The organism is Brevundimonas variabilis (genome assembly GCF_014199945.1).
Taxonomy (GTDB): domain Bacteria; phylum Pseudomonadota; class Alphaproteobacteria; order Caulobacterales; family Caulobacteraceae; genus Brevundimonas; species Brevundimonas variabilis.
Map to the genome: position 1 here is coordinate 899,693 of NZ_JACHOR010000001.1, position 46,741 is coordinate 946,433.

Annotated in this window: 39 protein-coding genes; 25 read left to right on the top strand and 14 right to left on the bottom strand. The window is 63.4% G+C overall.

Translation table 11 applies throughout. The features are described 5' to 3' along the window. The first annotated feature begins 135 nt into the window (after positions 1-135). Positions 136-906, top strand: a complete 771-nt coding sequence (locus tag GGR13_RS04370; protein WP_183212196.1) for an FkbM family methyltransferase — start codon at positions 136-138, stop codon at positions 904-906. 157 nt (positions 907-1,063) lie between these two features. On the opposite strand, the gene GGR13_RS04375 is transcribed toward GGR13_RS04370, so the two are convergent. Next, positions 1,064-1,897, bottom strand: a complete 834-nt coding sequence (locus GGR13_RS04375; RefSeq protein ID WP_183212197.1) for a sulfotransferase family protein — start codon at positions 1,895-1,897, stop codon at positions 1,064-1,066. A 133-nt stretch (positions 1,898-2,030) separates the two neighbouring features. On the opposite strand from GGR13_RS04375, the gene GGR13_RS04380 reads away from it, so the two are divergent. The 3 genes from GGR13_RS04380 to GGR13_RS04405 all read left to right on the top strand — a co-directional run bounded on the left by GGR13_RS04380 (position 2,031) and on the right by GGR13_RS04405 (position 9,107). Then, positions 2,031-4,244 carry an AGE family epimerase/isomerase gene (locus GGR13_RS04380; RefSeq protein WP_183212198.1) on the top strand — a complete coding sequence of 738 codons (2,214 nt, stop codon included), beginning with the start codon at positions 2,031-2,033 and terminating at the stop codon, positions 4,242-4,244. Positions 4,245-4,355: 111 nt separating this feature from the next. After that, positions 4,356-8,123: a DUF4214 domain-containing protein gene (locus GGR13_RS16570; RefSeq protein ID WP_281380536.1), complete on the top strand. Its 3,768-nt coding sequence runs from the start codon at positions 4,356-4,358 to the stop codon at positions 8,121-8,123. Between the two features lie 81 nt (positions 8,124-8,204). Then, positions 8,205-9,107, top strand: coding sequence for an FkbM family methyltransferase (locus tag GGR13_RS04405; protein WP_183212199.1), 903 nt, complete (start codon positions 8,205-8,207; stop codon positions 9,105-9,107). Here the strand turns inward: GGR13_RS04405 and GGR13_RS04410 are convergent. Continuing rightward, positions 9,100-10,326, bottom strand: coding sequence for an SAM-dependent methyltransferase (locus tag GGR13_RS04410; protein WP_183212200.1), 1,227 nt, complete (start codon positions 10,324-10,326; stop codon positions 9,100-9,102). The genes GGR13_RS04405 and GGR13_RS04410 overlap by 8 nt on opposite strands. A gap of 249 nt (positions 10,327-10,575) precedes the next feature. Here GGR13_RS04410 and GGR13_RS04415 point away from each other — a divergent pair, with 249 nt between their 5' ends. Continuing rightward, positions 10,576-12,714, top strand: coding sequence for a glycosyltransferase family 4 protein (locus GGR13_RS04415; RefSeq protein WP_183212201.1), 2,139 nt, complete (start codon positions 10,576-10,578; stop codon positions 12,712-12,714). A 15-nt stretch (positions 12,715-12,729) separates the two neighbouring features. Here GGR13_RS04415 and GGR13_RS04420 read toward each other — a convergent pair whose 3' ends face one another. Next, entirely contained in the window at positions 12,730-13,542 is an 813-nt protein-coding gene (locus tag GGR13_RS04420; protein ID WP_183212202.1) for a methyltransferase domain-containing protein, read from the bottom strand. 195 nt (positions 13,543-13,737) lie between these two features. On the opposite strand from GGR13_RS04420, the gene rfbC reads away from it, so the two are divergent. From rfbC to GGR13_RS04435, 3 genes are read left to right on the top strand one after another with little or no spacing between them, the layout of a single operon-like run. Beyond that, positions 13,738-14,298 carry a dTDP-4-dehydrorhamnose 3,5-epimerase gene (gene rfbC / locus GGR13_RS04425; protein WP_183212203.1) on the top strand — a complete coding sequence of 187 codons (561 nt, stop codon included), beginning with the start codon at positions 13,738-13,740 and terminating at the stop codon, positions 14,296-14,298. A gap of 18 nt (positions 14,299-14,316) precedes the next feature. After that, entirely contained in the window at positions 14,317-15,369 is a 1,053-nt protein-coding gene (gene rfbB / locus GGR13_RS04430) for a dTDP-glucose 4,6-dehydratase (protein WP_183212204.1), read from the top strand. 5 nt (positions 15,370-15,374) lie between these two features. Then, the gene (locus tag GGR13_RS04435) at positions 15,375-15,635 is read left to right on the top strand and encodes a sugar nucleotide-binding protein (protein WP_183212205.1); all 261 of its coding nucleotides are present in this window, start codon (positions 15,375-15,377) and stop codon (positions 15,633-15,635) included. A 163-nt stretch (positions 15,636-15,798) separates the two neighbouring features. On the opposite strand, the gene GGR13_RS16840 is transcribed toward GGR13_RS04435, so the two are convergent. Then, positions 15,799-19,191, bottom strand: coding sequence for a glycosyltransferase (locus GGR13_RS16840; protein WP_183212206.1), 3,393 nt, complete (start codon positions 19,189-19,191; stop codon positions 15,799-15,801). A gap of 238 nt (positions 19,192-19,429) precedes the next feature. Here GGR13_RS16840 and GGR13_RS04445 point away from each other — a divergent pair, with 238 nt between their 5' ends. The 13 genes from GGR13_RS04445 to GGR13_RS04505 all read left to right on the top strand — a co-directional run bounded on the left by GGR13_RS04445 (position 19,430) and on the right by GGR13_RS04505 (position 33,653). Then, on the top strand, positions 19,430-19,954 hold the full coding sequence (locus GGR13_RS04445) for a hypothetical protein (RefSeq protein ID WP_183212207.1): 525 nt from the start codon (positions 19,430-19,432) through the stop codon (positions 19,952-19,954). A 173-nt stretch (positions 19,955-20,127) separates the two neighbouring features. Next, a complete protein-coding gene (locus GGR13_RS04450; protein WP_246347697.1) occupies positions 20,128-21,045 on the top strand; it encodes a glycosyltransferase family 4 protein in 918 nt (305 codons plus the stop codon). A 1-nt stretch (position 21,046) separates the two neighbouring features. Then, on the top strand, positions 21,047-22,642 hold the full coding sequence (locus GGR13_RS04455) for a glycosyltransferase family 4 protein (RefSeq protein ID WP_183212209.1): 1,596 nt from the start codon (positions 21,047-21,049) through the stop codon (positions 22,640-22,642). Beyond that, on the top strand, positions 22,642-23,856 hold the full coding sequence (locus GGR13_RS04460; RefSeq protein ID WP_183212210.1) for a glycosyltransferase family 4 protein: 1,215 nt from the start codon (positions 22,642-22,644) through the stop codon (positions 23,854-23,856). The genes GGR13_RS04455 and GGR13_RS04460 overlap by 1 nt, the downstream gene beginning before the upstream one ends. Positions 23,857-23,974: 118 nt before the next feature. Continuing rightward, complete coding sequence (locus GGR13_RS04465) at positions 23,975-24,961, top strand: GDP-mannose 4,6-dehydratase (protein WP_183212211.1); 987 nt, start codon at positions 23,975-23,977, stop codon at positions 24,959-24,961. A gap of 4 nt (positions 24,962-24,965) precedes the next feature. Further along, the gene (locus tag GGR13_RS04470) at positions 24,966-25,940 is read left to right on the top strand and encodes an NAD-dependent epimerase/dehydratase family protein (RefSeq protein WP_183212212.1); all 975 of its coding nucleotides are present in this window, start codon (positions 24,966-24,968) and stop codon (positions 25,938-25,940) included. Continuing rightward, entirely contained in the window at positions 25,937-26,641 is a 705-nt protein-coding gene (locus tag GGR13_RS04475) for a glycosyltransferase (protein WP_183212213.1), read from the top strand. Before GGR13_RS04470 ends, GGR13_RS04475 begins: the two co-directional genes overlap by 4 nt. 432 nt (positions 26,642-27,073) lie before the next feature. Then, positions 27,074-28,504 carry a hypothetical protein gene (locus GGR13_RS04480; protein WP_183212214.1) on the top strand — a complete coding sequence of 477 codons (1,431 nt, stop codon included), beginning with the start codon at positions 27,074-27,076 and terminating at the stop codon, positions 28,502-28,504. A 210-nt stretch (positions 28,505-28,714) separates the two neighbouring features. After that, positions 28,715-30,424 (top strand): GspE/PulE family protein, encoded by a 1,710-nt coding sequence (locus tag GGR13_RS04485; RefSeq protein WP_484478985.1) that lies wholly within the window; start codon positions 28,715-28,717, stop codon positions 30,422-30,424. Beyond that, positions 30,421-31,116, top strand: coding sequence for a sulfotransferase family protein (locus GGR13_RS04490; protein WP_183212216.1), 696 nt, complete (start codon positions 30,421-30,423; stop codon positions 31,114-31,116). The genes GGR13_RS04485 and GGR13_RS04490 overlap by 4 nt, the downstream gene beginning before the upstream one ends. Then, positions 31,113-32,030, top strand: a complete 918-nt coding sequence (locus tag GGR13_RS04495) for a glycosyltransferase (RefSeq protein ID WP_183212217.1) — start codon at positions 31,113-31,115, stop codon at positions 32,028-32,030. The genes GGR13_RS04490 and GGR13_RS04495 overlap by 4 nt, the downstream gene beginning before the upstream one ends. Then, entirely contained in the window at positions 32,023-33,231 is a 1,209-nt protein-coding gene (locus GGR13_RS04500) for a type II secretion system F family protein (protein ID WP_183212218.1), read from the top strand. Before GGR13_RS04495 ends, GGR13_RS04500 begins: the two co-directional genes overlap by 8 nt. Next, a complete protein-coding gene (locus GGR13_RS04505; protein WP_183212219.1) occupies positions 33,231-33,653 on the top strand; it encodes a type IV pilus modification PilV family protein in 423 nt (140 codons plus the stop codon). Before GGR13_RS04500 ends, GGR13_RS04505 begins: the two co-directional genes overlap by 1 nt. A 10-nt stretch (positions 33,654-33,663) precedes the next feature. Here GGR13_RS04505 and GGR13_RS04510 read toward each other — a convergent pair whose 3' ends face one another. From GGR13_RS04510 to GGR13_RS04520, 3 genes are read right to left on the bottom strand one after another with little or no spacing between them, the layout of a single operon-like run. Next, positions 33,664-35,934, bottom strand: coding sequence for a secretin N-terminal domain-containing protein (locus tag GGR13_RS04510; protein ID WP_183212220.1), 2,271 nt, complete (start codon positions 35,932-35,934; stop codon positions 33,664-33,666). A gap of 16 nt (positions 35,935-35,950) precedes the next feature. Beyond that, a complete protein-coding gene (locus GGR13_RS04515) occupies positions 35,951-36,433 on the bottom strand; it encodes a hypothetical protein (protein ID WP_183212221.1) in 483 nt (160 codons plus the stop codon). After that, on the bottom strand, positions 36,430-37,071 hold the full coding sequence (locus GGR13_RS04520) for a hypothetical protein (RefSeq protein WP_183212222.1): 642 nt from the start codon (positions 37,069-37,071) through the stop codon (positions 36,430-36,432). Before GGR13_RS04520 ends, GGR13_RS04515 begins: the two co-directional genes overlap by 4 nt. A gap of 121 nt (positions 37,072-37,192) precedes the next feature. On the opposite strand from GGR13_RS04520, the gene gspG reads away from it, so the two are divergent. After that, positions 37,193-37,708 (top strand): type II secretion system major pseudopilin GspG, encoded by a 516-nt coding sequence (gene gspG / locus GGR13_RS04525; protein ID WP_343060293.1) that lies wholly within the window; start codon positions 37,193-37,195, stop codon positions 37,706-37,708. Then, a complete protein-coding gene (locus tag GGR13_RS04530; protein WP_281380537.1) occupies positions 37,683-38,180 on the top strand; it encodes a pilus assembly FimT family protein in 498 nt (165 codons plus the stop codon). The genes gspG and GGR13_RS04530 overlap by 26 nt, the downstream gene beginning before the upstream one ends. Here GGR13_RS04530 and GGR13_RS04535 read toward each other — a convergent pair. The 3 genes from GGR13_RS04535 to GGR13_RS04545 are packed head-to-tail and all read right to left on the bottom strand — an operon-like array spanning position 38,128 to position 40,829. Beyond that, positions 38,128-39,204 carry a hypothetical protein gene (locus tag GGR13_RS04535; protein WP_183212224.1) on the bottom strand — a complete coding sequence of 359 codons (1,077 nt, stop codon included), beginning with the start codon at positions 39,202-39,204 and terminating at the stop codon, positions 38,128-38,130. The genes GGR13_RS04530 and GGR13_RS04535 overlap by 53 nt on opposite strands. Continuing rightward, positions 39,173-40,153 (bottom strand): type II secretion system protein GspK, encoded by a 981-nt coding sequence (locus GGR13_RS04540; protein WP_183212225.1) that lies wholly within the window; start codon positions 40,151-40,153, stop codon positions 39,173-39,175. The genes GGR13_RS04535 and GGR13_RS04540 overlap by 32 nt, the downstream gene beginning before the upstream one ends. 55 nt (positions 40,154-40,208) lie before the next feature. Beyond that, a complete protein-coding gene (locus tag GGR13_RS04545) occupies positions 40,209-40,829 on the bottom strand; it encodes a pilus assembly FimT family protein (RefSeq protein WP_183212226.1) in 621 nt (206 codons plus the stop codon). Positions 40,830-40,946: 117 nt separating this feature from the next. On the opposite strand from GGR13_RS04545, the gene GGR13_RS04550 reads away from it, so the two are divergent. After that, positions 40,947-41,957, top strand: a complete 1,011-nt coding sequence (locus tag GGR13_RS04550) for a cell wall hydrolase (RefSeq protein ID WP_183212227.1) — start codon at positions 40,947-40,949, stop codon at positions 41,955-41,957. A 49-nt stretch (positions 41,958-42,006) separates the two neighbouring features. On the opposite strand, the gene GGR13_RS04555 is transcribed toward GGR13_RS04550, so the two are convergent. From GGR13_RS04555 to GGR13_RS04570, 4 genes are all read right to left on the bottom strand, one after another. Beyond that, positions 42,007-42,927 carry a hypothetical protein gene (locus tag GGR13_RS04555; protein ID WP_183212228.1) on the bottom strand — a complete coding sequence of 307 codons (921 nt, stop codon included), beginning with the start codon at positions 42,925-42,927 and terminating at the stop codon, positions 42,007-42,009. Then, positions 42,909-43,601 (bottom strand): ABC transporter ATP-binding protein, encoded by a 693-nt coding sequence (locus tag GGR13_RS04560; RefSeq protein WP_183212229.1) that lies wholly within the window; start codon positions 43,599-43,601, stop codon positions 42,909-42,911. Before GGR13_RS04560 ends, GGR13_RS04555 begins: the two co-directional genes overlap by 19 nt. Beyond that, positions 43,601-44,764, bottom strand: a complete 1,164-nt coding sequence (locus tag GGR13_RS04565; protein WP_183212230.1) for a KpsE/RkpR family capsule polysaccharide export protein — start codon at positions 44,762-44,764, stop codon at positions 43,601-43,603. Before GGR13_RS04565 ends, GGR13_RS04560 begins: the two co-directional genes overlap by 1 nt. Positions 44,765-44,825: 61 nt before the next feature. Further along, the gene (locus GGR13_RS04570; protein WP_183212231.1) at positions 44,826-45,602 is read right to left on the bottom strand and encodes an ABC transporter permease; all 777 of its coding nucleotides are present in this window, start codon (positions 45,600-45,602) and stop codon (positions 44,826-44,828) included. 393 nt (positions 45,603-45,995) lie between these two features. On the opposite strand from GGR13_RS04570, the gene GGR13_RS04575 reads away from it, so the two are divergent. After that, on the top strand, positions 45,996-46,741 hold a 746-nt coding region (locus GGR13_RS04575), incomplete at its 3' end, for an outer membrane protein (RefSeq protein WP_183212232.1).

Here is a 46,741-nt window from a genome sequence, read left to right on the forward strand (position 1 = left end):
TGTTTTGAGGATTGGAAGAACAAGGCCAATCCGGTCGCATCAATCCGTAGCTAAGCTTTATATTCGTAGTGTAATCGCTAACCATAGTTGCGTGTTGGTCTGGACTAAAAATGAAACGAGGAGAAAGTCAGGGCCATGCATCAGCTCAGTGAAATCCAGCAAACTGCAAATTACTGGCAGTCAGAGCACGCCGCAGGACGCTTTCCGGATTACGAGGTTATGCTGCAAGCGGCCTATGAGCGCTTCCTCAAACCCGGAGATGTAGTGATTGACGTTGGTGTACACGTCGGACGACATCTTCAATACTTTCAAGAAATTGTAGGAAGTTCAGGTCGCGTGATCGGTTTTGAGCCGGTGCCTGCTTTCATTGTTCAAAGCCTGAAGCTGTGTCAGCCGCAGACAGAGATCCGGCAGTTGGCTCTATCGGATCAGCCAGGTACGAGCGAGTTTCTATTCATGGTTGAAGCCCCTGGTGAGTCGGGGTTCAAGGAACGAGTTACTCCGGCAGAGCGTGGCGCAACGCCGATCAAGGTAACGATCTCAACACTGGACGAGCAGGCGAAAGGCCTTTCTCGACTTGATTACATTAAGATTGACACAGAGGGTCACGAAATCAGTGTGATCAAGGGCGGGCGAACCACAATTGAGAGTCTGCGACCCGTTATTAGCGTTGAGTGGGGTCAGCCGACTTACGAGCTCTACGGCCACAGTAAGCCCGACATCTACAATATCGCCCGATCAATGAACTACCATATGGGTGACTTGTTCGGGAATGTCGCCGCCGATCTGGACGAATGGATGCGCGTCTCTGATTGGTCCTATTGGGATTTCTTCATGATTCCCGAAGAGAAGATTTCTAATTGGGCGCAATTGCTCAAGTCGACGCAGTGCAAAGTTGGTTCATAAAATCTGTCGGGCAGAGGGAAATTATGATCGGATTACTCTCGGGAAATGAAAATCGCTGAATCAAAGTCAGGATGCTCATCCACTCGATACTGATCGGATTTTTGCGGCAGACTCTGATATTCAGCCATCCTGTGGATGGCATAACAATGACTGAATACTAAACTCGCGCTTCCATGTCTGCGCGCAACTTATTCAGTTCAAACCTGTTTTCAGGCGTATCTCCATTCTTGGAAATGTTTTTCAGCGTTGACCATGCCTGGCTGATAATGCCCGGGAGTTGCGAGTCGTCAGGGGCCACAGCCGCACTCGGGACATCGCGAGCCCAAAAGCGGTTTACCTCCGCCATGGAATGAGGATCAGACAGGGTCAGATCGACGCCTGAAACAGCGGCGAGAGAGGCAAATCGATCGGCCCAGCTAGCGGCGAAATCGTCAAACGTGGCGACCATGCGGACGTCCTGGCGCGAGTCACGCTCCGCATCGAGCACGTGCCTGAGCCAGAGGTTCCAGCCATCCTCGATCGGCAGCCCGTTACGCTCGTGGAGCGATCTTGCGACCTTGTCGGGATGCCGGACCGGCAGGATGACGACCGGCTCATACCCCGCCGCTTCCAATGCCTTGCGCCAGAAGGGGTAGAGCCGACAGATTCTCGGATCCTTCAGAACCACAGTGTCTGCGCTACCGAACTCGGACTCCAGGGCAGTGACGGCTTCGATTGCAAAAGCCTCGCCGACCGCGCCAGCAAGATGCGTATGATCAACGGCTTTCCAGTCTTTCCAGTCTGAGCCCGCAGCGGCAAGGATCGCATCATTCAGATTCATGATCCGATAGCTTTCCCAGAATCCGAGCGGATTGTCCGGCTTGGGCAGCATGAGGGTTGCGGGCGCTGCCGCACCGAGAGCCACAAGGCTTCCTGCAATGGAAGACGTTCCGCTGCGATGCATGCCGAGGATCACATAGGCAATGCGTTTGGGGCGTGAAGACAAGGACATGGGGCGGTCATAGACCAACCGCCCGGGCGGAGACAATCGGCTGACGGGACGCTCGATCGCCAGAACCGAACCTTGGTACGGCAGTTGATTCTTCGGCTTTCTTCGGCCGCGACATGGCGCTACACAGCCGCGCATGGCTATATTTCCGGTGATAATGTGCGGTGGCTCAGGGACGCGCCTGTGGCCCGCCTCCCGGCCCTCCCGTCCGAAACAGTTTATTCCGCTCGCGGGCAACCGATCACTGTTTCAGGAGACAGCGCTCCGCATCGCGCCGCTCGCGGACGGCGGGGGCAGGCTCGTCATCGTCGGAGGAGTGGGGCACCGCGACTGGATCGTTGATCAGCTCGACGAGATCGGCGTTGAGGCCCAGATCCTCCTCGAGCCCGAAGCCCGCGATTCTGCACCGGCCATGGCTGCGGCGGCCGTGTGGGTTCAGGCGATGGATCCGCAGGGCGTCATCGCCTTTGTTGCGTCAGATCACCATGTGCCGGATCATGAAGCCTTCCGGCAGGCTGTTCGCGACAGCGCCGACGCGGCCCGTGCGGGGCAAATCGTGACCCTCGGCATCAAACCGACAGAGCCATCGTCAGCATACGGCTATATCCGAAGTGCGGGCCGCGGTCTTTCAGCCGTAGAAGCGTTCCAGGAGAAGCCCGACGCTCTGATGGCAGCGAGCTACATCGAGGCGGGATATCTCTGGAACAGTGGCAACTTCATCGTGTCGGCGACCGGCCTGCTCGACGAACTGGTCCGCCTGGCACCCGCCGTCGAAAGCGCCGTGCGGTTGGCGGTTCCCACAGTGTCGGCAGGCTCGATCGAGATCCTGGGGCCGTCGTTTTCTTCGGCCCCGCGGATATCGATCGATTACGCCGTCATGGAGAAGACGGGTCTAGCCTCTGTCCTTGAGGTCGAGTTCGCATGGTCTGATCTGGGAGCATGGGACGCCATCCATGCCAGCGGCGAGGGCGGTACGGGGCAGCATATCTTCGAGGATGCAGAAGGTTGCCTTGTCCGTGCTGGAGACGGCGTGCTGGTGGCGGCCATGGGCGTCCGCAACCTCGCTATCATCGCAGAAGCAGATGCAATCCTGGTCTGTGACCTTGCGCGCGCGCAAGACGTCAAGCGCGTGGTCGAACGTATCCGGGCGGTGTCACCGCAGCATCTCGATTTCGCGAGGTCACGGCCTGAAGCGCTAGGCGATGGAGCCAAACGGTTTGCCAACTGGCTAAGACTGAACGCCCTGCCGCTCTGGAGCACAGTGGGGCAGAGCGAGGATGGCGGGTTTGCCGAGGCGCTAAGTCTGGACGGCCGAACACTGTCCATGTCTCGCCGTGCGCGGGTCCAGGCGCGCCAGATCTACGTCTATGCCCAAGCGGGGGCTCTTGGGTGGAGCGGACCCTGGCGTCGGATCCTTTCGGCCGGCCTGGAGAAACTCTATGCGGATTACCTGCGTGATGACGGACTGTGCCGAGCGGTTCTCACCGCCGAAAGTGCTCCGCTAGATGATACCGCGATGCTGTATGATCAGTCCTTCGTTCTGTTCGCCTTGGCAACGGCTCGCCGAGTCGGTCTCGACGATCCAACGCTAGAGGCGCGCGCCCTGTCCATCCGCAACGCCATTACGGCCAATGCCTTGGCGAACGGTGCATTCCGTGAAGCGGGAGAGCATCCCTATCAATCCAACGCGCATATGCACCTTTTCGAGGCCGCCCTTGCATGGGAGGAGGCCGGGGGTGACGCAGGATGGGCCGATCTGGCGGATCGCATCGCCAAGCTGGCCATGACGGTCTTCATCGATCCTCAGGGCGGTTTTCTGCGAGAGTTTTTCGATGCGGCCTGGGCGCCGGCCCCTGGCGACGAGGGCCGGCTGGTCGAGCCCGGACATCAGTTCGAATGGGCCTGGCTTCTGGCGAGATACGCGCGCCTGCGTGGACGCGACGATGCGTTTCAGGCTGCGCGGCGGCTCTACGAGAATGGCCGCCGGGGTGTGACCGAACGTCCCGTGGTCGCGCTGGATGCGCTGAACGACGACATGACGGTTCGCAGCAATCGGGCGAGGCTCTGGCCCCAGACCGAATGGCTCAAGGCCGCGTTGATCCTCGGCGAAGTCGCAACCGAACGGGACCGCGTTGCGCTTATGGAGGATGCTGCGGCCGCCCAGCGCGCCATCTGGATGTACCTGACCCCGCAAGGCCTCTGGCGGGACAAACAGTTGCCAGGCGGCGGATTTATCGATGAACCGGCACCGGCGAGTTCCTTCTACCACATCATGGCGGCTTTTTCGCAACTCTGCGACACGGCCAAGGCCAGGGGCCTTGCCAATGTTGCGGTCACCGGGCTGCGATGACTTAAGAACTCAGCAAGCATCAATTCCCTTGCTGGGCCTAAAGCCATGCTTGTCCTTTGATGATCTCTCGCTACGGTAGCCGTCAACAAAGCCAAGCGATGAGGACACGTCATGCCTGCTACCCGGTATCTGGATGGTTTCGGTGAACAGTCCGACTACGGTTCCGGCCGATTTGTCGAGGGCAGTGGCAATGTCGGGGGAGCCGGAAAGGCGCTTTCGCCCTTCGGCAATGTGGCGGACTATGGCCTTTGCGCCGGCTGCGGCGGCTTCCATTCCGTGTTCGATGGTGGAGGCAATGATCCGTTTGACATCCTGAATGCGGATGATCGCGGCGGCTTTGGTCCCAATGGCCGGGCCTCTCTCGGAACGAGCGATGCGGCGGCACAGATCACGCGCGGCAATCTGAACTGGGCGGGCGGCGTTGGCCTCGGGCAACCGCTGACCATCACCTTTGCTTTCCGAACGACGGCCCCGACCACGATGCCGACGGACACGACGGGCTTCTCGCGGTTTACCGATTTCCAGATCGCTGCAACCTTGCAGGCCCTGGCGTCATGGTCCGATGTGGCCAACATAACCTTCCAGCGGGTCGCAGGTGCTGTCGGCGAAGAGAATTTCTCCAACGAAGCCACCCTGCTGTTCGCGAACTATTCGTCCGGTCAGTCCGGCGCTGCGGCCTTTGCCTATCTGCCGGGTAGCCGTGAGATCGCGTCGAACGCCGGTGATGTGTGGATCAACAGTTCGCTCAGCTACAACCAGAATCCAGTGATCCTCGGCTATGGCCAGCAGGTTCTCACGCACGAGATCGGTCATGCGCTGGGTCTGCGTCACCCGGCCGATTACAATGCGTCCGAAGGCAACTCGATCACCTATGCCAATGACGCGACCTATTTCGAGGACTCGCGCCAGTTCACGGTGATGAGCTACTTCAGCGAGCGCAATACCGGCGGGGATTTCGGGTCCCAGCGGTATTCGGCTGTGCCCCTTCTGGATGACATTGCCGCTGCCCAACGCCTGTATGGTGCAAACATGACGACGCGGACGGGTGATACCGTTTACGGCTTCAACTCGACGGCGGCGCAGCCCTGGTTCAATGCCAACAACAGCAGCAGCGTTCTGATCTTTGCGGTCTGGGATGCCGGCGGTGTCGATACGCTGGATTTCTCGGGTTATGCGCAGACGCAGACCATCGATCTGCGCCAGGGGGCCTTCTCGAATGTCGGCGGACTGACGGGGAATGTGGCGATCGCCCTGGGGGCCGTGATCGAAAACGCGATTGGCGGGTCCGACGCCGACCGGCTGATCGGCAACTCGGCCAACAACGTCCTGACCGGCAATGCGGGCAATGATTTCATAGACGGTGGTCTCGGCAGCGACACCGCCGTCTTCACCCGGGCTCGATCCGAATACACGATCACCGTCAATGGCCAGACGGTTACCGTGACCAGTATTGCGGAAGGCACGGACACGCTCGTCAATGTCGAATTCCTGCGTTTCTCGGATCAGACAATTGCCGCCGGCACGTCCGGTGCGCTGACGTTGAGTGGCGACATCCTCAACAATGTGCTGGACGGCACGGCCTTCAATGACACCCTGAACGGACTTGGCGGCAACGATACGCTGACGGGTCTTGGCGGCAACGATACGCTTGACGGGGGCAGCGGCAATGACACGATTTCAGGCGGTGATGGCAATGACTTCGTCATCGGCGGTCTGGGCAATGACACGCTGAACGGTGGGGCAGGCACCGATGTCGCTGACTATACGGGTGCCGGCGGCAGCGTTCAGGTCAATCTGGCGACGGGTGTCGCGACAGGCGCGGCTGGGAGTGACACACTCACGGCGTTCGAGGAAATCCGGGGCGGAGCGTTCAACGACGTCCTGACCGGCGATGGCCTTGCGAATACCATCCGGGGCGGTGGAGGTGTGGACCTCCTGAACGGCGGCGGCGGGAATGACACGCTGATCGCTGGTGCACCCGGAACGGCCGGGGGCGCTCCGGACATCATCAAGGCGCGCACCACGACGAATGCCACCATCGCAACGGCGGTCAGCACCGCCGGTGCATTCGACCTCCAGGCCCGCGCCGGCGTAGAGAATGCCACCACGATTCCGCATGCAACGATTCTGGGCACGTCGCATGGCGGCGTCGAATACTACGCCGTGACCGTGGCCGCAGGAGATGTCGTCCGGTTCGACATCGACAACGCTTCTTTCGATGCGGCCCTGCGCCTGTTTGATGCGAATGGTGTCGAGCTGACGCAGAATGACGATGCTGCGACCGGGACCGGCGACGGCGGCGCATCCACAGACTCCCTGATCAGCTACACCTTCAACACCGCCGGGACCTATTACATCCAGGTTTCGCAGTGGACAGAGACGGGAACCGGTGCCGTGTTCTCATCCGGTCCGCCGCCGGCCGGCGCCACCTATCAGCTCAATATCTCGGTCCCCAGCGCCCCGGCCGTGCCGACTGTCTTCCTCGGCTCGACCCTGAACGGCGAGGCCGGCAATGATACCCTGACCGGCGGAAGTGGGGCCGACACGCTGAACGGCGGAGCCGGTTCAGACCGGATCGACGGCGGCGACGGGTTCGACGTTGCCCTCTATTCCGGCGTTCGTCTTCAGTATGGCGCATCGATTTCCAGTGTTGCCGGAGGACCCGAGGGCGGGACCGACACGATCAGCCGGGTCGAGGAACTGCGGTTCGTGGATGGCGCGCTCAGCTTCGACGTCAACGGCATCGCGGCCCAGGTCATGCGGCTTTACGATGCCACCCTGGATCGGCAGCCCGACCAGGCCGGACTGGATGTTCAGATCCGTGCCCTGACCACCGGCTCGACAACCTTGCTGGCGCTGGCCAACGCGTTCGTGGCCTCACCCGAGTTCCAGGCCCGCTACGGCACCCTGTCCAACCAGCAGTTCGTCGAGCAACTCTATCGGTTCTCGCTGGACCGCGAGGGCGACGCTCCGGGCATTGCCGCCCAGGTCAATGCCCTGAACACCGGGACAACAAGGGCGGCTCTTGTCGTTGCGTTCTCCGAGAGCCCTGAGCACCGGACCCTGACGCAGCCGATCCTGAACGCGGGCCTCTGGGTCGCCGACGACAAGGCCCTTCAGATTGCGCGGCTCTACGATGCGACCTTCGACCGCCTGCCGGATGCGGCGGGGCTGGCGGGGCAGCTGGCGGCGTTGAACGCCGGGACCTCCCTGCTCACACTGGCGGCCAATTTCGCGGCCTCGGCCGAGTTCCAGGCGCGATACGGAGCCCTGTCCAATCAGGCCTTCGTCGAGCAGCTGTATCGTTTCTGCCTGAACCGTGAGGGCGACGCTGCCGGCATTGCGGCTCAGGTCAATGCGCTGAATACGGGCACCAGCCGTGCGGCGCTCCTGTTGGCCTTCTCCGAGAGCCCCGAGCACGTCACCCTGACCGCCCCCTTCTGGTCCGGCGGAATCCGTACGACGGACGCACCCTTCTCGCCCGCCGTGGCCGAAGGTGAAGCGGGCAAGGCGCACCATGACCAGCCGCTGGTCCTGGTGACTGCAGAAGATACGGTGCTGGATGGCGCTGTGTTCGATGTGAAGCCGCAGGCGGATCACGACCCGCAGGTCCAGCCCGGTCTGCCAGCCTTTGACCCTGCTGATGTCGTGATCGACTTCAAGCTTGTCGAGGATGTCTTTGTGCTGCCGCCACAGGATGAACTGGGGCCACTCGTGCTGCCGGACAACGACGGCGTAGAGCTGTTCCAGGCATCCATCGATGGTTTTGCCGCGCCCACCGGCGACCATATGTTGACCCTGCCCATCGACGATAGCAGTTCTCCGGACGCCCTGCCCTGGAATCGTTCGCACGGGGACGATGGTTGGATGATGCAGTGAGCCGATAATCGGCTACAGAGCATGCATCCCTGTCCGTGAGCCCGGCCATCCGTGGTCGGGCTCAAACCTGTTCGAGTCTCGATGAAAAACCCGCTCTGGCACTATCACGCCGCCTTCGACGCCGACGCCTTGATCCGTCGCCACGAGGTCGCCTCCCGGGTATCCAACCCCGGGATGATCACCAATTTCCTCGACGTGAAGGTGGATCCGAAAATCTACCCCTCTCTCCTCGACAGTCTCGCAGGGGCTGTGGAAGGGGTACCAATTCCTCAGAACTGGCATGCCGACATGGCCGAGTGGGCTGCCGCCCTGCGCGCCGTCGAGCTCAGCCGGGATCAGTTCACGATGATTGAACTCGGCTGCGGCTGGGGGTGCTGGATGAACGCGACAGGTACGGCCGCGCGCAACATGGGTCGGTCGGTGAGGGTGATCGGTGTCGAGGGGGATCCCGGCCACATCGGCTATGCCGTCGAGGCTCTGCAGCGAAACGGCTTCGCGGAGTGGGAGTGGACCCTGCACCACGGGATTGCCGCTCCGCAGGGCGGTACGGCACTCTTTCCGACCCAGGAAGGTGGCCAATGGGGCCTCGAGCCTCTTTTTCACTGCGACATCGCCCAGCGTTCCGACGCCGTGGCCACAGGCAGATATCAGGAACTGCCGATGATCTCGCTTGTGGATCTCGTGGCGGAAGACCGACGGATCGACCTCCTGCATGTCGACATCCAGGGTGGCGAGGCGGATCTGATCGCGGCCTCCATCGGTATCCTCGAGAGATCCGTGGCCTATCTGGTGATCGGAACCCACAGCCGGCAGATCGAGGGACGATTGTTCGACACCCTATTGAACGCAGGCTGGATCCTGGAAATGGAGCGTCCCGCCATTCTCGTGCTCGACGGACAATCCAGTCCCGTGGTCCATATTGACGGTCTTCAAGGCTGGAAAAATCCGCGCCTTTTCGAGACCGTCTCGACTGAGGTCAGCTGAAACAGACCTCAGCCAGATGCAGGCTGAGGTCTCTAAGGTCGCCATTGGCCAGCTCCGAGTCCGGAACCCAGGTCTCTGCCTCGAACTCGAGGCGAACGCTTGGCGTGGTGCGCGTCAGAACCACCTTCGTTTGACCGTTGGGAATCTCGCCGTCCATGAGGACGGTCGTCCCGGACGTCAGACGCAATTTCAGCGGGCTTGCCCGCACATTCAGGAGAGCGATCTGCGCGCGGATCGCGTTCTCAGGGAAGACCACCTCGATCCAGCCCCGATCCGAAAGGATTCCATAGAGACCCTCGGTGATGAAACCCGAGGATTCATTGCGAGCCAGGAAGACGTCGCCGGTCATGGTCTCGATCTGGTTCATTCGTCCGATCAGCGTATAGCCGACCGTCGCGTCCGAATCCTCGGCGACCTGAAGCGACAGGCCGCAGCGATGAAATACAGCGCGGATGAACTCCAAAGACCAGCCGCTCTCGAACCAGCCGAACTTGCGTATGCAGTATACGGACAGTGCGTCCAGCCTCAGGCCCCAGTGTTCCCACCAGGTTGCGTTAATCGGCTCTCCGGCCAGGACGATGCGCCCCGCTGGCATGACCAGAGAGCCGGCCAGGCGCTCCAACACCGTCCATGGGCGAAGGGCGTGATGCAGACATTCGTAAAACAGCACCATGTCCACCGGAGCAGCGGGCTTGAAGTCGTCGAACGTTCCCAACTCTGCCTTGATGTCCCACCCCAGCCTTGCGGCACGGGTGTTCACGAGCTCCACGAAGCCCGGATTGATGTCGACAGCCGTGACCTGAAGTCCGCTGTAGGCCGCAATCTCCGATGAAAGCCCCCATCCGCACCCCATGTCGAGCAGATGGTCGCCGCGGTTGACCCCGGCCAGATGGATCGCCTTTGTCAGGCGCCGCAGATGCAGTGCGAGCACAGAAGGGTCTGGGTGGTTGTACGGATTGACGGCAGCGGCATAGGGCGCGACGTCGAAGGCCGCCTGCTCATTCTGGTTCTGGTCAAAGGCGCGACCCGAAATCTCCGCATACAAGGTCAGTTGCGCATCGACATAGGCGTCGCTGAAGGGGTCCAGCGCCTGATCGACCTGGAATGTCGGTTGATAGGTGAAGCCGGCCCAATAGGCATCGCAACCTGGCGCCCCCGGACCGCCGAGGCGATCGCTCTCGGCCACGAAGGCCTCGAGGTCGGTTTCGCAAAAGTTCATTGTCAGGTCTCGAATTACGGGAGCTCAGACCCGGCAGGACAGAAGGCGAGTTCCTTAATACGCGACGTGTGCAACCGTCCAGACACCATTGCGCCAGCGCCACCCTGGCCGGCTATGGCGGCATGGGCTCCGCAGCAGCCGAGGCAAATTTTGATTGGATGGCAAGCTTGCGCATCCTAGTAAGCGTCAACGTTTCGGCGCGCACGACATCCCGGCGCCTGCCCATGACGACAGACAGATAGACCTCTCATGCGCAAACCCGATTGGCTGAAACCCAAGAACTACAGAAAGCTGGGCAACCGTCTGCGGGATCAGCGACGCTGGGCAGAGTCCGCAGCGGCCTACCGGATCCATCTGGACCGGAAACCCGAAGACAGTCCGATCTGGGTCCAGTACGGCAACAGCCTGAAGGAAGACGGCCAGTACAAGGCCGCAGAGGTCGCCTACCGGCGCGCGGCAGAAGCCATGCCGGACAACAGCGATGTCCATTTCCAGATCGGCCATGTGCTCAAGATGCAGGAGCGCGACGCCGAGGCCATGGTGGCCTATCAGACCGCCATGCGACTGGGTCGGGCCGACGGTCTCGAGATCGAGATGCGCAACGTGAAGGCTCGACTGGAGCACGCCGCTCGCCCGCTCCCGGCCGGGATGACGATCTATTCCGTCCAGGACATGCTGTGGTACCTGAATGCGCACAGCACGTTCAGCGGCATCCAGCGCGTCCAGGCGGGCATTGCCAACTATCTGCTAGACCACTCGGGACCGGAAGTCGGGTTCGTTCTGACCGATGCCGTGGGGCGCCTCGAGCAAGGCGACTTCTGGCTCCTGCAGCGCGAGGACCTGCGCGCGGTGATCGCGTTTGCCTCGGGCCGGGATGTCGATCACGCCGAACTCCGCGTGTTGCTCTCCCGGTGCGAGGTCAATGCCGAGCCGGTGAGGGCCGGCGCGGGGCACACTATCATCGTGCTGGGCGCCTTCTGGGGCCTGGGCAATACGCCCGAGAAATTCCTGCCCGCAAAGCGCGCCGGCGCCCGTGTCGGCGTCTATGTCTACGACATCATTCCCCTGAGCCATCCGGAGTATTGCGAGACCGAGCTCTCGTTCTACTTCAGCGTTGCCATGGGGCAGATGTGCGCCTTCGCCGATTTCGTCCTGACGATCTCGGACTACACACGCATCACCCTGGCAGAGCTGCTCAAGGATCTCGGTGCCCGCGAAATTCCGATGGCCACGGTGCCGTTGGCCCATGACATGACCGGCGCTGCTCTGGTGGCCGAACCGCGGCCGTCGGCTCTGCACGTGCTCGAGGGTCGTGAGTTCGTCGCCTATGTCTCGACGGTCGAGGGTCGCAAGAACCATCTCTATGTCCTGCGCGTCTGGCAGGCTCTCATCGAGGCCGGGATCGATGTTCCAGACCTTGTCTTCGTCGGGCGCAAGGGATGGAAGGTCGGGCCACTCAATGCCCTTCTGGCTGAAACCGACCATCTCGATGGCCGGGTGCATATCCTGCACGACCTTACGGATGCAGAACTCACCGGCATCTACCAGAACAGCCTGTTCACGACCTTTACCAGCTTCGTCGAGGGCTGGGGCCTGCCGGTTGGCGAAAGTCTGCTGAACGGGACCCCCTGCGTGGCCTCGAACGTATCATCGATGCCCGAGGTCGGTGGTGCGTTCGTGGACTACGTCGACCCGACGGACGTCCGCGACGGCGTGCGGGTGATCGGCCGGATGATTACGGACAGGCCCTACCTCGACGCGCGTCGCCGCGAGATCGCAGAGCGGTTCAAGCCCCGTGGCTGGAATGCCGTCGGCGAGGACTTCGCCGGCAAGGTCGCGCATTTTTCCGAGACGCCTCCCGTACCGATCCAGCCCGCCCGCCTGGTCCAGGGCCGGATCGTGCGTCTGGACGATCAGAGTGGGGCCACCGAATTGTCGGATCTGATCCGCAATCCGCGCGGGCTGCTTCTGGCAGATGATTTCTACGGGCAGGAAGCCTTTGGCTGCTGGATGCGCGGCGCGCAGGGTGGGGTCGTCTTCCAGACCGATCTTCCGCCGGGCACGCCAGTCGTAGTCTATCTCAACCTGATCAAGGCCCCCGGCGGCGAGGGCGTGGGCCTCAAGGTCGACATTGGTGGTGTGGTCACCGAAACGTCGATCCACTTACTGGCCGATATCGGTCAGAAGACGCTGATGCAGCGCCTGAAGGGGCGTGTCGGTCCCACCGGGCTGTGCCGTGTCGCCATCACGATCGATGGGGAGCCGCCCTCACGCGGGCCGGGCGACCCGCGTGCGTTCATGATCGGTCTCGCCGCCATCGGCTATGCCGAAGCCGACGACGTTCAGGCACGGATGGACCTGCTGGAGTCACTGCTGCTGGATCACTGATCCGGTGGGCCTGGCTCAGGCCGGGCCCTTGCGGATGACCAGGACCATCGACGTGCTGACGAAGCCGTCCATCATCAGCTTGATGTGCCGGGCACGTCCCTCGAAATAGGGGTGCTGGTCATAGTCGAGGTCGTATTCGTGGGTCCCGCAATCGAAGTCGACGGCCTCAAGCCCGCAACGCAGGGGCCGCAAACGGTAGTCCAGTCGCTCGATATCCTGGCGGCGATAGATGCAGTCGCCATACTGGACCGTGCGGTCATTGGAGCTGACGTTGTACTCGGTCGTGTGAACCGCCACGCCACCGGGCCGGATCAACCGCATCGCATTGACGACGAAATCCAGCCCGTCATCGAGTGTCCCGATGTGCTCGAAGGCGCAGGAACTCCATACGAAGTCGCAACTTGCGTCTTCAAATCCGCTGAGATCGCGCATGTCGGCTGGCTGGAACGAGACTTTCTCGCGAAAGCGTTCCTCGGTCACCCAATCCGGGTGATAGAGCGCGTCCAGCGTTGCCGCATGTTGGCTGGTGTCCGACCATTTCTCGGTCGTCTGATCGACCCCCAGATCCGTTGCCAGCACCTTGGCACCAAGGGTAGCCATGGCGGATGGCAGCGGCTCGGTGCCGACCGCAAAGCCGATACCGTTCCGCCCATCGCGCAGCATGTCCCGGTTGCCCAGCACATCCAGAATGGCGCACCATTCCCACCATTTCCGATAGCTGGCGTTGCGCTCGAGCGAGACACCCGGCGGCACGCCGATCAGGGCACCCGCGCGGCGATACCAGTCCGTATTGAAATGCTCGTAGCGGCAAACCGTTGAGCTCAGCATCCAGCCGACTTCCTTCGTCCTCGATGGGTTGCCGCTTGCTAACAGATCGAACGCGCAACCAGCACCCTTAAACGACCAATCAGAAGTAGAGATCCAGCGCTTGGGTCCTCGATTCCATTGAGTCGCGAAGAATCTGCTTGGCACGAGGAGTTTGGGTAGGCATCGCACGATGAGCCCGATCAGAGAACGATAACGATGTCCAAATTTGAAGTCACCCCGACCGCCATTTCGGACGTCAAGGTAATCAAGCCACGCGCGTTCGAGGATCCGCGCGGCTATTTCATGGAGACATATACGCGGTCCGAACTGGTGCCGCTGGGCGTGGATCAGGTGTTCGTTCAAGACAACCAGTCACTGTCGCGTGATATCGGTACGCTGCGCGGGCTTCATTACCAGCTGCCGCCTTTTGCACAGGACAAGCTTGTCCGCTGTATCCGCGGCCGGATCTGGGATGTGGCGGTAGACATCCGTCGCAGCTCGCCGACATTCCGACAATGGGTCGGGGTCGAACTGAGCGCCGATAACCGATTGCAGTTGCTGGTCCCGGTCGGATTTGCCCATGCGTTTCTGACGCTGGAGCCGGATACCGAGGTCGTCTACAAGGTCAGCGCGGGTTATAGCGCGGCCCATGACGCGGGCATTCGCTGGGACGATCCAGACATCGACATCGACTGGCCGTTGCCGTCGTCGCAACCCGTTCTTTCGGCAAAGGATGGCGTTCTCCCTGCCCTGTCCGATGCCATCGTTTTTGACTGAAGCCGAGGCGATTTCCTGATGCGTGTTCTGATCACCGGAGGCTGCGGCTTTATCGGCTCTGCCGTGGTTCGCCGAGCGGTCTCCGAACTGGACTGGACTGTCCTCAACGTGGACGCCATGACCTATGCGGCCAACGCGGCCAATGTGGCCGACGTCGCCGGATCCGACCGTTACACCTTCCTGAAAGCGGACATCGCAGACCTGCCGGCGATGCGCGCGGCCTTTGCCCACTTTCGTCCCGAAGCGGTCATTCACCTGGCGGCCGAAAGTCATGTGGATCGTTCGATCACCGGCTCTGCCGACTTCGTGCGCACGAACGTCGTCGGTACCCATGCGATGCTGGAGGCTGCCCGGGAACACTGGAACGGGCTGGACGCGGCAGCTCAGGGCACATTCCGCTTCGTCCATGTGTCGACGGATGAAGTCTACGGTTCCCTGGGGCCCGAGGGCCTGTTCACCGAAACGACCGCCTACGATCCACGTTCGCCCTATTCCGCGACCAAGGCGGCATCGGACCACCTGGTGAGCGCATGGCACGAGACTTACGGCCTGCCCACGCTGATCACGAACTGCTCGAACAACTATGGGCCCTTTCATTTCCCCGAGAAGCTGATCCCGCTGGTCATCCTGAACGCCCTGGAGGGCAAGGATCTGCCTGTCTATGGCGACGGCCAGAATATCCGCGACTGGCTGTTCGTGGAGGATCATGCGCGGGGGATCACCACGGCGCTGACGGCCGGCAAGCCCGGGCAGAAATACAATTTCGGCGGCCTGGCCGAACGCACCAATCTGCAGGTCGTCCACGCCATCTGCGATACCCTGGACCGGTTGCGTCCGGCTGCGGCACCGCGCAGGGACCAGATCCGCTTCGTCAAGGATCGACCTGGCCACGACCGCCGCTATGCCATCGACTGCTCCAAGGCCCAGCGCGAACTCGGCTGGGAACCGTCTGTTTCCTTCGAACAGGGGCTCGAGCGGACGGTCGCCTGGTATCTGGAAAACGAGGTCTGGTGGCGTCCGCTGCGGGACGGGGTCTATTCGGGTGAGCGACTTGGCCTGACGGCGGGCTGACCGGCATGGCACACATCCTGATTCTCGGCGAGACCGGTCAGGTCGCCCGCGCCCTGCAGCGACGGCTGGGCGGTCAGCACCGACTTACCGTAGCAGGACGGGCCGTTCTGGACCTGGCGGACCCGACCGCCGCCCGCGCCTTCGTCAGCGACAGCGAAGCGGACGTCGTGATCAATGCGGCCGCCTATACCGCTGTCGATCGGGCCGAGGGCGGCCTTGTCGGCCGGGCACTAAACGCGACCGGCCGACAAGGTCGCCTGTCCTGAGGAGATTGCGTTTCGGATGAAGCTGATCGGCAAGGCCGAACTTGAGTCCGCGGCTGCGGCCCTGGCGAAAACGGCTCACGGCGCATATCTCGGCCGACTGACGCATTGATTCCCGGAAAATCGCGCCCGATCGATCGTCTCTGAGGCGAGCGCTCCGCGAAAGTCAGGTCTCGATACCCAAGGCTGCCTTGACCTGATCGATCAGGCCACCCTCATCAGGCGAGAGTTCAAGGCTGGACTGCTGCTCTTTCAACTGAGCCCGCCAAGCCTTCTTGTCGCTGTAGAGGCGAGCGACCCATTCGGCGAAGGACTGGCCGCCATCGTCACGCTGGCCGACCGCGATTGCAGGGTTTGTCGCGAGCCCGAGCCGGACCGCAACATGGTCGGTCATGACCGTTGGCACACCGGCACGCACAGCTTCAACGACTCCCGCCGGGTAGTGGCGGGAGAAGCGGTCTGGAGCCAGAACCACGCGCGTCTGCCCCAGAACCTCGACCAGCTGCACGTCATCAAGGGCCCCCAGCATCTCGATGCGATCGCCGAAGCGTTGCCGGAAATCATCGGAGAGACCGTCGTTCCACTGGCCAGCGAGGGTCAGCCTGACACCGTCCAAGTCGCCGAGTCGGGGCCAGATATCGCGCAGCACCCATTCCAGGGCGTCATGGGACGGGCTGGAGAAATCGTGAACGCCGCCAACGAACAGGATCCGGTTCCTGTCGGTGAATGACCGGTCGGGGATGGCGGTCCCGAGCACACGCGGCGAATGTCCGATCTCGACCACAGGACCGAGGCCGATCTGCTCGATCAGAGCCCGATCTTGATGATCGACCGCAACCCAGTGATCCACGTCCGTCGCATGGGTCAGTTCGTCGTCCAGGGTCGAGAGTAGCCGGTGGCCGGGCTCGACCCCCTTGTCCAGTCGCAGCCGTTCGATCGCTTCAAGGCTGGACAGGGCTCCGACATCGCAGATGACCTTGAGGCCAAAGCTGATCCTCGCCCATGCCACCGTAACGGCATGGGCCGACAGGGTAGAGGCCCCGCAGATCCAGAGATGGCTGTATCCGGCGGCATGGCGATGGAGGGTCTCGTCGAACGACTGCCCCGGCATCCATGCCCGGAAGACCTCGGCGCGAGGGTCCTTGTAGTGGTCGATCCCGACATCCGGCTTCAGGGCCAGAATGTCAAACGCGATATCCATCTCGGCAAGACGATCCAGAATAGCCTCCTGTCGTCCGGGCCCCGATCCCAGCCGCGCCGCCGGGATGCTGTCAGTGATCATCAGCACCCTGAACGGGCCAAACAGGGCGTCGCGTGATCTTGCCGCGCGTTCGGGAGGGGAAGGCGGCTGCATGGCCCTGAACCTGGCGGCGTGAGCGCTCTTCAGGTGCCTGCGGTTCCGCAGGGCACCGGTCATATTGGCGCTCGCGGGGCGACCCTTGGCAAAGGAAGCGTTCTCGTAATGCATGACGGCAAGTCCGGCATCGACAACAGTGACCTTGCCAAGGTCTCGCTTCATGCGAAGCGCGAAGTCGACGTCCTCGTAGTACCCCGGAGCAAAGCTGCCTTCGAACCCTGAAAGCGCTTCGAAATCCGATCGGCGAAAGGCGATGAAGCATCCGGACGCATAGTCGACCTCGATACGACGATTGCTCCGTAGACGGAACACGTCCATCCCCCGTCCGAAGCCCTCTGTATTGCCGAGACGGTCGATCGATGCGCCGACTTCCTGGAGTGTATCGTTCGGCAGAATGATCTTCGCGCCAAGAACGCCTACTGAGGCGTCGCCGTCCAGGACGCCAAAAACCCGATCAAAGGCATCGGGCTGGACTTCGATGTCGTTGTTGACCACCAGGAAAACGTCGCCACGGGCTAGGGCCGCGCCGGAATTCACCGCTGCCGGGAAGCTGAAGGGCGCAGAGAGCTGTTCCACCCTGACCGAAGGCAGCGCGGCCAGAAGCGTGACAGTGTGATCCCGGCTTCCGTTGTCGATGACGATGATCTCGGTCTCGATCCCGCGACGTGACCTGAGGATCTCGATGGCGAAAGCGGCTGATTTCAGGAATCCGGCGGTCAGGTCGGCCTGGTTGAACACGGGCACGATCACGGACAGCCGCGGAGCCACGGCGGGCGGAATGGTGATCTCGCCGTCGATGATCTCCCCATAGGCGCGTCGGCCGCGTTTTTCGAACAGGGCGCGACCATCGTCCGGGGCGACGGTGCGTTCGGCGAGCGGAGGATTGACGCTCCAGCCGCGCGCCTGACCGACGAGAAGGAAATGTTCCAGACTGCTGGCGATGCCCAGCCGAGCCATCTCCTGAGCCACGAAGGGATATCGCTGGAGATAGTACCAGGGATTGAAGAAGGGGTTGGGTGGCCGACCTTCCCGGGCACCTTCGAAGACATAGTGCCATTCGGCCGATGGGACCCGGCCCTCGGCGATGGCCTGGCCGACATCGGGGTGGGTGTTGAGGTAGTAGTGCCGGTCGAAATCCGGACAGAAGGCGTTGCCGGCAGCCAGACCGATCCGAACGCAATGTTCCAGCGGGGAGGCGAACTGGCCCGATGCGATCTCCAGGGCAGCGCGCGGATTCTGGGAGAGGTAATAGTCCGGATCGAACAGGACCGAAGTTCGCCAGCCCGCAACCTGGCCGGCTTCAACGAAATGTCTGAAGGCCGGTGGATTACCGCTCCAGTCGCCGCTGTTCAGCGTCCGGTAGGCGTGATGACAAAACAGCGGATGGGGAGAGGCACCGGCGGCATCGCCCAGTCTCAGGAAGTCGAGGTAGGCCAGACCGTCAGGCGCAGTCCCGTCCAATCCCCGATCTTCGACCGAGCGATTCTGGCAGTAGGTCGGCTCGTTCCAGAGCCAGTGGGTCAGCAATCCGGCGAGCGCGGCATCCTGTGTATCTTCGAGCCATTCGCCGAGGGTGAAGGGTCCGGCTCGACGCACGGCAGCCAGACCCTCGCTGAACAGGGGCAGCATGACTGGAACCGGTGTATTGCGTCCGATCAGGGCTTCGAAATCCACTCCTTCCGGTCCACAGAACCGTCTGTTGCTGGGTTCATGAACAAACGCATCAGTGTCGAAGGACACCAGGTCAAGGCCGGTCGCCTGGGCATCGCGCCGTGTGTCGACGATGCGCTTCAGGGCGACCAGGGCTTCAGGTGCAAACGACGGCGTACCCAGGCCCTGAAGATCGGGGGATGTCACGGCTGCGAGTAAAAGCTCCGCCCATCCGACCTTCGGGGATGGCTGGTGATGCGGCAGGTGTCGGGCGAGCCAGAGGTCGGCATCTCGCAGGTCCGACCGGGAAAGCGTCGTTCCGCCCTTCAGAGTCCCTTCATCCACCAGAACATTCTGGATATTGCCGAACTCCGCCGATGCCCCGATGACGGCGCAGAACTCCGCGAAGGGCCGGGTTTCCCAATAGGCAATCTGGGTGACAGGGTCATCGGGAGCGCGGCCGAGGAAGACGACAAAAACCGCAGCCAGATCCGACAGGTCGACGCCGTGATCGCCCGATGCGGGTGTGCCTGCCCTTCGTTCGTCGCTCACTATGCTCTTCCCGGCGTGGCTGAGGCCGTGTCGTTAGCAGGGAAGTTTCCGGGAGGCGAGGCCGCCCTTCAAGTGGGGGAACGGCAATCCCGAAGATCATGCGGATGAACTTCTGCGGGAAAGCTGCCGTCATGGGTTAATGCAGGATTATGATATGCGGTCACCGGTCATAAATTTTGTTGCGATAGCGGTTTACCCGTCTATAGCGTCCGCGCAGTCAACTGGTGGGGATGAGACTATGACATCAGGCGCATTGGCACCTGACGACGAAGCCCTGGTGCGGGCAGCGCGTCGAATCGTCCGTCAATTCAATGTATCGGCTGCCGAGCAGGGCGCGCCGATCCGGGTGCCGGAAATCAAGATACCGCCGGCGTCCGATCCGTCTTCCATGCGGATCATCGTTGACGACCTGGTCGCGCAGGTCAGCCATCTCCAGAACCTGTTTGTGGTTCGCGAGAGTACCTATGAGGCAGTGGTCGAGCGACTGGAACGCATGGTGGCCACGCTTGAAGGGCGTGTCGACGCCCTGACGTCGGACATCGACGACTTCCGACGCGGTCAATCCCTCGCACGACTGGCGGATGCGGACGAACTGGAACAGCTCAAGACTAGCGTGGCAGCCGAGGTCGGTCCGTTGATGGCGATGTGCCGGACCATGATCCTCGACGCCCAAGCCGCACGCGAACTTGTCGTCGGCGACATTCAGAAGGCCACAGCAATTCTGTCGGCCCCGCCGGGCGAGCCGTCAAGCCAGACGTCATGAGGGTCTTCCACTACTGCCCGTCGATCACTTCTCGTGATGCGATAGGCTATTCGACAACTCGATTGCACAGGGCGCTCCTTACTGCTGGAGTCGAATCATATCTTGTGTGCGATCAGAACAGTCTTGTTAGAGCGCCTGCGGGAACCTTGACCGTTCAAGACTTGGCGTCATTGATGCCAGCGAAACAAGATGTCATCATATTTCACTACTCGTTCGCAGACCACAATGCGGATTTGATACTTGGGTATCGTGCCAAGGTAATTCTTGTTTACCACAATATCACGCCTGGACATTTCTTCCGTGCACATGGCCAAACTGGACTGGCTGACGCTTGTGATGCAGGTCGGGCCGCGCTGCCCGTTATCGTTCAAAGGGCTGACGTCTGTATTGGTGATTCCGACTACAATCGAGCTGAGTTCCCAATTGCTACTGGCAGGACTGAGTGCACTATACCTGTATTCTATAATGATCACCTGTTTCGTCCGGTTGCGGCTGACCATGAGCGTTTTCTGAGGTCTAGCGCCAATGGTGCTGTTAATCTGACCTTCATTGGTCGCCTCGTCCCGAACAAGCGGATCGACAATGTCATTCGGGTTGCCGGAGCGATCAAGAATACGATCGGAATGACCCCCCGCTTGAGGATCTTCGGCAAGATCTGGGACCGGGAATATTTCCGGTATCTGGAAAGTATCGTGCTGGATCTTGGGCTGGAAACGAACGTCGTGTTCGAAGTCAACCAGCCGGGCTCGGAGCTGCGCTCGGCCCTCGCATCGTCCGACGCCTTTGTCACCATGAGCGAACACGAGGGCTTCATGGTGCCGCTGCTTGAGTCGTTTTCGGCGGGATGCCCCGTCGTCGGCATGAAGTCCACCGCGATCACCGAGACCTGCGGACCGGCCGGTGCCCTCCTGCCCACCGCGGACATAAACGCCGTGGCCGGGATGGCCGTGGCCCTGAAGCGTGACCGGGACAGCCGGATGGCGGTCATCCGGGCACAGAGCCAGCGCGCCCAGGCCTTTGCCGAGGGCCGGACATGGAACAAGTGGCGGATGATCCTCGAAGACTTCGTCCCTCAGTTAAGGAACGCCTGATATGCGTATCGCTTTCGACGGGGGATCCTTTCAGCAGGGGATCCTCGGGGGAATCCATAGCGTTGCCGTCAATTTCCTGAATGCCTGTCGGCGTCTGGATCCCGACTTCGACGTGATCCTGGTGCTGGACCCGCGGTTGGGGCCCGTGAACCCGCTTGCAATGGCCCAGCTGAACTGGACGCCGGACACCGTTTCGGCACCCGTGGGACCCGCCTATGGCGCCGACGCTGAGGGCCCTCTCGGGAGCCATAATCCGGCGGTCCGGTTCTTTGTGGACGGCAAGCTGTTCACACCGCATGCAACAACTGGAAGCGTAACCTATCGGGGCCCACGTCCGGAGCGGGAGTTCGTGATCCTGAGCCGTTCCACGCGCCCCGTCGACGTCGACGGAACGCCGGATAACCGCAAGCTGGGGATCGCAATCACGGGCATGATCCTGTCGGATGGCACCAAGACCCGGTCGATCGACTATGATGACCGGCGCCTCCACCGCGGATTCGATGTCGTGGAGTCCTCGTTCCGCTGGACGGATGGTTGCGCCTTCGTCCCCGTCGCCCTGTTCGAGGACATGGGCGAGGAAATCAGTCTCCACCTGACCTACAATGCCTTCAACACCTATCCGCTGTCACCCGGTCGCCTGCTGGACGGGATGAAGACCCTGCGACGCGAGGTCGAGGCATCGCGCAGGAGCATTGTCACCGACGATCTGTCCGCCCAGCTCCGGGATGCAGGATGCGAGTTCTATTTCGCGAATCATTTCATCCCGGCGCACATGCCCTATCAGAAGCGCGTGGCCTGGGCCTATGACCTGATCCCGGTTCTGTTCCCGCAGTTCTTCCATCCCGATGCACGCCGTAATTTCGATGCGAACATCGACGTCTTCCGCGCCGCAGACCGGGTCTACACGATCTCTCACTCGACGCTGGATGACCTGGCCGAGACGCTGAATCTCGACCGCGATCATCTTCGATACGCCGGGATTGCCGCCGACGTGAACATCTCGAAGCGTGAACCTGCGGCCGTGCAGAAGGTTCTGAAAACCTTCGGCCTCAAGAAGTCCGAATACATCATCATGGTTTCGACCGTCGAGCCGCGCAAGAATCACCTGCGGCTGCTGGAGGCCTATCAGGCGCTCCGGAAGCGGGTCCCGAACTGTCCCAAGCTGGTCATGGTCGGGCAGATGGGCTGGGATTTCCAGGAAGTCCTGAACTATCGCGACTCCCATGGCCTCACGAACGAGGCGATGATCCTGTCCAATCTGTCGGTCGACGACCTGTCGTGCCTGTATACCGGGGCCCTGTTCTCGGTCTATCCGAGCGTCTACGAGGGCTTTGGCCTGCCGGTGGTCGAAAGCATGGCCTGCGGGACCCCTGTGTTGACGTCCAACGTCTCGAGCATGGCCGAGATTGCTGCTGATGCAGCGCTGACGGTCGATCCCTACGACGTCGCGGCGATCGCCCAGGGACTGTTCAAGATGACCACGGACGCCGGTCTGCGGACGAACCTGAGGATCAAGGGCGACAAGCGTTGCCAGGACTACACCTGGGACCGCACCGCCCAGCTGATCCTTGATGACCTCGAGAGCCTGGCGAACTGATGCGTATCGCCGTCTTCGCGACCTATGACGTAAGCCCCGGAGAGAACGGTGGCGAAGCGCGTTATCTCTCGCTCTATTCGCGCCTTGCGAAGACGCATCAGGTTCGCATCGTCGCCTATCATTCCAATACGAACCGGGACGTTTCGACCGAGCGACTCAGCAAAAATCTCACCAACGTCGTCTGCGGCATTTCCGAACGGGACAAGGCGCGCCTGCATTCGCTCTTCACGCAGACCGCGCGCTACCTGCACGACATCCTCTGCATCGAGGAATACGGATTCAGCGACTCCTTCCGCACCGAGGTCCGCTCGGCCATCGACTGGGCTGATGCCGTGGTCGTGTCCACGCCCTTTCTCGCGCCCTTCATCGTCCCGCAGTGCCGGCGCAGCCAGCTGAAGGTGCACGAGACCCACAACGTCGAGGCAGACGCCAAGGCCAGCTACCTCAAAGGAAGCCGCAGCCCGGCACTGATCCCGATTTTCCAGAAGCAGGTGGAGGATGCCGAGGGTTTGGCCGTCCGCTCCGCCGACGTCGTGGTCGCGGTGAGCGAGGGGGATGCCCGCCGGTTCGAAACGCTCTATCCGGTGCCCGCAGGGCGGGTCGTCGTCGTGCCCAATGGCGTGACGTCAGCCGATTACGACGATGTCCCGGTCGCGGCGGTCGAGCAGATGCGGGCTGCAATCGATGCTCCCGAGGGGATCGGCATCTTCATCGGTAGCGCCTATGGCCCGAACGTCGACAGCTACAAACAGGCGCGTCTCTGGCTGGACGCAGCCGGCTTTCGCGGCAAGGTCATCATCCTGGGTCGGATGATCGAGGCCCGCGACGACAGTTGGCCGGCCGTGGGTTTTGCCGAGCAGTGGCTCGGTTTCGTCGACCTCGAGTCGAAGATCCTGCTCATGAAGTCGGCGGATTTCGCTCTGCAGATTGTCACGTCCGGGGGCGGAACAAACCTCAAGGTATTCGAATACATGGCTGCGGGATTGCCGATCGTCGCCAACGTCTTCGGCACTCGGGGCGTGGCGGATGACGGCTGGTCCCTGGATGCCGATGATGTCGAGAAGCTGAAGGCGATCGTGGCGGACCGGGCGTGGTCGGGCCCCGCCGGCGTTTCTGCGGCCCGAAAGGCGCAGGACGTGGTTCGGCGAGACTACGATTGGGATGTGCTGGCGCGGAAGTATGAGGGCGTGTTTTTGCCTGCCGCAGTCGTCTAGTCCAATCCCGTCAGACGTGCTGACGGGATCCTAAGATAAACTTTTTACCCTGTTGTGCCGAACCCGGCACGCCCTTTAATCAGCCCCAACACGGCAATTCAGACTCGAGAGCTTCACCATGACAAAGAAATGCGCCGTCATCACCGGCATCACGGGCCAGGACGGAGCCTATCTGGCCCAGTTGCTGCTGGGTAAGGGCTATCGCGTCATCGGCGTGGTGCGGCGTTCCAGCCACTATGGCGTGGCGACCCACCGGCTGGACTGGCTGGGCATCTCCGACCAGGTCGAGATGATTGACGGCGACCTGCTGGATCTCAGCGGCCTGTGCCGGATCATCCGCGATGCCAAGCCGGACGAGGTCTACAACCTGGCGGCCCAGTCGTTCGTGAAGACGTCCTGGGACCAGCCGGTGCTGACGTCCCAGTCGACCGGCGTGGGCGTGGTCAACATGCTGGAGGCCGTGCGCCTCGAGGCTCCGGAAGCGCGCTTCTACCAGGCGTCGTCCTCGGAAATGTACGGCCTGATCCAGGAGCCGATGCAGAGCGAGACCACCCCCTTCTATCCGCGCTCGCCCTATGCGGTGGCCAAGCTGATGGGTCACTGGATGACGGTGAACTATCGCGAGAGCTTCGGCATGCATGCCTCGTCGGGCATTCTGTTCAACCACGAATCCCCGCTGCGGGGCCTCGAGTTCGTGACCCGCAAGGTCACCGACGCCGCCGCACGCATCAAGCTGGGTCTGGCCGACGAACTGCGCATGGGCAATACCGACGCCAAGCGCGACTGGGGTCACGCCAAGGACTATGTCCGCGCGATGTGGATGATGCTGCAGCAGGACGTCGCCGACGACTATGTCGTCGCCACCGGCCGCACCACCAGCGTCAAGGACCTGATCGACATCGCCTTCTCGCACGCGGGTCTGTCGCCCGAGCAGTATGTGAAGCTGGATCCCGCCTTCCTGCGCCCGGCCGAGGTCGACGTGCTGCTGGGCGACGCGTCCAAGGCCAAGAAGGCCTTCGGCTGGGAGGCCGAGATCGGCCTCGAGGAAATGGTCCGCGAAATGGTCGACGCCGACCTGGCCCGCCATCGTCAGCGTCAGGCCTGAGCCTGTGCCCCTGTCCCCGGCCGGTGAAACGGCGACGCGCGTCCTGATCACCGGCGCGTCGGGGTTCGTGGGTCGGCGGCTGGCCCGACGGCTGTCGGTCGAGGGGGCCGGGTACGAAGTCCTTTCCCTGGGCGGTCCGGGCCATGCGGACCAGGGTCGGGTCGTCGACCTGACCGACGCCGCAGCGACGGCGGATGTCGTGGCCGAACTCCGGCCGGACGCGATCGTTCACCTGGCCGCCTTCTCCTCGGTGGGGCAGGGCGCAGGTCGGCCGCACGAGGTCTGGGCGTCGAATTTCGATGCCACGCGCAATCTTGTCGAGGCCGCCTCTGCGCTGGAACAGCCGCCTCGATTCGTCTTTGCCTCGACGGCCGAAGTCTATGGCCGAGGGTTCAACGACGGGCCCCGCGATGAGGACGCCGCCCTCGCCCCGGCCTCGACCTATGCCCGCTCGAAGGTCGCCTGCGAGTACATGCTGACCGATCTGGCGGCATCGCTGGATGTCGTGATCCTGCGGCTGTTCAACCATACCGGCCCTGGCCAGGGCGAAGCCTTCGTGGTTCCGACCCTGGCGGCGCAGCTCGCGCGGCTGGACCCGGCTGTGGCGGGAGAGGTCCGGGTCGGAAATCTCGAGGCCTGCCGTGACTTCACCGATGTCGAGGACATGGTCGATGCCTACGCCGCCGTCCTGGCCGATCCGGACGGCGCGGCCGGCGTGCGCATATATAATGTCGGTTCGGGCCGGACCCGTTCGATCCAGTCCGTCCTGGACGTCCTGATTCGTCACCATGGCGGCGAGGTCGTCGTGACACAGGACCCGGCGCGCATGCGGGCCTCGGATGTGCCGGTCAACCCGGGCGTCTTCGATCGCTTCCGCGGCCGCTACGGCTGGGCCCCCGTCCGCGACTTCGATGCGACGATTGCCGCCATCTATGATCACGAGCGGGGACGGGCGCAGGGTGCCTCGCAGGGAGCGTGACCGCGCGATCGGCCACGTTCACCTACTGGGACTCGGACGACCTCGGCGCGATCTCCGCGCATCGCGAACACTGGCGTGGATATTTCCCGGCCCATGCCGTCGTGACGCGCGACGCGGCGCGCCGGCTGCTCGCGCATCGATCCCCCCGGCATCTCGAAACCTTCGATCGCATCGCCCTTCCGGCCTGCCGCAGCGATATCGCCCGACTTCTGCAACTCGAGGAGGAGGGGGGGCTCTATGTCGACGCCCACTGCGCCGTCCTTGATTCGGACGGCATCCTGGCCCGGCACCACCTGCTCGACAGCGTCGATCTGGTGGTCAGTACGCGCCATGCCCCGAATTTCGCTCGTACCATGCCACACAACAGCATCGTCTGGTGCCGGCCGGGCGCGCCAGTGGTGTCCAGGTTGCTGGACAAGGCGCTCGATAACCTCGCAGCAAAGGCCGAACGCGAGCGGGTTCACGGGTTCGAGGCCTATCATGTCTGGGACCTGACCGGCCCCGGAGTGTTCTGGCGCGAGCTATTCGACGTCGAGGCGACCGAGGGACAGCTGAAGCGTGAGTGGGACGGCAAGGTCGCCACCATCTTCGAAACGCACAATCCGATCAGGCGGCATGTCTTCGTTGGTTATAGGGGGCCGGGGGATCACTGGAGCGAACGCCAGCGATCAGAATGCCTGTTCAACACTCCACGCACGTAGGTGCGCCGGGCCGGCCGACCCGGCACGCGCCGATCGTCAGCCAGCAAGGGCATCAAGGTTAAAGCCCGGTTTGGACCGCCAACAGCTGAACACGGTTCGAATCGCCCATGTTGTGTCAGAAAAAAGTCAAGCTTGACTTTGCGCGTCTCGGGCTCACTGTTCCCTTCGCAGGTGAGTTCGACGGCCGACAAGCCGTTTCGTTAAGATCTGTTTTACGTTTAAGTCACCGTTACGCTTGTGTTTTTTGGCGTGCCCGCGCCGGCGCGCTGGTGCGGATTACGCTTGACGCTTGGAAAAGACGCACGCTACAAGGCGAGTGCCGTGGACGCAGCCTTCATTCCAAAATGGAGTGAACTGTGACCGAGAGGCGTTCACTCGTTGGCTACGTCCACACAACAGGTTTTTTTGGGGAACCCAATCCACATGACTAAGATGACTCTTCTCACCGCTGGTTCGGTTGCGGCACTCGTGCTCGCCGGCGCGGCCCAAGCCGGCACCATCACCGGTTCGGTTAACGGCGTGGCTGCAACCGGTGCTGCCAACGGCCAGTACACCATCGCCGCCGAGCGCACGGACGCCTCGATCGCCACGCCAGCCGGCGGCTTCGTGGTCACCAACACCCTGACGACCCCGCTGAGCATCACGCAAGGCACGACCCAGAACTATCGCGTCACCTTCACCGTGACCAACGGCACGATTGCCGGCGCAACTCTGGCCGTCACGGGCACGGGCCCCGCTGCGACTGTCGCCGCCGCTGGATCGACCTCCACCTCGGCAACCTTCATCGTCACCGTCGACGCCGTTGGCGCTCCCGGAACGATCACGGCCTTCGCCCTGACCTCCACCCTGACCAGCCCGACGGAAACGTCGGTCGCGGTTGCGGCGACGACGGAACTGCTGGCTGGTGGCGTCGCGACTTCGGTTGACAACACGGCTGCCACGACCCTGGTTCGTTATGCTCCCGTCATCGGCGCGTTCACGGCAACGTCGAACAACACCCTGGCTGCCCTGCCGAACTTCCAGTCGTTCACCAACACGGGCGTCACGACCAACCCGGCTCCGCTGAGCAACGGCAACCTGACGGCCCAGCTGGCCACGGGCTACGGCGTTGCTCAAAACGCTGGCACGTTCTACGCCGGCCTGGCTTCGAACGCTGTCGTCACGCGTGACGCCATCATCAACGGTGGTACGCTGACCATCACGGGTGCGCAGCTCAACGTGCTGACGCCTGCTCTGACGTCCGGTGGCACGCTCGTGACCTCGGCCACGAACGCCGTGTTCACACTGACCGACGGTCAGGCTGACGCTCTGTCGGCCGGTGCAAACTTCACGCTGACCCAGGCTGGCACTCCCGTCGCCATCCAGGCCGGTTCGTTCACCTCGGCCTTCCTGCCGACCTACGTGGCTGGTTACACCGCCCCGACCACGGCAACCTCGGTTGCTTCGGGTAACATCGCTCTCGACGGCGTGAACTTCATCGCACCGTGGATCTCGGGTTCGCAAGCTGCTGGTCAGTCGGTCATCCGCCTGAGCAACGGCGCTGCTGCCCCGAGCGGCACCGTGACCCTGCGTCTGAGCAACGCCCGCGCTCGCGCGGCTGGCGTGACGACCGGTGCCGGTGCACCGATCGCCAACCAGACCTGCTCGACGGCCTTCACGATCCCGGCCACAGGCGAGCTGCAAATCGGCGCAAGTGAACTGTCGGCTTGCTTCGGTGCCTTCCTGCGCGGCGACGTGCAGATCACGGTCCAGTCGGCTGCTTCGCAACTGACCGCCAAGGCCCGCACGATCTCGGACGGCGTGACCACCGAAACCTCGCTCGGCCGCTTCTCGGGCGCCCAGGCTGCGGACGCCTCGTTCTAAGAAACACCAACCTTCGGGTTTGTGGAAAGGGAGGGCCTCGGCCCTCCCTTTTTCTTTGCCCGCTCTCCAGCGGCCGGACCCGCGTGACGTCGCGGCATTCCGGCATTAGAAGGGTCGACGTCTGTCCCGGAGTCCACCCTGACCGCCATCACCCTGATCCCAGCATTTCCTCAGCAGTCCCGCGGCCTTGCCGCCCAAAGGCTGGGCGACATCCTGCTGTCGCGCGGGATGATCCGGCCGGCTGACCTCGAACACGGCCTAGCGCTTCAGGCCAGCAATGGCGGACTGCTCGGGCTCAACCTTGTGCGGCTGGGGGCTGTGTCAGAGGCGCAGTTGCTGGAGGTGTTGTCCGAACAGCTTGGTTTGGACATCCTCGCGCCAGAGGACGGTCCGACGCCCGGACAGATCCTTGCCTTCCTGACCGAGGTCGGTGCTCCACGCTCCTGGTGGGCTGCACGCGAGGCCGTGGCCTGGCGGGTTGCCGCCTCCGACCTCGATCCTACGGCCGAGGTTGATCCGCATGCGGTGGGGCGCATCGTCTGTGCCGCCGTCCAGCCGCTCGATCCCCTTCTGGCTCAGCGCATTGCCCAGGCGACCCGCGAACCGGTCCAGTTCCTGCTGGCCCAGCGGTCCCTGATCGAGGCCCTCACCGACGATCTGTCGGGCACCCGGGACGACGCCACTGCCCAGGCCTTCGGCTCCGGTTCCGACGCCGCCCGCCTGCGGGAGCTGGCGCAGGAAGCCCCGACCATCGATTTCGTCAATTCCGTCTTCGCCGAGGCCCTGACCCGGCGCGCCTCCGACGTCCATGTCGAGCCCTATGAGGACCGTTTCCTTGTCCGCATGCGGATCGACGGGGTGCTGACCACCGCCCGCGCCGCGCCGCGCTCCAATTTCGATGCCGTCTGTTCGCGGATCAAACTGCTCAGCGGGATGGATATTGGCGAGCGCCGCCTGCCGCAGGATGGCCGGCAGTCGATCCGTGTTTCGGGCCAGGAAGTCGATCTGCGCGTCTCGTCCCTGCCCTGCTCCTGGGGCGAATCGATCGTCCTGCGTCTGCTGGGCAAGACCAGCCGCCTGCCTCTGCTGTCCGAACTGGGCGTGGGCCCGGCCCAGGAACGTAGCCTGATCTCGCTGGCGGAACAGCCAAACGGCGTCTTCCTGATCACCGGACCGACCGGGTCGGGCAAGACCACGACCATCTATCGCCTGCTGACCCATCTGAACGACGGTGAGCGCAAGATCATCACGGTTGAGGACCCGGTCGAACTGGACCTGCCGGGCGTCATCCAGGTGCGGGTCCGCTCCGAGATCGGCCTCACCTTCGCCGCCGGCCTGCGCTCCATCCTGCGCCAAGACCCCGACGTGATCATGATCGGCGAGATCCGCGACCCGGAAACGGCCCGGATCGCCGTCCAGGCCGCCCTGACCGGCCACCTCGTGATCTCGACCGTCCACACCAACTCGGCGCTGGCTGCCCTGCCCCGCCTGATGGACCTCGGGATCGAGGACTATCTGCTGGCCGATGTTCTGCGCGGGGTGGCCGGCCAGCGGCTGGTCCGCCGGCTCTGCGTCGACTGCAGCCGCCCCTCGACAGCTCATGAAGCCGACGCCCACGAGCGGGCCCTGCCCGCCCACCTCCTTCATGTCGTGGCATCCGAGCCTGCCGCCTGGCGCGAGCCGGTCGGCTGCCCGAAATGCGGACAGAGTGGTTTCCGGGGCCGGGTCGGCCTGTACGAGATCGCTCCGGCTTCGCCCGGCATCATCGCCGGCATCCGGACCAGCGCCGACGAAGACCAGCTGACCGCCATGGCCCGCGGCGACGGCTTTCTGAGCTTTGGCGACGACGGCTATATCAAGGCGCGGCGCGGCGAGACCGCCATGACCGAAGTCTATCGCATCGTCGGAGCCGGGGAATGACCGTCCCGACCTCGATCCCGGCCCCCGTCGCGGTCGTCGGCATGCACCGTTCCGGCACCTCATGCCTTGCCGGATGTCTAGAGGACCTCGGCCTGACCCTGGGCGATGTGAACCGGTCCGCCCCGCACAATCTGAAGGGCAATAACGAGAACCCGCGGTTCTGGGCCGTTCACGACGCCGTGCTGGCTCGCGTCGACGCCGCATGGGATCGCCCGCCCGCTGGCCCCGTTGCCTGGCTGCCCTCGGAGATCGCCGCCCTGAAGGCCGTTCTGGCCGACTATGAGCCACTTTCGCGACCCTGGGGGTTCAAGGACCCTCGCGCGACCCTGCTGCTGGACGGCTGGTTCGAGGCTATGCCTGAACTGCGGCTGGTGGGAACCATCCGGCATCCCCTGGCCGTTGCGGCCTCGCTGGTCAAGCGGAACGGCTATGCGGTCGAGAGGTCCCTGGGCATCTGGGAAGGCTACAACCGGGCCATGCTGGCCTGGCACGACCGGGCTCCCTTCCCGGTGATCGACTATGACGCCCCCGACTACGAGGCCCGTGTCCGTCTTGCCGCCGGGCCTCTCGGGCTGGACGCAAGCCGACCCATGCCATTCAGGGCCGCCGAACTGACGCATCAGAAGGCCGACGGACCCGCTCCGGAGGTGGTCGCGCCGCTGTGGGCGCATTTGCAGGATCTCGCTGCGTGAGCACGCCGGTCCTGTCGATCGTCGTCGTCGGATTCGACATGGCCCGCGAACTGCCGCGTACCGTGCAGTCGCTCCTGCCGCCATATCAGCAGGGCATCGATCTCGCCGACATCGAGATCATCGTGGTCGACAATGGATCGGCCGACCCGGTCCAGCGGACGGATTTCGGGCATGAGGGAAACATCACCGTCCTGCGGGTCGAGGATGGCGGCACGTCGCCCTGCCGGGCCATCAATCGCGGGGCAGCGCTGGCCCGGGCCGACCGGCTGGCCGTAATGATCGATGGAGCCCGCATGGCCTCGCCCGGCCTGCTGGCCACCGCCGTTCAGGCCTCTCGGATCGACCCGGACGCTTTCATCGCTACGCTCGGGTTCCATCTCGGCCCGAAGGTCCAGCAGATATCGACATCCGAGGGCTATACGCGTGCCGTGGAGGACCAGATGCTGGCGGACATCGGCTGGCCAGCAGATGGCTATCGGCTGTTCGAGATCTGCGCGCTGGGAGAAAGCTATGCCCACGGCGTATTGCAGACCCCGCCGGAAACGACCTTCTTCCTGATGGGCCGGGACCGTTTCCTGAAGATGGGCGGCTATAATGAAGCCTTCACCGGGCTGGGCGGCGGGCTTTCGAGCTTCGATTTCTTCAACCGCGCCGTGGCCGATCCGGAGGTGCCCTTCATCATGCTCGTCGGTGAGGGCACCTTCCACCAGCTCCATTATGGTGCGACGACCCGGGAGGGGGGGGTTCGCCGCCCGGCTCCCGAAGGCGAGGGCACGCTGGGGGATGTCTACGCCCGCGAGTATCAGGCGATAACGGGCCAGCCGCTTGCGATGGCCACCGCCCTGCCCCTGCTGTTCGGGCGGTTGAAACATCCCGCCGCACGCCACTATTTCTTCCCGACCGTCCATGACTGACCTGATCCCCTTCCAGTACGAGGCGATCGGGCGCGACGGCCTGCTGTCCAAAGGCTTGCTGAGTGCGACGGACGAGGCCGCAGCCATGCGCCGGCTGGCCGGCGATGGCCTGACGGTCGTCAAGATCGGCCGGTCCGCACCCCCCAAATCCGATGGAAAGGACCGGGCTCTGAAACCTGGGGAACGGGTTCTCGTCCTTCGCCAGATGGCCCTGATGCTGGAAGCCGGTGTCTCCCTGCTGGAGACGCTGGACACGGTCGCCCAGGGCATGCAGGCCCTGAGGGGAAAGCAGCAGTTCCTGGCTGCCATCGGGGCGCTGCGCCGCGGCGATGCCCTGGGGACGGCGCTTGAAGAGCACGTCCCGGGCTTTCCCTTCTATGTCTATGCCATGGCGCGCGTCGGCGAGGCGTCCGGCCGGATCGCCGAGGTGCTGAAAGAAGCCGCCGAACAGATGGCCTATGAAGACCGGCTGCGGCGCGAATTCACCAATGCCATGACCTATCCGGCGTTTCTTGCGTTTGCCGGGGTGTCGGCCGTCGGGTTCATCTTCACCCAGGTCGTCCCGCGGTTCGGCACCATGATCGGCGAGGACCGGACCAATGTGCCCGCCATGTCGCGCTGGGTGCTGTCGGCCGGCGAGTTCGCCAATGCCAACCTGCCTCTCGTCGGGATGGTGATCGGGGCGCTGGTGGTGCTGGGCATCGTCATCGCCACCAATCCCTCGATCAAGGCCCGCGCCTACACGGTCGCACATGGATTGCCCGTCATCGGCTCGGTCATCCAGGCGAGGGAGATCGCGTCTTGGGCACGGCTGACGGCGTTCGCCCTCAATAATGGTGTGCCGATCCTGTCGGCCGCCGCCCTGGCCCGGGCAGCGGTGCCGATCGGGCCCTTCCGGCAGGGGCTGGATCTGCTGGAAAGCGATCTGCGCGCAGGCCTGACGATCGACGCTTCGCTAGGTGCCCATACCCAGCTCGAGGCGATGGACCTCAGCATGCTGCGGGCCGGGCAGAAGTCCGGGGCGATCGGCTCGATGTTCGGCTTCATGGCGGACAATTACGAGACGCGGCTTCGGGATCGGATGAAGCGAATGACGGCCCTGCTGGAGCCGCTGGCCATCGCCGTGATCTCGCTGGTCGTCGGCTTCGTCGCGCTTTCGCTCGTCCTCGCGCTTTCGAGCGTTTACGAAGGCGTGGTGTGATGAAGCGGCGCAGGTCGGGTTTCAGCCTGATCGAGGCCCTCGTCGCCCTCACGATCGCGGCCGTGACCCTGGCCGCGATCTTCGAGCTTCAGGTCCAGATGGTGCGCGGCCAGCAGCGGGCCGTCGAGGCCATGGAACAGGTCGCCGCCCAAGAGAACGCCCTGGCGCTGACGCGGGACATCAATCCCATGGTCTCGCCGCAGGGCGAGATCCGTCTGCCGGAAGGCGATACGATTTCCTGGGTTTCAGAGCCGCTTGGGCTGCCACGGCAGAACGCAGGCTTCCCGGCGGAAAATGGGATCTATCAGGTTCAGCTGTTCAGACTGACCGTTCGAATCGAGCGTGCCCGGGGTCGATCACCGGGCCCGCTCGTCTTCAATCGAATGGGGTGGGCAAATGCCGTCCAGTCCGAGGGCAGGTAGGTATCCCGGCCTACTGCGTGACCGGGGACTCCTCGGGCGTTTCGGATGCGGGCTCTGACCGGGGGAACAGCGGCGGGCGTTCAGAGTCCCGGCTTGAGCTCGGCAGGTCTATCCCGATGCCCCGGATGGCCGGCCCGACAGAGAACGGCGTAAGGGTGTAGGACCAGCCTCGGCCCGTCCGGAAAGCGGCATCCATGTCGCGCGACAGGCTGTCGGCCAGATCCGCCATGTCTTCATTGCCGCGAATGATCCTTGGGGTGATCAGGATAAGCAGTTCGGTGCGGCGGCCTTCGACGGTGTTGTTCTGAAAGGCCGAACCGACGATCGGAATGTCCTTCAGGAAGGGTACGCCACTGTTCCCCTTGCTGTAGCTGTTGCTGATCAGCCCGCCCAGGACCCCGGTCCAGCCGTCCGCAATGGCGATCTGGGTCGAGACGCTGCGGTTCAGAATGGTCGGGCTGGAGATACCGGGGATCGCATCCTGACCGACTTCCGAGATTTCCTGATTAACGATGATGTCCACACGGTCGCCATAGACGACGGGCGTCAGCTCCAGGATGACACCCGTCTGACGGTACTGGACGCTCTGCAGGACGTCCGATCCATTGTTGCCCGACTGAAAATCGGTTGCCCGCTGCGACGTGATGATCGGCACATCCGTACCGACCTGGAACCGTGCAGGGACGCCACTGCGGGTGACCAGTTGCGGCCGCTGCAGGATGTTCACGCGATTGTTCGAGGCCTGGGCGTTTAGCGCGGCGCGGAACTCGGGCCCGGTGAACGTCAGAAGGAGGCCGGCACCGCCGAGATCGATCCCCTCCGTTCCACCCGTCGCAATACCGTCGCCTCGCACCTCGGTGCCGAAGAGATTGACGCCGAGGCTGGTTTCATCGGTCAGGGTCACTTCCGCGACCATGACCTCGATGGCGACCTGGGGTGCCGGCGTATCCAGCGTCCGCAGCAACTGTCGCAAGGAGGCGAAATCGGTGGCGGTCCCGGTGAAAAGGATGCGGTTGCTGCTGGTGTCGACGAGGATCCGGCCGCCCAGATACTGTCCGGCCGCGCCCTGGGTGCCGGTCGACTGCACACCGGGCACAGTTGGCTGGGCTCCGTCGATCCCGGTGGCGGGGGGCCTTCCGGGCACACCCACCGGCGTGGGCGCGGTGTTGGCCGAGGGGGCCTGGCCCATGGCCAGTTGACCCAGGGACTGGGCATCGGTGTTGCGGACTTCGTAAACAAAGGTCGAGCTCTTGTCGCCGAGGACGGCAGGCCGGTCCAGCTGCTGAAGCCAGAACTCCACCCGCGCCAGAAGAACCGGATCCTTGGTGAAGATCAGCAGCTGACTGGAGGAGGGGAACGACAGGATGACGATCGACCGGCCTGCCAGTGCCTGACGACTGACGATATAGCCCTCTGTCACCAGGGCATTTTCCAGGGCGGAGGCAAGGGCTTCAGGGGGGACGTAGACCGGCTCGACCCTCAGGACATCGGCGCCTGCGAACCGGGGCTGATCGATCTCGCGAAGGACACGGACGACCTGCTGGACCTCGCGGGACGATCCGGAAATGATCAGGCTGTTCGACAGCTGATCGACCGTGATCCTTGCGCCCCCGAGGTTGGGGAACAGGTCGGTCAACAGCCCCTGGATTGCGCTGACTTCGATCGTCTGCACCGGGAAGAACTGGACCACGCGGCCCGCGCCGTCCGTTGACTCCCGTCCGCGGGTGAGGGACGCGCCGATGTCGCTGGTCTGGCTGGCCCCGACCGTGACGAAGCCGCCTTCGATGTAGACCTCGATCCCGTACTGCCGCAGGGCCTGCTGCGTCAGGCGGAACAGGTTGCGCTTGGTCAGGGTCCCGCCGGTACCCCCGGAAATGATTTCCGGGCGGGTCGAGACGTCTGCTGTCAGGGTGTAGGGGACGCTCAGGAGTCCACCAAAGACGGTCGCTGCGAACTGGGGAACGGATTGCGGTGCCAGATTGGCGTCGACCAGATCGTCCGACACCAGGGCGTCGATCTGCGCCGCAGTCGCGGGGAGGCGGGACGGAGCCACCGGCGCGGACCCCGTCGGAATACGAAGGCGCTCGGGCTGCGTGCCGGGGGCCGCGTCAGTCGCCGTCCCGCTGGCCGGGTCGACGTTATCGCCTGTGACCGGCGCGTCGGGGCGGGAAACCGACGTCTCCAGCGCCGGAAAGGCCGCACAGCCGCAGATCAGCAGAAACGGCAGCAGGCAGGTTGTCCTGCCAAGTGTTCGTATCCGGTTGCCACGGCTGCCCGTCATGTTGGTCTCCTCGAACTCAGCGGTACAGCCGGACCCGACGGGTTTCGCGACCCCGTACCAGGCTGACTGAATCCGCAGAAATAGCGTTGATGCGCCAGCCGTCCCCATAGGCGTCGCCTATGACAATGGCCCGGGTTTGCGGCCCCGGTGCGGCAGGGTCGCTGATCAGGGCCTGGTATCGCTCGGTCCCGGGCTCACGTTCGATCGCGCGAAGGGCTGCGGCGAACGTCACGGCGACGTCCGGAGGCGGCGGAGGCGGCGGAGGTGGCGGAGGGGTGGGCGGGGGCGGGATGTAGGGCGGCGGAGGGTCGGATCTCAGAGTGCGAAGAAACCGGACGGCCTCGGTGGTGCTCTCGCCCGGCCGCAAGGTCAGGCCCCGGATTGTCGCTCCGCCACGCGTCACGCCAAGAGGCTCCTCGGGGCGCCCCGGGAAAGACCATCCGAGCATCAGTGCCATTGCAAGGAACAGCGGGATCAGAACCGCCAGCCACCGGGTCAAGACGACACCTCCGGCTCTGAGATCTCGACCGGGAAGGCCATTTCGATGGTGACGGATCCGGGAGCGGAGACCGGCATGTCCGGGTTGAGCGGCGGCGGTGGCAGGCGATAGGCGAAGCTCGTGACCCGGAACCCTTCAGGCCAGCCGGCAACCGCGTCCATGACGCCAAAGACGCCGCTCCAGGAAAGGTCGGCCTGCACCTGGGCGCCGAGCCATTGCAACGGCCCTTCCGTCTCCGCTTCCTCGTCCGTGGTCACGCGGGCATTCGCAAGATTTGCCGCCGCGGCCGTCTCGACCAGTCTTTGCTCGATGCGGACGCGGGCGACCTCGATGTTGGAGGCTTCGAATCCCCAGCTGTTCATGTCGTCGAATGCAGCTTGACCGGTCGGATCCGCAGCCACCCGCCGTGCCGAAGCCAGCGCGAGCCGTGCGGAAGCCCGATCGGTCGTGGCCTCGATGAAGGCCTCTTCCTGCTGGGTCCGCCAATCCAGCGTCGCGACCGGCGCATAGAGAAAGGCCGCGAGCGCGAGCCCGCCGAGCAACAGACGCTCACGGCGGGTCGTGCGATCCAGACGTGCGCGCAGGACGCCCGCCTGTGCGCGCGCAGACGCCAGAAAAGCGATCCACCTAGCTTGCAAATTCGTCCCGTCTTGTCCGCGACCGCGCCCGGGCGCAGCATTTCGCATCGACCGCTCCCCAGCCGTCGGCTATAGCAGGCCGCTAAACCCTGTAATAGCTCAGAGTTTCAAGGGTCGTCCCGTGCTCCACTACAAACTGCAGTTTCTATCGACTCTCAAGACGTTCGTTCGTGCACGCCCGTCACACGCGAGATCATCGCGATCCGGTTTCAGCCTGCTGGAAATTCTGGTTGTTCTGGCGATCATTGCCCTGATCGCCGCCGTGGTCGGCCCCCGGCTGTTCGCCCAGCTGGACCGTTCCAAGACGACAACCGCGCGGTTGCAGATCCGGTCGCTCGAGGCCGCGCTGGAGACCATGCGCCTGGATATCGGACGCCTTCCGACCGAGCAGGAGGGGCTGGATGTCCTGATACAGGCGGATCCGAGCCAGGTTGCGGGCTGGGCGGGCCCCTATCTGGACAAGGCGCTGCCATCGGATCCGTGGGCCCGCCCCTATGTCTATGTCCCGCCGCCCGCCGACGCGACCGGGGCCCCCGGTGCGCCGGATTCCAGGGCGCGCGTCATCAGCTATGGTGCTGATGGAGCCGTCGGCGGCGAGGGCGTGAATGCCGATGTCAACTCCGATCAGGCGCGCTAGACCAGATCATCGGGCCGGCTTCTCCCTGATGGAGATCCTGGTGGTTCTGGTCATCTTCGCGCTCAGCACAGCCGTCATCATGCCGAGCATGTCCCGGATGCTTGATCAGGCGACCGCGCACGCCGTGTTCTTCGATTTTCAGAAGCAGGTGTCGGACCTGCGGCGCGAGGCGAACCGGACCGGCGAGCCCCTTCGCATCCTCGATCCGGCTGCGGCGGAGGCCCTGCCTCAGCCAGCGGGAGAGGAACTGCCAGATCGGGATCTGGACAGGGTGCTCGAGCTTCGCGATCCGTGGACCTATACGATGGCACCGGCACTGGAGATCGCGGAGGGCGGCGTGTGCTCGATCACGTCCGCCAATCTGGTTCACCAGGACCGCGTCGTGATGACTCTCCGGACGCTGACCGATGACTGCCGGTTCATTCGTTCAGTGACAGGGGCGGTGCCGCCTCGCGCACCTGCATCTCGATGATCAGGGACTGACCGGCCGCATCGGAGCGTGGTCTGACGTCGAAGAAATAGCCCGAACCCTCGAACTCGGCCACCAGCTCGTCTGAACGCCGACCCGCCGCATAGGGCAGGGTCAGGGTCAGAATACCATCGAGCACCTCCACCGCCGTGGGTGTCAGATCATACAGACTGACGATCGCGATCGCGGCACCGGTGGCGCTGAGGGGATTGGTGCGTTCCTCGACCTGCCGGTAGGCCGTCAGTCGTTGACGATCGGTCTCGAGCCTTGCGGTCAGGCCAGCGCGAGGGGTTGCGAGGCGAAGCGCTTCTGTTTCATCCCGTATCGTTTCGACGTCCGAGCGGAGCGCCAGGCCCTGACCCAGCAGGAAGACAGTGAATCCTGCCAGCACGGTTGCCGCGCTGCCGGCCGCAAGGCCCATCACCTGATTTCGGCTGAGCTCGGCCATGACCAGCGAAAAGGCTTCGCTGTCAGGCGCGATCGGCAGACTCACCGGGATCGGGGGAAGCTCGGGAGCGGGATCGGCTCCCCGGACCAGGCGGATGAACGCACTCCAGCTTGGCTGATCGAACCGGTCGGCGCGCCAGGTTGATGCCATCAGGCCAGCGGGCGACCAGTACTGGGCTTCGAAGCCCTCTTTCAGCTGAACAATGCGCCAGCCCCTGCCTGTGGGCTGTGCCAGGGTTTCCGGCCGCAGCGAAGCCGTGCTGGCGATCGCCCGACTGGCCAGCAGCGGTGCGATCCGCTCGAGATCCCACCACCAGACGCCGTAATCAGTGCCGCAGCGGATCAGGCGTGATCCGCCGGCGACATAGGGAGACGCTGCCCGTGCGTGAAGCCGGGCAGCCTGAAGACGACGATTCTTCGGCAGGCCGGAGGTCTCGAACAGGGAGAATGTGCAAAGGTCCCGCGCCAGAAGAACGATCGGCGATCTCAGGCCCCCGAGCGCAGTCGGAGACCGCAGACGGGTCAGTTCGCCATCGGCGCGGAGCCGCTCAACGCGTGGGATCAGGAAAGGGAGTTGCATCGGTTTTGGGGGCCACGGCTCGCCGTGGAGCCTCCGTCTGTTCGGTCTGGTCAATCCAGAAGGGTTGTTCGTTGCCAGTGGGCGTCAGGGTCAGTCGGCCTCTGTAGGTCCACGGCGAACGACTGTCATGAATGGTATAGACCATTCGCCGCGTCGGAAAGGTATAGACACGCTCAGGATCACCAAGGTTGGCTTGCCCGGTGACGGTTTCGAACGCGTTGATCGACAGGAACGGAGCCTGACGACGAGCCCTGATCGCGGCCTGGGCCTGTTCCGCAGAAAGCCCGAACACGACCGCGATGGCTGCAGGCGTCATGGTGTTCACATTCACGCCGTTCGACGTCCGATCATATACGAGGTCCGGCCGGATCCGGCGCCATAATGCGGGATCCACCGCCGCCCGGGCTCCCTTCACCGACAGCCATTCGCTTGCCCGGCGCAACGGGCGATTTGCCGGGCCGTCTGTACCGTATTGCGCGGCCTCGGCGCCGTCGATCTGGCGCAGATCGTCGGTGTCCACATAATCCCTGAAAGCGGCAATCAACTGCGGTGCCTCGTTTTCCGCGACCCCGATGAGACCGAAAAGGCGACGCTGGGCAAACGAGTCGAGTGCCGCCAGGTTGATCAGGCCCGCCTGATCCTGAATTTGAATCGTCAGGGACTGGGGCGCGGCCAGGTCGTAGGAGCGCCCGTCCAGATGAAGATGGCTCGGTGTGCCGACGCCTGCGTTTGCGTCTTCGGCCAGGCTGGCTGTGTCGAACACATCGAGCGTGCGCTGTCCCCCGATGACGATGCTCTGGCTATCGATCGGATTGGTCGCCGCCAGATAGGCAATCGCGGCCTCGGCGGTCATCGCGCCCTGCATGAACCGGATGCGGTCACGTGCCGATCGGGCCTCGGCATTGAGGCTGGCGAGGGCCGTGATGGCCACCAGAAAGACAAGGGTCACCACCCCGGTCACGGCGAGCACAGCCGGAAGTGCAAACCCGGCGCGGGGACGTAGCCTAGTCGAGATCATCGCGCGCCCAGGTTTGTGGCCGGCCCGATCCGGCGGTTTCGACAATGTCCTGCATTCCTGGTCCGGTAAGGCGGATCCAGACCCGCGCAGAGCGGGGCTCGGCAAAGCGGTCTCCCTGCGCCGTGCGCCAGGTGTCGGACCAGGTCGAGCCGGCGTCGGAGGAATACTGGAACCCGCCCCGCGCTCCGGGGCCGGACGCGAGGGTCACGCGACGGCCATTGGCTTGGCAGACGACGGAAATCAGCCCGTCGCGCTGTTCGATCTCCAGCGCCAGTTCGCCAGCCCATCCCTGGGGCGCACACTGGGTCGCCCGTTCCATCACGGCCTCTCCCACCAATCGTGTGGACGTTCCCTCGACGGGACGATCGACCCCCTCAACGAAGGACCCCGCAGGCCTTACGGAATAGCTGCGCAAGAGACTGCGAAGGTCATTGGTCGACAGTTCGGTGTCCGCTGCCGCCATGGCCCGTCGCCCGAGTCCGAACCCGGTGTCGCCGGCCTTGATCCCGATGGAGAAGATGATCGCCAGAGCCATCCCGCCGATGGCGAGCACCACGAGGGCCTCGATCAGGGAAAACCCGCTGCGGGGGTGCAATGGCGGAACCATGGGCCTTCCTACCGCCTGTTGCGGCGGGTCCCAACCCTTTCCGTCATGCAACCGCCCCGGCTTCGCTTGGAGGCGCATCCGGCGCCTGCTATGTCTCGGTGCCTTTGGGGAAGTTGTTTGCGCACCATCGTTTCGATCATCACGGTTCTTGGACTGATCGTTGCCTTCTGGGCCGCGATCCTGACGACGGATGCCCAGTCTGCGCGCCAGCCCGGTCCGGTGACCCGCGCGCCTTCGCCGCGTGCTGAACCGGTCGTCACCGATGCAGACCGGCGGGCCCGGCTCGAGGCCCGGATTGTCAACTGGACCCGCACCGACCGGAAGCCTGTCTTGCAGGATGGCGCTCGTCACTCTGCGGTTCCGGTCAGGACAAGGGCTGAGCGCCAACAGCCTGTCTCCCGGACGGATGGAAATGGGTCTGGAGGCTCCGCGCGCCCCGAACCGGCCCTGCCTTTCGAGCCACAGCCTTCGGGCACGATCGCACCGCCGCCGACCACCTCATCGTTTGAGCGGACGTCCGGGGCGAGGGGTTACAGGGCCCCCCGGTTGGATCTCGTGACCATGCCGCGCGTGCCTGCGGATCCCATCGAGTGTCTGACACAGGCCATCTATTATGAAGCCCGCAACGAGAGCGAAGAGGGACAGGCCGCAGTTGCCGAGGTCGTGATCAATCGCTCTCGGGCCGGCAACTATCCGCGCGACATCTGCAAGGTGGTCTATCAGCGCAACAGCCGGACCTGTCAGTTCACCTTCACCTGCGATGGCTCGATCGGCCGGGGTGCAATCAACCGGACGGCTTGGTCACGGGCCGAGCGGATCGCACGCGAAGTGCATGCCGGTCGATCGGGTTTGTTGCCCAGAACCTCGGTCAACTATCACGCCAACTACGTCCGCCCGACCTGGGGTCAGCGGCTGGAGCGGGTTCGCCAGATCGGGGCCCATATCTTCTATGGTGCCGCCAAACCCGGTCATGCGACGCCAGGCAGCCTTGAACGTCGCCCCGAGCCGGCCCCGTCGACGGGCCTTCAGTTTGTTCGCATCGAAGCGCTTGATCGCGCCTTCGCCCAGGCGACCTCCGGTGAAGCCCAGACGCCCATCCCCCAGTCCACCACTCCAGCGGGCCCGTGACGCTACGGTCAGATCCCGCCTGCGAGGGGCATTGCCGTTGGGATAAAGCCTAGACCGACGTGGTTTCCGGCGTGTCGTCGGGCGCGCGAGAAATGTGACACCCCTCGAAGATCAGTCGCCCCTGGAAAAGCGGCTGGGTCAGCCAGATGCGGATTTGGGCAGGGGTGACCGCTACCCAGTCGCGGGCGAGCGTGATCGTGTACTGACCGGGCCTGGTCACAAAGACATTGTGCGACACAAAATCGCCCTCGTCGCCCCAGTCGAATCTCAAGGGAACGCGGCCATTCATTGGGTCGACCGTCAGGTTGATGCTGACCGTCCAGGATCCCTCGGGCAGGTAGACGAAGGGGCCGAACACCAGCACGCGCGCACGCCCGGTCAGGTCCATGTCCGACGCCCCGCCCTCCATCGCTTGGCCCAGAGGGTAGTTGAAGATGCCGGGCTCCCAATCGGCGGATGCTCCGATCGGGATGGGCAGGCGGTCGAAGATCTGCAGGGGTCGATGATCGGGAGCGGTGAGGTCCAGGTCGTCAACGGCCGCGCGTTCGACCTGACCCAGGCCGGGGAGATCGAGCCGGAGCGCTCTGGCGTCCAGGACATCGACCTGTGCGTTCTGGCTGGCGAATTTCGCGGACAAGGCAAGGCGAATGGAGGTGTGAACGAGGCTGGCGTGAGAGTACTGGGATACACCAAGGACGCCGCTCACCAGGCCGGCGGAGGTCGAAGTGTTCTCGGTAAGGACGATCCAGTGCGTAGGGTCCAGAGTTTCCGCCCCGTGGATCCCCGTCGTAAAATAGACCGCCGATCGATCGTGCGACCTTGGCCACTCCGACGGGACAGCCAGATCATGAGTGGTCCAGCCCAGGCTCTCTGCCCGGGCCCGGATCGCCGTCGTCCAGGCAATCTCGGTCGGGGACGGGAACTGCAGCACACAGAGCCGCTGCGGGATCGTCATGCGGCGCGCAGCCAAGTATAGATATCCACGGCCTCATGGACATCCTCGAAGATCTTGGCCTTGCCACTCTCGATGATCAGGGCCCGATCACAATAGTGGGCGATCATGTTCGTATCGTGCGAGGCCATAAGAAAGGCCCGGTCGCCGCGATGAGTGAACAGCTCGTCCTGGCATTTCTGGGCAAACCGTGCGTCCCCGACCGCCATGAGCTCGTCGATAAGGTAGCAGTCGAACTCGATCGCCAGGGACAGGCCAAAGGCCAGACGCGCCCTCATCCCCGAGGAATAGTGTTTCACGGGAAGTCTGAGCGACCGACCCAACTCTGCGAAGTCGTCGACCCGACCGATCATCTCATGGATCGGACGTTGGTAGAGACGCGAGAGGAATTTGATGTTGTCCAGTCCGGACAGGCTGCCCTGGAATGCCCCGCCAAAGCCGATTGGCCATGACGCCGTCATCTGCCAGTCGATCTGCCCTGAAGTGGGAGGCAGGACCCCACCGAGCATCTTGATCAGTGTCGACTTCCCCTGACCATTGCGTCCGAGAATGGCGAGCCGACCCGATCGGTCGAGATCGAAATTCAGTCCCGAAAATACGGGCCTGTGGCCCGTGGGATAGGTTTTGGATACGTCCGCCACACGCAGGCCTGGTGGGGCCGGCGGAGCCAGGATCAGGGCGTCATGCGTCATCAGACTTGCCGGTGTTCCTGCACACCGGCCCAGATCAGCCAGCCCACGCCATAGATCAGCATCATCGTGGCAAAGACGGTCAGGATTGCGAGCCACCGATGGGGCTCTTCGGCTTCGTCTGGCAGGCTGGGGCTGACGACGCGCTCAAGATAAAGGCTCTGGCGCCGACCTTCCTGCTGCGCGACCAGCAGGGCCGCAGAGGCGTTTTCCAGTTCAGCGAGGGCAAATTCGCGTTGTGCCACCAGGTCTTCATAGGCCCCGATCCTGGGAGCCAGGGACTCCTGGCCGCCTGCGATCTTGGCGCGCTCGGTGGCAATCTGCTGCTGGTAGGCCGCAATCCGGCTATCGATCGTCGGCAACTGGGGACTGGACGGCGCATCTGCGGCGACCTGGGCTCTCTCCGCCTGCAACTGGGCGACGGTCGAGAGCAGACCCCCGATCAGCGCGGATCCCTCGCGCGCGGCAAGGGTCGGGTCGATGAACTCTTCGCGGTTACGGAAGGCAGCGAGCTGGAGTTGGGCCTCCGAGAGTCTGGTCCGGGCCTCTTCCTGCGACAGGCGGGCATTGGCCACGGCATCTGTGTTGGATCGTTCGTTCAGACGATTGACGAGGGACTCGCCGCTGCTCAGCAGGGCCTCGGCCATGGCCTGGGCATCGCGTGCACTGAAGGCCTCAACCCGCAGCGTGCTCAGTCCCGTTGTCGAATCATAGCCCACCGTCAGAAAACGCTGGAACGCCTTGTACAGCCCTTCAAAGGTGTCGGCTTCGCCCGGACGTGGATAGCGGGACAGGAAGTCGGCACCGGGCGGAGCCAGCATCGCCTCGACGTCATACCGCTGGGTCAGCGCTTTCAGCCCGTCCCGTGAAGAAATGTATTCATGAACGGCAAAGGCATCCGTCTGGCCGGACGAGATGCCGACGCCCTGCAGGGCCACCCCCAACGACGAAGGGACATTCTGGTTCGGTGCGCGAACCAGGAAGCGAGCCTCTGAGACATAACGAGGCGAGGCGATCAGAAGATAATAGACCGCCGCCACTACGGTAGGCAGCAGGACCAGGATCAGGAAGCCGAGCGGAAGCCGCCGCCACAGGGGGGGCTTCGCCCTTTCGAAGGTCAGGGCCTTGGGAATCGGACCCACATAGTTGAGCTTGGCTTCAGTCATGGTCTATCCGTCGGGCGGGCTCTGCAAGCGCGGTATGTCGGGGTTTGTACTCGGAGCGTGATCATTCGACGTCGATGCGGTTGCGACTGATCGATATCAGCAAAAGTCCCAGTGCGATCATTACCGAACCCACAAGGAAGGCATATCCGGGGTCATAATAGGTTTTTACAAACTCCCCAAAAACACCGGCGCGCAACATCTCGATGGCGTGAGGAAAGGGGATGTACAGAAAAATCTTCCTGAACTCTTCAGGCAACCAAGACACCATTGTGAAGGCGCCTGAAAACGGAATCAGCAAGTAACTCAACAGCGGAACGATGCGTTCCATGGCTTCGAAGCGCATGCTCAGCCCGGCAATGATCAGTGCAAAGCCCTGCGCGATCCATGCAAGCAGCAGCCAGCCGCCATAGACGAGAAGAATGTCTTTCGGCAACTCGACTTGACCAAGGGCCAGCAGGACGACGTAGACGACGATGAAAGCAGCGGTGGCTCCAAGAAATTCCAGAAAGGCCCGCGCGACATAGATGTGGGTCGGTGAAATCTGCCGATGGTGCATGAGCCCCATATTGGCCTGAAGGGCCGCCGCAGCCTGTGAAATGAAGTGGCGGCAGAGAATGATCGACATGTAACCGGTCATGACAAACGGCGCGATCCGTACGCCGTGTTCGTATGCAGGCTTTGTCAGTATCCATAGGGTAAGGATGCCAAAGCAGAAGGCCAGCGGTTCGGCGATCAGCCAGACAAAGCCAATGCCCTCGCGGCCGAAGCGCGTGTTCATTTCGCGCATGACCAGAGCATTGATGATGCGCGCGTGCCGGAAAATGGGAGCGTCCGTCATTCTGGCCTTGTCCCATTCAGGCCCTGGTTCGCGTGGCCTGAGACATCGGCTCCGCCCGAACGCAACCGGTCCGCGGCAAGGCCTTTGCCGCGATTCAGGTCATTGAGGGTCGCAGGGATCATCAAGGCGCTCACGAGGCCGAGTTAGCACGGCGCAGAATCCGCCGTCGAGGTTAACGAACCCTCCACGCCCCTATGAATGGCGGGTTGAGGCGGTTTGGAGGCGATCGACCGGCTGTTCGTTGAAATTTTTGCTGTAACATCATGGCCACGATGGGCTCGCTCGTTGAAATCAGCCGAGTTTCACTCTCGACCGCCAACGGCAACGCTGATAAGGACGGCCACTGGCGGGGAGACCGCCGCATGATCAATCTACTGCGGAGGGCTCACCCCCATGTTCACCAAGACCACATTCATGGCCACCACAGCTGCCGTGGCGCTGGCCCTTTCGGCCGGTGCCGCCTCGGCCGAGCCGGACGGCTGGTACGGCGCGGTTGACGCCGGCTATCACGTCATCGACGACATCAACACCGAGTCCTCGACCACGGGCGTCAACTGGAACTGGGAAGTCAACGACGGCTGGGCTGCGTTTGCGCGCCTGGGCTATCGCTTCAACCCGAACTGGCGTGTCGAGCTCGAGGGCGGCTACCGCTCGGGCGACATCGGCACCGTGCGTCGCACCAACAACAACGCCCCGTCGGGCCTGTGCAATGTCACCCCGGCAACGGGCGGCTGCTTCTCGCCGGACGGCGACATCGAATCCACCACCCTGATGGCCAATGTCATCTATGACATCGGCGGCGAGTACTGGGGCGTGCGTCCCTTCGTCGGCCTCGGCGTCGGTGTGAACCGCGTCAACACCGATACCGTCGGCATCCTGCGTCAGCCCAACCGCGTCGGCGCTCCCGCCTTCGCCGCCGACGACAGCTCGACCAAGTTCGCAGCCCAGGCCCTGGCCGGCCTGTCGTATGCCGTGGGTGACCGCGCCAACATCGACCTGACATACCGTTACCTGACGGGCGACATGGAGTTCCGCACCTTCACATCGACCGCCGGATCGGCGCTGGGTGATTTCGAAGGCGACTACGACCAGAGCCACACCGTGACCCTGGGCCTGCGCTACGCCTTCGGTGCTGACGA

What these genes read in the sequence shown, in the direction of transcription:
- GGR13_RS04405 (WP_183212199.1), top strand. Translation starts at nt 8,205, where the DNA reads ATGAAAAACCCGCTCTGGCACTATCACGCCGCCTTCGACGCCGACGCC.
- GGR13_RS04535 (WP_183212224.1), bottom strand. Translation starts at nt 39,204, where the DNA reads ATGCAACTCCCTTTCCTGATCCCACGCGTTGAGCGGCTCCGCGCCGAT.
- GGR13_RS04530 (WP_281380537.1), top strand. Translation starts at nt 37,683, where the DNA reads ATGTCAACTCCGATCAGGCGCGCTAGACCAGATCATCGGGCCGGCTTC.
- GGR13_RS04445 (WP_183212207.1), top strand. Translation starts at nt 19,430, where the DNA reads ATGACATCAGGCGCATTGGCACCTGACGACGAAGCCCTGGTGCGGGCA.
- GGR13_RS04565 (WP_183212230.1), bottom strand. Translation starts at nt 44,764, where the DNA reads ATGACTGAAGCCAAGCTCAACTATGTGGGTCCGATTCCCAAGGCCCTG.
- GGR13_RS04450 (WP_246347697.1), top strand. Translation starts at nt 20,128, where the DNA reads ATGCCAGCGAAACAAGATGTCATCATATTTCACTACTCGTTCGCAGAC.
- rfbC (WP_183212203.1), top strand. Translation starts at nt 13,738, where the DNA reads ATGTCCAAATTTGAAGTCACCCCGACCGCCATTTCGGACGTCAAGGTA.
- GGR13_RS04415 (WP_183212201.1), top strand. Translation starts at nt 10,576, where the DNA reads ATGCGCAAACCCGATTGGCTGAAACCCAAGAACTACAGAAAGCTGGGC.
- GGR13_RS04370 (WP_183212196.1), top strand. Translation starts at nt 136, where the DNA reads ATGCATCAGCTCAGTGAAATCCAGCAAACTGCAAATTACTGGCAGTCA.
- GGR13_RS04490 (WP_183212216.1), top strand. Translation starts at nt 30,421, where the DNA reads ATGACCGTCCCGACCTCGATCCCGGCCCCCGTCGCGGTCGTCGGCATG.
- GGR13_RS04420 (WP_183212202.1), bottom strand. Translation starts at nt 13,542, where the DNA reads ATGCTGAGCTCAACGGTTTGCCGCTACGAGCATTTCAATACGGACTGG.
- GGR13_RS04560 (WP_183212229.1), bottom strand. Translation starts at nt 43,601, where the DNA reads ATGACGCATGACGCCCTGATCCTGGCTCCGCCGGCCCCACCAGGCCTG.
- GGR13_RS04570 (WP_183212231.1), bottom strand. Translation starts at nt 45,602, where the DNA reads ATGACGGACGCTCCCATTTTCCGGCACGCGCGCATCATCAATGCTCTG.
- GGR13_RS04510 (WP_183212220.1), bottom strand. Translation starts at nt 35,934, where the DNA reads ATGACGGGCAGCCGTGGCAACCGGATACGAACACTTGGCAGGACAACC.
- GGR13_RS04375 (WP_183212197.1), bottom strand. Translation starts at nt 1,897, where the DNA reads ATGTCCTTGTCTTCACGCCCCAAACGCATTGCCTATGTGATCCTCGGC.
- GGR13_RS04545 (WP_183212226.1), bottom strand. Translation starts at nt 40,829, where the DNA reads ATGGTTCCGCCATTGCACCCCCGCAGCGGGTTTTCCCTGATCGAGGCC.
- GGR13_RS04460 (WP_183212210.1), top strand. Translation starts at nt 22,642, where the DNA reads ATGCGTATCGCCGTCTTCGCGACCTATGACGTAAGCCCCGGAGAGAAC.
- GGR13_RS04500 (WP_183212218.1), top strand. Translation starts at nt 32,023, where the DNA reads ATGACTGACCTGATCCCCTTCCAGTACGAGGCGATCGGGCGCGACGGC.
- GGR13_RS04410 (WP_183212200.1), bottom strand. Translation starts at nt 10,326, where the DNA reads ATGAACTTTTGCGAAACCGACCTCGAGGCCTTCGTGGCCGAGAGCGAT.
- GGR13_RS04455 (WP_183212209.1), top strand. Translation starts at nt 21,047, where the DNA reads ATGCGTATCGCTTTCGACGGGGGATCCTTTCAGCAGGGGATCCTCGGG.
- GGR13_RS04435 (WP_183212205.1), top strand. Translation starts at nt 15,375, where the DNA reads ATGGCACACATCCTGATTCTCGGCGAGACCGGTCAGGTCGCCCGCGCC.
- GGR13_RS04480 (WP_183212214.1), top strand. Translation starts at nt 27,074, where the DNA reads ATGACTCTTCTCACCGCTGGTTCGGTTGCGGCACTCGTGCTCGCCGGC.
- GGR13_RS04380 (WP_183212198.1), top strand. Translation starts at nt 2,031, where the DNA reads ATGGCTATATTTCCGGTGATAATGTGCGGTGGCTCAGGGACGCGCCTG.
- GGR13_RS04465 (WP_183212211.1), top strand. Translation starts at nt 23,975, where the DNA reads ATGACAAAGAAATGCGCCGTCATCACCGGCATCACGGGCCAGGACGGA.
- rfbB (WP_183212204.1), top strand. Translation starts at nt 14,317, where the DNA reads ATGCGTGTTCTGATCACCGGAGGCTGCGGCTTTATCGGCTCTGCCGTG.
- GGR13_RS16570 (WP_281380536.1), top strand. Translation starts at nt 4,356, where the DNA reads ATGCCTGCTACCCGGTATCTGGATGGTTTCGGTGAACAGTCCGACTAC.
- GGR13_RS04505 (WP_183212219.1), top strand. Translation starts at nt 33,231, where the DNA reads ATGAAGCGGCGCAGGTCGGGTTTCAGCCTGATCGAGGCCCTCGTCGCC.